Here is a 57671-nt window from a genome sequence, read left to right on the forward strand (position 1 = left end):
GACGTAAGAAGCAACCGTGGTTTTGTATTTATCCCAGAGGTAGGCGACCAAGTCCTCCTCGGCTTCCGTCATGGTGACCCAGCAAGACCATACGTTATGGGTAGTCTCTTTAACGGAGTTACAGGTGGTGGCGGTGGTCAAGGCAACAACTGCAAGAGCCTTACCAGTCGCACCGGCAGTTCCTTGAAACTTGATGATTCTAAAGGTAGTGTAACACTACACGATAAAGGCGGTGTAAGCATGACTTTTGATGGTGCAGGTAATTCTACATTGAATGCAAAAGCTACTCATTCGGTAAATGCCGGAAGTAATGCTTCGATAAATGTCGGCAAGGGAAAAAGTGTGCTTGAAATGAGTAGTGGGGGAAACATAAAATTGAAAGGTGAATCAACAATAACATTATCTGTTGGCTCAAGCGAGATTATAATAGCCAACACAAGCATTACGCTGAAATCTGAGAATATTTATGTCAAAGGATCAACACAGAGTGTTATCGGACCAAATATGGAAAAATGTATAAAAGTCGAGGGAGGTGGAAGTGTAGACATTGTAGGTGATCCTGTCAACATTAATAAAGAGAAAGGCGGAGTTGTCAATATTAAATAACATATAGATAATGAGTTTGATAGATCGATTACACGGTCACGTCCAAGAAGGTCGTCTGACACAAAGAGACTACAAGTACCGTTGTGTACAGACCATCACCACGAAGCTTGACGAGATACCTGTCAGTACTATTGTCAGTAAGAAAGATTACTCTGTAGAGAGATTCACGGATGCAGAAGGAACACAGGGCTTTGCCTTCAGTGTGAAAGATGATATTCCTTCTATTTTCCCAGAACAATATGTGGAATCAATAACCCTAATTAATGAATTGGAGAATATGAAGGTCAATGCCATAATAGGTATCGACCCTGACACTGGATTAATAACAAAGGTTCTCAATCATAACGAAATTACAGCATTATGGGATGAGGAGAAGAAACGGCTAACGGACAAATATAATTTCCTGAAAGGTACGGCTGGAAGCAATGCACTGAACAATCTCATCAAACTGGAAGATAAGATAATATACCAGTATGATAAGTTTATGGAGAGTTTGATAGCCAATCCCTTTTACTCTATTTTCTTTGGTCAACATTTAGTTTCTGACCAGCTACGTGTTGGGAATGATACCATCCCTTACGCATCGCGCCTTTTCCCAGAAAACAAATTCAGTTTGGAAACACAACTAAGGTCTGAGGTTCAAGAAGATGGGACGTTGTTATTGGAATGCAGTGGTAAAAATACATCAGATTCTCGTTTTGACGAGACGATACGCAAAGCATACGATGAGAAGATAAAACCTTTGATACAATATAGCTTTACGCAGTATAACATCAACTTTACACAACAATCTTGGATTAATCAGGCTGAACGATGCCTTCAGAAAGGTTCACTGAGTGTTATAGAAGAAGTTACTGATAATGTCACATTGAGTGTCGACTTACAAATACGAAGACTGACTAATACAATTTAAATTATGGGACAATCCTATGTAAGACATGGTACGAATGTAGTTTGTACTAATATGACCTGCGGAACACCGCGAGAGATATGGAGAGTTGATAAGGATGGTAATGTTATCAATACTGCCTCAAAGCTGCCGTTACTAAATATTGATGACAAAAAAATCTCTGAAACATTTGTTTGCAAAATGCCTATAAAGAAATGGGGAGGTCTGTTAACATTTCTTGCTGGCGTTGCAGTTGGAGCTTTGATTGTCGCTGCTATTGTTGCAACTGGTGGCGTTGGTGCTGTCTTACTATCTGCTGTAGCTATCGAAGGTTGGATGGTGGGTGCAGCAATAGCTGTTGGAACTTTAGCAGCCGGTTATGCAGGCTATAGAGGGATAAAAGGGGTTGCCCACGATTGTGATAACACACTGGAGTCATCTTGGAATTCAGCACACCCAAGTGTATTTATAGAGCATAAGAAAGCTCTGCTGAATAGATCTTATATGATGTGTACAACAGGAGGATTAATTAATATCATTGTTAATCCTGAACAAGCTAAAAAAGCTGCATTATATATTACAGCAATGAATGCAGCAGAAATATATGTTCAGCTGAAAAGTAAATTCATTCAAGGTGCTATAGGTGGGCTTACAGGAGGAGCCAATCCTTTTGCTTTAGCCCTCTCAGTGGGCTTCTACACTGGTGCACTAAACTTTGGAGGCTTTGACTTTAGTGAGACGGACAAATCCAACCAAAAGTCTGACTCTATAGGAAATTTAAAAAACACTGGTACGACTACTGGGGTAGGAACTGGAGAGTCTGTTGTTGAAAGTAGTATCACTACAGGTGTAAAAGCAAATAAGGCAGGAGTGGGTGAGGCTGCAAGGATAGATGCACAGGTAGCATCAAAAACAGGAGAGGCAAACATGAAAGGCTTGGAGTCTTTGGCTTATGGAACACAAGCTGCTGATGCAAGTGCGGAAGCTGCTACTTGGGGATCTCAAGTAGCTACTCGTACATCAAATGGTGCAAGTGCAACTTCTATTGCTTCTGCAGAATTAGTAGAACAGATGTATAAAGAATCTTCTGAGGAACTGATGCATAAATCAGTTCAAGCTGCACTCGAACAACAGGATGTTCTTGCTGAAGCAGCAACCATTCAGGGAGGAAAGACTGCTGCAGTAAAAGCCGCTAAAACAGGTGCATGGAAAGATGGCTTTAAGAATTTTGGAAAGTCTTTGGGTTTAGGTCTTGCAGGAGCTGCAGTTGGTTATGCGGTAGATGAAGGATCAAACTGGGTAGAAAATAAGATAGAAGGAAAGACTGGAGAAATAATGAAGGAGTTAAATGATTCCGACGACAATGACACAGTAGGTAATGCAAACTATATGGGTATCATCGCAAATTCATAATATCAATGGCAAATAATTTTTCAATAGGAGGAACTAAAATCTTCTCAACAGCAGGAACCATCTTTGCATCTCTTGTAGGTGGACCACAAAGTATCTTTATTATAACGAGGTTTACGCTTGGTGGAAATAAAGACGCTATCCCTTACGCAGATACGTATATAAAGAATTCAGACACAATAGTAGTAAAAATACCTATAAATCACCGTGAAATAGATATCGACGACGACGTCTTCACTACCAGCGGATGGTTTATGGGAGTAGCACAAACACGCTCTGCAACTTATAATATGTATTCTTTCTATTCTCCTGAACATAAGAAGTATTTAGGAGTTGTTACTTTTATAGGCAGCTATAATACTATTCAAAGGGGTAGTGGCGAAAAAATCTGGTATGATGACATAGAAGTTCAGAGACTAACTTTTCTTTACAGGATTAAAAGTTTCTCAGCCTACGTAAATCGTCAGCAATGGCAGGACCCAACCTACGGTACAAAGGATAATCCTGTTCCTATCTTCTTTAAGCGTGCGTTGTCAGGACATGAAACTTTAGATATGGATGAACATATTACCATAAAGCCCAGTGTTAACAAAAAGTTTGTTGAACTTTATCTTGCGCATGAATTGTCTTCAAAAGAGTTTAATCGTCTTTATGGAGAAGACATGAAACGCTTGGGGCTGAAGGATTAAGTTAGGTGACGAGTGGACTAGTTTACGAGTTGACAAGTTGCTTGCAAAGTAAGAAATGTGAGTAAAAAGTTGAGAACGCTCCAGATTATTTGTACTTTTGTGATGAGAACAATGCAGATGTAGTGCAAACGATATGAGTATCATCGCAAATTCATAATATCAATGGCAAATAATTTTTCAATAGGAGGATTTAAAATCTTCTCGACAGCAGGAACAGTTTTTGCATCTCTTGTAGGTGCACCACTGCTTATCTTTATTATAACGAGGTTTACGCTCGGTGGAAATAAAGATGCTATCCCTTACGCAGATACGTATATAAAGAATTCAGACACAATAGTAGTAAAAATACCTATAAATCACCGTGAAATAGATGTCTATGATGATATCTTCACTACCAGCGGATGGTTCATGGGAGTAGCACAAACACGCTCTGCAACTTATAATATGATTTACTTCTATTCTCCTGAACATAAGAAGTATTTAGGAGTTGTTACTTTTAAAGGCTGCTATAATACCATTCAAAGAGGTAGTGGCGAGAAAATATGGTATGATGACATAGAAGATCAGAGACTAGCTTATCTTTATGATATTAAAAGTTTCTCAGCCTATGTCAACCGTCAGCAATGGCAGGATCCAACCTACGGCACAAAGGATAATCCTGTTCCCATCTTCTTTAAGAGGTCACTCTCTGGTCATGAGAAATTAGGTGGTATGGATGATTTTATTACCATCAAGCCCAGTGTTAACAAGAAGTTTGTTGAACTTTATCTTGCGCATGAATTGTCTTCAAAAGAGTTTAACCGTCTTTATGGAGAAGACATGAAACGCTTGGGGCTGAAGGATTAAGTTAGGTGACGAGTGGACTGGTTTATGAGTTGACAAGTTGCTTGCAAAGCAAGAAATGTGAGTAAAAAGTTGAGAACGCTCCAGATTATTTGTACTTTTGTGATGAGAACAATGCAGATGTAATGCAAACTATATGGGTATCATCGCAAATTCATAATATCAATGGCAAATAATTTTTCAATAGGAGGAATTAAAATCTTCTCAACAGCAGGAACCATCTTTGCATCTCTTGTAGGTGCACCACTAAGTATCTTTATTATAACGAGGTTTACGCTTGGTGGAAATAAAGACGCTATCCCTTACGCAGATACGTATATAAAGAATTCAGACACAATAGTAGTAAAAATACCTATAAATCACCGTGAAATAGATACCGACGACGACGTCTTCACTACCAGCGCATGGTTTATGGGAGTAGCACAAACACGCTCTGCAACTTATAATATGATTTACTTCTATTCTCCTGAACATAAGAAGTATTTAGGAGTTGTTACTTTTATAGGCGGTTATAATACCATTCAAAGGGGTAGTGGCGAAAAAATCTGGTATGATGACATAGAAGTTCAGAGACTAACTTTTCTTTACTGGATTAAAAGTTTCTCAGCCTACGTAAATCGTCAGCAGTGGCAGGACCCGACGTATGGAACTAAAGACAACCCTATGCCTATATTCTTTAAAAAGAGTTTAACAGGTATGGAATTTTGTGCCAGTGAGACAGACCTGCCTACGATTAAACCCTCCGTGTATAAGAAGTTCGTTGAGCTTTACCTTGCACACGGACTGGAACCCGAGGAGTTCGATAGGCTCTATGGGGCGGACATGAAGCGCTTGGGGCTAAAAGATTGAACTGGTTGACAAGTAACGCTTGACAACGCAATGATGGCGTAGCTTTGTTTTAACTCCAATTCCTAAGTTCTGAGTAACAAAAAGATAAGATTATGGCACGATTAACATTTGAAGAAAGAAATAAAAACAACTATACCAAGTATAGTGATGTTCCTATTAAAACAATCAATAAATATAAAGGAGTACTACCTGATGAACTGTTAACCATCTGGCAAAATATGGGCTATGGTATTTATGAAGATGGTTTTATACAGTTTATTAATCCTGATGAGTATGAATTTGTATTTGATTACATTGATAAGTTGTTAGAACCTTCTATTGTATTTGGTGTTACGGCTTTAGGAGATTTGTTAATATGGGAAGGTAATGATAATTGGACGATTTCATCTGATGAGGGAAATAGAATCTTGTTCATAAATATAAGAAAGTGTACAAGCGAGATCTTAGGTGATATGGATTTTCTTTTAAACTTTACTTTAGGAGATGAAACGGCTATTATAGACAAGGAATATTTTGACTCCCGACCTTATTTAAATATTAAGGGAAAGTTACCTACTTTGCAATATGGTCAGTGCTATGGTTATGTTCCAGCCTTGGCATTGGGAGGCAAAGCATCCAGTAAAAATCTACAAGTGGTAGATGTAAAGTCGTATGTAGACATAATAGGACAAGCTGTTGGTAAATTTATAGATTTATCAGATTAAGAAAATATGGATAAGGAAGAAAGAATAAATCAGATTACCAAGCAAGTGAAGATACTGGAGCGAGTTCCACGAGATAGAATGAGATTAATCCACATACATGGTAAGCTTACCTCCAATAAGATGGTCTTATAAAGGGGGGATAAACTACATGATAAATGTAATTAGATGTGATGTCTATCTGTCTTCTACAAACAATTTATTCTCATGCTATTGATTTTTGTAAACCCTTTTTATGCTGTTCAAAGCTAACACATGCTCTTTTGCCATGCAAAAGATGCCTAATTGGCTTGCTAAAGATGCCCTTTTGAAGGCTAATTAGGCACCTTTAGATTTGCTCTCTTGTAAGAAACTGACTACTAAGTATTTATAAAACCACATGAAAACTTAGTTTTAAACGTATTTTTCTTACTAAAAACGTTCAGTAATGTAAAGACTTTTTCGATTAATCCTTTCTCCTATATCAATTCATATCTTTAGTTTTGCCACTTAAGGTTAGGTTTCTGAGAAATGTCACAAGGAGAAAAGAGAAGACGGAGGATTATTTCTATTAGCAATTTATATACAAAGCGTTTATCCCAAAGTATTTATCAAGAATCTGTAGGCTATACCTCCGTCGCTCTTTGTGTCGCCAGCACCTCCGTGACATAGTGCGTTACCTCCGTGACTCCGTGTGCCTATTATATAAGACTTTTAGTTTATCACTCCATATTTCGGAAAAGCCCCATATAATACTAAAAGTTGATTTTAGATACAGAGTTAAAGCTTGTTTTAAGAAATAAGAAATTCTTGTTTACGTGGAAAACTTCATCAATTAAATACTTATAAAATATAAAAAACAGAAAAAAGATGCCCATATCTATTAAAAATAATATATATTTGCACAATATTTTGGTATAAAATGAACTATCTAAAACTGCCTTTGGATTTATCAGGGGCTTTAAATGGACAAATTCAACGATGCTCCTATGAGGAATCAATTGCCCAGCATCTCATGATGTTGGTGGTTTCTCGTCATGGAGAAGTGGAAGGAAGAGAGGATTACGGTTCGATTATATGGGATTTGGAGTTCAATCAAGTTTTGAAAAACGAAGACTGGGAAGATAAGGTCAGACAGTCATTGGAAGCCACTATAATTAAGTATGAACCTCGTTTAAAAGACGTCCATGTAAGAGTAGAACTTACTGAGGTTGAGGAAGATGTCAGAGATAAGTTCCCTAATGCTCGAAAGCGTGTACGCTTGTGGGTAAATGGTCTTATTGTAAGAAATGACCAGCACTTCAACTTTAATACACATCTCTATATAAGTCCAATATCACAGTAAGATTGGCTGATAGAAAGGAAAGTGTAATATAAGAAGATGAAATGAATAAACATATTGAACTACTTAACACTCTTGTTACTTTTCTTCTGTTGCATATCGTGTGACAGCAAAAGAACTATGGACAATATGAGAAACGATTCACTTTTTGTATGGCAGCCCGCTTTGACGGCTCCAAAGTATTATCCCGTACAAGCCCAGTATGCACGTGTTATGGTGGAATGAGCATACAAATCGTTGACAGTCTTTGTTAAAGGATCAAATAGCTCACACAAATGAGATACATCATTATTAGAGATGAAAATAAAATATGATAGATAAAAGGCAACAGAGTATAAAAGAACGTCTTCGGAGATTTGCAATGGACTTGTGGAATATCACAGATCTGAGGCAGATGGATCCCGTTATTGATTTAATTCTTGACGTAATAGCCTATAATAGTAGTAGACTTCATCAGAATATATCCGATTCTGATTCAAATATTCTGTATCGGTTGGCATGCTTGTTAGTTCCTCAGCAGTGGTCACTTCCAATGCCTTCCCATGCTTTGTTGAGTGTGGAACCTAAGAGTGACGAGTCTCGCTTACTAACATTAACAGATCGTTTTTATACGAGGAAGATGATGTTTGAAAAGGGATGGGTAGACCTTGACTTCTCTCCTCTAAGTAATTACCCTTTAGTAAATGCCAAGATAAAGGCCCTATCCTACGATAGTCGGGTAATGTATTCGTATGAGGGTAGTCTGCAAGAAACAAAACTTCCAAACGTAGTAGTGCCGTCAGAAGATGGTATTGTGTGGATAGGTCTGGAAATGACGCAGAGCCTACTACGTTCAACTCATAAACTGATATTGTGTATTCTTTTGGAAGACAATAATCTCACACCTTTCCTGCGAGATGTGCATGTTTATGATGGGGCTGGGGAGAGATTAGAAGTTTCGGTTCCACAGTTTCCACTGGAACACAGTGAGAAATATCACTATTTCGATGAAATTAGTGACTATTATTCAAAAAACTATGTTCAGATAAGCCTTGATTCAAAAGCCCTCTCATCTAATCCTTTCAGTACCTATCCATCAGAATGGGAAGTTTCTGAAGAGGGAGATGATGAAAGCAGTAAACTTGTATGGTTAAAGTTGAAATTTCCAGTGATGTTTAATCATGTGGATTTTGGGAAAGTGCGTTTTCTACTCAATACTTATCCAGTTGTCAATCGTAGTTTGGTAACAATACAACATGATTTTGCACGAAAAGGTAATATCGTAGCTCTACGATGCAAAGAAAATCGTTTCCTGCTCAATGTAGAATCTTTTCATGATGATGCTAACCACCAGTACGTGGATATTGTGCGGAATTATAATGAATCCTCTACAGGTACTTACAGCCTTTACTTTGGAAACATAGAAAGATTTGATTCAGACAATGCTCGCATATTGATAAACAAACTAATTCAGTTAATCCATGAAGACGGAAGTGCTTTTGAGAGTATGGAGATAGATACGCTCACGGATCAGCTGAACAATCTCTATAATAATATAGAGAACATAGAAAAGAGCATCTACGATTTCACTCAAGATAAGAGTATTCCTCGTGCTTTTCTATTTACACAGCCTTACAAGAAGACATCAGAGGTAGAGGTGAGTTATTGGACTACTGATGCCGAAGTTGCTAATGGTTTGGATAGTCGTACGGTAGTCTACCAAGCGGAGAATGAGAAATTCTCGGCAAGTGGGTTGTTGTTCCAGACGACGACAAAACAAGGTAATGCTCACGACTCAGAACGTGATATGATTAATCGACTCCGTTATGGTTTGCTATCAAAGGATCGTATTGTTACGCGTGAAGATATAAAGAGTTTTGTACTTTGTAGTTTAGGGAAATTGGCGAAATCTGTAGATATCAGAGATGGTATAGCTATCTCAAACGATGTGCGACGTGGTATTATCCGTACAACAGAAGTAAGAATAGAACTTTCAGGTGCAAGTAAAGAAGAGAATGTTGATTTACCTGCAATGACAAGTTTCTTAGAAGACGAACTTTCAAAGCGTTCTATCAATAAGACGCCTTACAAGATATTTTTCGTATGAATACACAAAATTACAGCAATAGCCTCATAGCTGCCATTAAGTTGGCCAAGGCAATGGCACATCAGGATAAACACCTGTCGTTCGGCGTAGCTCATCTTGTTATTGCTATGTTGACTGAACAGACTGGTTTGCGTGAGATTCTGAACTCAATGCAAAAGGAAGTGACATACATCAGTGATTGGTTTGAGACTTATCGGGAGATGTATGTCGGTGTTGAGCATGATGCAGGTGAGATAATCGCCGACCACGAGGTTGAGACAGTACTTGATGAGGCAGAACGCTCAAAGATAAAACTTGGTACAGACTCTGTTGATGCCTTGTGTGTGTTCTCAGCAATTGTCAGAGATGGTGTGGTTTATTCCCATCAGCAAATAGAATCAATTGGTGTGACAGAAGATGAGATAATGGAATATTTTGAGGCTTCAACCTCTCCTTTATCTCCAGTTGCAGAGATGGATATGGGTAGTTCTATCCAGTACGTATCTGATCTCCGCCGAGCAGAACTCTTAGAAGAAGGTAAGTCTATTATCGGTCGTAGCAAGGAAATACGTCTGATATTGGAAACGTTGGAACGTTCAGAACGACAAGGCATTCTTCTTGTAGGCGCTCCTGGTGTTGGTAAGACGGGTATTATCAGAGCACTTGCCCATGAAATGGAAATCAACCAAGATGAGATTATCAACCAGACATCGTTGGTCGGGCTGAACACATCAAAGATTCTTGCACAATCGGGCAATGAAACGGAGATTACCCAAAAACTAACAGGTTTATTGCAGAAGATGAATCAGGCAAAGAGTCGTGGTGTGCTTGTTATTGACGACTTGCAGTTGTTACTCGAAAGTGGTAACCCAACGGCAGCTACCTATATTCTCAACAACCTTGATGCACAAATTTGCGATGGTGCAGTCACATTGCTGATGGTTCTCTCTATGGATGCTTTCCGTAAGCACATTGAGAAACATTCTATTGCGAATAGACTGAATATTATTAATGTAGAGGAACTTGAGCCGAATATTCTTCGCAGTGCATTACTAAAACATAGAACAATTCTGCAGGCTTACTATAGCCTACCAATGACGGAGGAGGCATTCATAAGTGCATATAATCTTTCTAACAGATACTACAAAGAAAAGAGCCAACCGGCCTCAACATTAGATCTCATTGATAGTACTGCAGCCTCGGTAAGACTGAGTAATAAGAATGCTGCAGGTATTGTAGAACAACTTGTGGAGCAGTATGAGAAGTACAAGGCAATGCCAGTAGATGATGTGAGCGATTTCGACTTACATCTGCTTTATCACACAATCTTTAACAAGGTGAGTGTTGTTTTGACTTCAAAGATAGAAGACGACTTCGTACTGACGGATGATGATTCAACACAGGAGAAATTAGATAAGCTTGGTAAGATGTTGAACGAACTCTCAGTTCTTTCACAGAAAGGTATTGAGAAGGTTAGCTCATTAGAAATAGAATCAGTTGTGGCAGATGACACTGGTATCCCAATCGGAAAGATTCAGGCACAAGAGAAAGACCGACTCTTGGGTATCGAAACCAAGTTGCACGAAAGAGTTAAGGGACAGGATAAAGCTATTCGTACACTTTCTGATGCTATCATCGAGTCACGAAGTGGTCTGAGTGACCCAAAGAAGCCTATCGGTTCATTCTTCTTCCTTGGTCCTACTGGTACGGGTAAGACAGAGTTGACGAAATCGTTAGCCGATCTTCTTTTTGATGATGACACGGCAATGATTCGTTTCGATATGTCGGAGTTCAAGGAAGAGCATTCTGCAGCCTTGCTATATGGTGCTCCTCCAGGATATGTAGGCTATGAAGAGGGTGGTTTGCTTGTGACAAAAATCCGCCAAAAGCCTTATTCTGTCGTACTCTTTGATGAGATTGAGAAAGCACATAGTAGTGTCTACGATATCTTCCTGCAGATCATGGATGAAGGTAAGGTACATGATAAATTAGGACGTGAAGGTGACTTCTCCAATTCTATCATCATCTTTACTTCTAATATTGGTAGTCAATGGATTGCTGAACAGATTCAGAAGGGACATCAGCCAACCTCTAACGAACTGATTGAGGTTATGTCGAAGTACTTCCGTCCTGAGTTTCTTGGTCGTTTGACAGAGGTAGTCCCATTCTCACCTATTACAGAGGCGGTTGCTCAGCAGATTTTCCTTCTCCAATTCTCACGCCTGCAGAAGCAGTTGTTGGAGCAGAAGGATATTCAGTTGGATTTAGCACCAGAGACGATAGCCTATCTCACTTCAAAGGGATTCTCGCCACAGTATGGTGCGCGTCCTATTGCAGGTGTAGTGAGAACTTATCTGAAAAAGACTATTTCCAAGCTGATTGTCTCAGAGGCTATCAAATCTGGCGACCACATAATAGCAACCTATAAAGATGGAAATCTGCAATGGAATCACGCATAACAACTTCTAACAGGGATTTAGAAGGATTCAGTAATAGTGATGCACGTCATCTTATTGCGGAAGTCTTCTATGCTGAACTGCAGTTTATTACTGGGGAGGATTTGCTTGATAAGACCGTTGTTGTGACTCACGGAATGAATAGCCGTGTGAACTCTCAAGATATTATCGAGTTGCAGAAAGAGGAAGTCTATAAGGATGGACAATTAAGGGAACGACTGATACTTAACCTTGCAAGAAATGGTTTTTATCATCAACTTCCAGAGTTTATGTTCCACCCTATTTCTCTTAGTTCACCAGGAATGAGCAACAAGGAGGTTGTTGAAGCGATTCGAGAGAATAGGAAGAAGGCAGAGAAGGCGATACACTTTTTCTCTCCGTTCGACACAATGATGTTCCATGATAGTGTACGTATCTTTGAACGGCAGTTATCCTTATTTGAAAGGCCGTCTGAGAATGTTATTATCAAGAATGTTACCAGTCTTTTCTTCCCGAAGACTGCCCCTCTTACTGTTGACGAAAGATACAAGATGTTTTTGTGTCTTCTCAAGGTAGAGCATTACAAGGAGAATCTTTCAGCATTGGAAGAATTACTTTCAATAGTCTGTGGTATTGATGCTAAAATACGATACGTCTATCATTACGAAGAGAATCTTCCTTACGTCAGTTTAGGTGATTGTATGTTGGGGGTTGACTCAGGACTTGATGGACAATTACTATGTGAGCTGGATGATGTTGAAGTAAATCTCTGCTTTCATGATACGATAAAAGAAAGTGTTTTGAAAAAGCAGATAGAAACAGTAAAGTATGTGCTGTCGTTCTTTCTCCTTTCGTCCAGAGATATAAAGATAATATATACTGTCACGACAAATACAGAACTCGTCTTAGGACAGAATTATTTAGGTTATGATACGAATTTATAAGAAGAAATAATGAAACCTTTAATATTTTTCTTTTTGAAATACTTATTGGCTCCGCTTCTTGCAATGGTTATGGTGTTCGTTATGGGAGCACTGAAGTCTATTCGACAGCAGCTGGGCATGAAGAGGATTATTGTCTTTGCTCTTTTGGCAGGACTTTTCCTTGGACTTCCTTCTCTCTTCGGCTATTTGAAGAATGAATATGTGTGGGGAGGACTTGTACTGACTGTTACTTCTTATCTCATTCTCGGATTTTTCTATCTATGGGCACTGCGCGTGGTCATTAGCAAGAAGAACGATGATATGTCTATTGAACTTCTCGTAACAGTGCTCTCAGGTATTATCGGAATGTGGATTTACTATCTTGTATTCAACTGGATTAGCGGAGGATTGGAATATACACCTTGGGCGATGACAGCTGTCTGTTGGTTTATGATCCCTTACTTTGTTTTCCGTAGCTTCAAGTATTTCCGAAACATACAACCAGCAATCTACGACTTGTGGAGAATCAATCATAGTGGATTTAATCGAAACTATTGGGACAATCTCGATACTTTCAAGGCATTAACTGTCAAGGTGAAACTTAAACGAAAGATTGGTGATTTCGACTATACGACCCTTTCTGTTCGCTTGGCTGAGGGTATCGCTTTAGGTGACTGGTTTGACTGGCTTGTTGAAGACCAAAATCGACGTTTCCCACAGGCGCAGATTGAAATCAATATGGAAGGTGCAGAAAGTGGGTGGATATTCTATACGAGTCGATGGTTCCGCTATCCTCTATTTATTCGGATGCTGGACCCACGTTGTACAGCCACAGAAAACAAAATAAAGAAAAATCAAGTTATCTATATAAAACGAGTAAAAAGTATAAACCAGATACAACATGAAGAAGATTGAGCATTTGCCAATAAACTGGGTTAACGGCCAGAAAATTAATAATACCCATTTCTTTGAGACCTATTACAATGTAGTTGAGATGCTAAGACAGAACCGTGAAGAGGAACTGACAAGCTATAACTATGGATTCGGTGAAAAGTCTGAAAAAGAAGAATGTTCTATTGATATGGATATTAAGGGTGAGTCTGCAGAGACTTTATCAGTAGAACTTAGAGCATGTAATGCGGTGACTCGTAATGGTTACCATATTCTCTTTACAAAGGAATTGTATGGCGATTTCACGCCAAAGTGTACGCTCAAAGATATCGAAATTGATCTCTCTACACGTCAGGTAGTCTGCATACTCCTTACAGTTAATCCTTACAAGATGCTGCCGGTTGGTGTACCAGATCCAGAAACCACCCCACTCCATCATCCTTACGTATTGCCAGAGGTTACTTTGCAACTGTTATTGGAACAAAATCTTAATAAGGCTTTCCTTGAGGGTAATAGTATAGTAGCGGGAAAGGTTATCGTTGATGGTGGTTCCTTCTTGATAGATAGCGACTATATCCCAGCTATTCAACGTATCAACTGTTCAGAGAGATCTATGCATGCTTTAGAGAATATGACAGAAACACTTGAGCGTATTCACAGCAATGCACTCAAGGTATATGCTAAGAATATTTCTAACCCTCACCGCAGTATGCTTGCAGATAATACTTTTGCTCTTTGCGATGTGGTAAAGAATTTCTATAGCCAGCACTGCTTTGAATTGAAGAATATTGCAGCTGAGCAGCCTCCAATCTATACTGTACGCTTTGCAAATGCATTAGCTAATCTTCTGCTCACTTCACTCCGTTCTTTACCTGAGAAGGACTTTGAGACACTATTGCAGTACTTTGATGAGTGGACAAATATTAAGCCGTCTGACTTTATGCACAAGACAAGCGATATCGCCCATCTGAATTATAACCACCTTGAGTTGAATACGCTCTTTACAAGTATTGCAGCTTTCCTCAATGTAATTGATACGCTTTTCCATAAGTTAAGCGAACTCGAATACGTTGGACTCATCAAGGAGAATATTATTATTAGTGAAGATAACAATGGCAAGGCCTCTGAGAGTGAGCGCAAGTCATGGAAGGTGTGGGATTAACAGATACACTTGACAATGGTAGAAAAAAATAGAAAAGAACGCCGTCAGGCAAAGAATTCTTTTATTTTCATCTTTAGCTTCACGCTATTGCTTTTCGTACTCTTTGCTGTTTGCACATTGAAAACTGCCGAACGTGGAATCAACATGGTCGACGAGAAGAAAGTGCGTTATGATGAGGTATTCCGTAAGCAGGCAAGTTATAATTTCCGTATGGATCAAATGTTCAAGGATATGAACAATCTTGTTACTGAGAAGCGTACGGATAATGAGCAGGCGCAATATCAGATGATAATTGCTCGTCACAGACAAGATATGCAAGATGAAATCTATCGTGGTGATAATGATACCACCAACTATGTTCTCTATAAGGCGCTGTTTGATCAACTACAAGCTACGCAGGAAACCACTGCAACTTACTTTGATGAGAAACGTGACTTAGACTACATTATGGAACAGATTCAGAAGGCAACGGAAATTTTAAATAGAAAAAGAAATTAATAATTTATTATTATGACAAGAGACGAAAAAATATGGTCCAGTATTAAGTTTACGCTTTTGTTATGCTTTTCTGTGGCCTTACTTTATATCCTCCTTTGTAAGTATGTCACACCTATTCCAGAATCCATTACAGGTAATGCGGTGACAGAAATCAATGATGCCGAGGCTATTCTTGAAGATCAGAAGCAAATGAGTGAGAAACTGATTACGCTGAAGAAGGATATTGATTCGCTTAATTTCGAGATACAGCAATCACAGCATATTAGTGAGATAAAAGATCGTATGACACAGCTGCAAGACAACTATCGTAAACATTCTTATGACCCGAAATATCTCTATTGTATGCGTGCATTCAAAACGATACAAGACTATTTCGACATAAAGCAGAAACTCTATTGGACGACCAAGAATACGGAAGACAGAAAAAAGACTCTCGAAGAAATGAAGACTAAGATTAAATAAGTCTTTTGTTGGTTTCTGGCAGGTTCCTTGTCTGCCTTTCTGCAGGAATAGTTGATAAAACTTATTCTTCCACAAGAAGCGTATGCTCTCCATAATCCTATTGTTATGAATATAGAGCATTGGTTTACAACCATCCAAGTTATATATGGCTAACAATTAACAAATTAAACCCCTTATGATATAACAATTAAATAACAATAATTATGACTGAAAGACAAAAAATCATTTTGGCTATCGTTTCGGCACTGGCTATAGTCGGATTATTGGTGGCATTGCTTCTCCCATCACGCAACGTCAACAAGAATCTGGACTTTTTCATTCAGGACAGTAATGCGAATAGTCAATTGGAAGTAAACGAGCCTTTGAAGTTTACCATTAATGACTCTGCGGCAGTTGTTGACAAGAGAGTATTATGGAAAATGGGTAATGGCGACAGTATTGTTGGTAAGCCTAACATTAGTTATGTTTACAAACAGGCTGGAAAGTACCTCATCACACTACAGGTTGATGGTAAGGTTATCAAAGAGAAGACTGTTGATATTGTGAAGATTACCAAGGACACTGTAGCAGTTGATTCTATTCCTAAGATTGTCGGACCAACGCAAGGTTATGCAGGTGAACGGCTCGTATTCTCAGCTGAAGGCGACGGTATGACAAGCTGGCTTTGGGAGTTCGGTGAGAGTGGAACTATTGATGCTTTCGAGCGTCAGGTGGTTTATAAATATGACGAGCCTGGTAAATATCTCGTCAAACTGAAGACTAACACCACTTTGTATCCTGTATCTCATGTTATAACTATCCTTCCAAAGGTTGAAGACATCATTGAAGATCCAGCTGATGAGGTCGATCAGCCCAAACCTGAGCCTATTGATACATTAGCTATGGTGCAGAATGGTATTAAGAAGCATCTACAAGCTATTGCCAATGCGGGTGCAAGAGATAAAGAAGCATTCTATGCACATCGTAATTTCATTATTAATAACTATCTCGGCGGTAATGGTAATCAAGTCGTTGTACACATCAATGGCGAGCGTTATAATGTGTTCCCAGACTATTGTCAAGGATTACACTTCCTCGAGAGTAATCGTTACGGACGTGTGACTATTGATGATGTGAAGGTAGATGATTTCCATCATATTACAAAAATTGAAGTAACTCAAAGAAATACGGGAAAATAAAATTAGGAAATATGAAAGCGTTCCATATTATAGCAAGTCTTGCATTCTTCTTTTTGGGTGCTCAGAGTAGTCTGGCACAGGTGGGAAGATATGATAAGACACATGCTGTCGGTAAAAAGAGTTTTAATTACTTGACAGAAGATACACGAAAGCAGAAGACACACAACAATAAGGATGTGCATATTGTCTTCTCAGATCGTGACCATAACAAGGCATACGCTGGACCGTATACACAGCGCATCCTGAGTGAACAGAAGCTTGGTGCACCATTCTATGTTATTGGTGAAAAAAACGGATTCTATAAGGTTGTCGCTGCTAACCAGAGCTTGCTTGGGCAGCCTAAGGGTATGTTTGCACCACTTTTCAGCTCAAGAACTCACTTTAAAGATGCTAAGAATTCACCATTCGTAGGATGGATTGACAAGAATAGTGTGCTGGAGTATAATCATGCCTTTGTGTCTAAAGATAATAACTTCCCAGTACGTTATCGAATCGGTGCGTCCACAGTGTCACGATTGGCAAATATAAAGAGGTTCTTCACTCTTGACTCTCTGAATCTCTATGGCGATCCTTTCTTCCTCGATAAGAGCAAGGGAAAACTTGTATCTGGTCAGATTGTGTATGCTTATAAGTACGATGCAAGTAAACAGGCTATACTTGTTTCTGATCGTCCTTCACTCTCAGACTCTACTCGTACAGCACTCGGATGGATTCCTGCTGATCTCACGGCAATGGTAGGACAGAATCACGTCTATCTGCTTGATGCTAATTATCCTGAGTTTGCTGGCTTCCCATTGGGTTCTAAACTTCTCTTTACTGCTGATGGAAATTGGACAGACACTTCAACAGACCAGAAAGTGGCTATAAATCTTCCGTTGTCTGTATGGGACAGAAAGAAGACTTATATGCTCAATGTAAAAGGTGGAGATGTTGCTGTGGCAGAGCTCGATCAACTCATCGAGAATAGCAAGAATATAAATGTCCACCTTGTGTTCTTTGATAAGGACCGCCTACTTGTGCGCAACCTTGTTAATGCTTTCCAGGGCATAAGCGAAAAGGTATCAAAGGATTCTCAGGCGAAGTTCTCTGTGACATCTGTTTCTCAGAAGGGAAATAGACATCTCTCACCAACGAGCGACTTTGGTAAGTGGATTGACTATCTTACAAAGATGACTTCACCAAACACTATTAGGGCAAATGGTGGCTACGGCTTCCACGATGCAATGAATACAATCTTTAGAGAGACACCTTATTCCAAGTTTGAAAATAATGTGTTCATTATATTAGGTACTGATGAGTTTCCAACTTTCACCTCTGATATCAACTCAGAGATTTATTCACGCTCAGCTACTCTCCTTCTTGCTCAAATCCTTTCTAAGGATGGTATGCCTTATCAAGACTTTATCTTTCAGTCTAAGCAGTTACTTGATAATAATATCTTGGAGTATATGAGTTTCTCAGGAGACTACATCTGCGAACCAAAATGGACAAAGAATGGTTCATTCAAAGATATAAGTACCGATAACGAGAATATTTATTTACTCGATGCACCAAAGAACAGTGTTATTGCAGGTGGTTTTGTCTATCCTAAACTTTATTCTGAACTCTCAAGTTCAGGTCTTTCAAATGTGCTTGACTCACTGTTTATGCAGCTCAATGCACGTAACAACGAACTTGTAAATGTGACACGTAATGCAGAGAATAAATATGGTGTTCTACGTGCTATTCCTACACAAGAGGTGGTGAATCTCTGTGACAGTGCTGCTATATCTGTAACTGATATTGAAAGGAACAACATCAACGACCTTCTCTTTAAGAAGATGTGGTTTACACCACAGCAACTTTCAACTTATGATGAGGGATATCTTTTTGATAAGGCTGAAATGCAGAATCTTCTTGATGGCTATCGTGATTTGATGCCTTATATCAATACTGACTCTCTTGGCAACCAAGAACTTGCAGTATTGAGAAATAACTTTAAGCGTCAGAGCAAGCTGGTAAACATGCTTTCTTATCGCAAGGCTCTCAGTACGAAGTCTGCCATTTCAAAGGTTTATTATCATCGCGTTTCTGTGCCAAGTTCTGATGCATTGAATTATATAGTACGTATAAAGGATATTCGCCGTAAGAAGTGTAATGAAAGCGAATGGGATCAGGCTTATAAAGAGATGTTTAAGAAGCTTGTTAATCTTGAGACACGCTTCAAGTCTGGACGCTTGAATACCATTTCTATTGCTGGTAAAAATTATTACTTTATTCCTTTAAAGGAACTTCCATAAACCACTTTGAACAAAAGTAATAGAATATAATGATATGGATAAATACATCACAGACATACTTCAGGTGTATTTATCCATATTTTATTTTCTGATACTGCTTTCCTATAACCCCAAACATCTTCTGGTTCTTCCCAAATATGCAGTAGTAAACTAAAGCTCTTACCTAATAAGGCACACTGAAAGTGGAGCTATGCGCAATATCACAGAGTTGCCAACAGAGCAAAGAACGACAGGGATGAATTGTACAGATTCCTGATACCTTTGGGATAAAAGCTTTGTGCATAAGATCTCTAATTAAACTGGTAAACAACCTCCGTTACTCCACGCACCGACGGTGCCTTCGTACCTTCTATCCGCTTTGTCTTAATAATCCCCTGTATTCCCCTTTTCTCTGTGTGACATTTCGTCAAAGTTATAAACTTAGGCAGCCGTTCCCTATCAATCCAAATTCTGGAAGAGCCATATATATATGTCCTTTAGAATTGTAATAGCCATATTGATAATTTCCAATGTGTCTGCCGTCGGCGTAGGCAAGGTATAAGTTAGAATATTACTACATTGAGGTAAGTCTTCACGGAATCTATTACTAGTAATAAATACTGTCACGCTTTGGCAGAAAGATCGTTGTCCACGCAGTTTGTTGGCACTAGCTGATGCAAAATGGGCAACTGACGCTTTGAGTTCTTGAAACTCAGAAATCATATTTCCAAAACTTCGGCTTGTACAGATATTTTGTTTAGTAATTATTTCTGTATTATCAATACAATCGATGCCATTTAACTCACGCCATGTTTGTACAGCTGGCAAAGTAAAGTGACTTTTAACCCACCCTTCACTCTTATCTGCAAATTCTAATGGAGTATGAATGCCATAGTATTCTAATTTCGCCAAAGTTTTCTACCTATTCCCCATACATCGGAAAGGCTGAAAAGTTCTAAAGCCTTACGCCGTTTTTCTTCAGTGTCAATCATACAGACTGAGTGGTATCCTTTGTGCTGCTTAGCAAATTTACTACCCATTTTCGCTAAAGTTTTGGAGGGAGCAATACCAACACTCACAGGCACGTCGACCCAAAGATTAATCTTTTCAGATAGTTCACGCATATAGTTTTCCAGATTGTACATCTTTTCATACCCCTTTAAATCACAAAAGCTTTCATCAATACTGTAATTTTCTACATGATGTATACTTTTACGTAGGATTGAAATGATACGGCGTGACATTGCTGCATAGAGCATCATATTAGTAAAGAACAGTTTTACATCGTTTTGTTTTATAATGTTTTGAACCTTAAAAACAGGATCACCTCAACGTAAGCCAAGTTTCTTTGCTTCGGGTGTAAGTGCAACGATATTACCATCATTACTTGAAAGAGAATCAATATATCTCTTCCTCTTATTTCCCTCATTTTCCCATTCTATCCTCGCATTTTATCATTATAGTTTACAGCCTGTATCTTTGTTGTTCGATAACGTATTATTTATTCAAAACAATAATTTATGGAATCAAACAGCAATGACAATTACGTGCTGGTCTTGGAAGACCGCACGGAAGTGAAGAATGAAAAGGAAGCAGGAAAACTCTCCGTAATTTCTGGTATTGACGACAAGGGAAACCTTAAAACCACTGAAGCCATCGCCGCCAATCAGGCAGCGTTCTTGAAGTTCAACAGCAAGGACGAACTTCTGGAGAACTTCATGACTAACTTCCTCAAACAGTTCAATAACCCGACTCACTTCGGGTTGTACAAGGTATTGGCAGACAATGTGGAGCAGGGCGTGGACAACTTGCGTACCATACTCCAAAGCCGTGAGAAGTCCGAAAGCAAACAGCAACTGGCAGAGATGGGCGTTCCCTTTGAGGACTATCTGCCCCAGCAGAAGAATGCTACTGCCATCGATGAGTCGAAGATTGATTGGAAGCAACTCGATAATCTCGGACTTACCCGTGAGAGATTGGAGCAGAGTGGAGAATTGGAAAAGATGCTCAATTGGCAGAAGAGCAATCTCTTGACGATAGCCGTACCTATTGGAGACACTACCATCTACACTGAAGCACGTCTTGCATTCCGTACGGACGATAACGGCAATGTCGGTTTGGCAATTCATCCTTTGAGAAAAGAACCACAGCTTGACTTTCCCTATATGGGCTACAAGTTCTCTCCTGAAGAAAAGGAGGCACTTCTGGTAAAACCATTGAAGTGACTCCCAAGAACGCAGAACCTTTTTCTGCTTACGTCTCTATCGATCCGCAGACCAACGAAATTATAGCCCTGTGTGCCGACCGTGTGAATATCCCCAAGGAAATCAAAGGTATTACCCTTTCCAATGCACAGTATAAAGACCTTGTGGAAGGTAAGGCTGTGAAGGTGGAGGGCATGACCGCCAAGAGTGGCAAATCCTTCAATGCCACGTTGCAGGTTAATGCCGAGCGAAAAGGCATTGAGTTCATCTTTGACAATAACCGCGGTTTTAAGGAACGGCAGCATCAGACACAGCAGCAAGGCGTCCCACATAAGCTCTGCGGCTTGGAGCTGTCAGATAAACAGCGTGAAGCCTTGGATAGCGGTCGTACACTATATCTAAAGAATATGGTGGACAAACAGGGACAACCTTTCAACGCATACGTTCGTATGGACAAGGAACAGAACCGCCCACGCTTTTACAAGTGGAATCCTGAAAAGAAGCAGGAAACTGGCAAAGAAAAGGTCGTAGCTGTAGCAGAAGAACACAAGACACAGGTAGCCGTAAACAACCATGGTAAGACCAACGAAGCTACCAAGAACGTGAAAGAGCCATTGAAGACTGGGCAAACACAGCCCACTGCCGAGCAGAAGCAAAAGCAGGACGAGAACAAACAGAAGAAGTCCCGTGGACGTAAGATGTAACCCTTAATTCTATTATCGACTATGACAACTTGTATTATCGCCGAGAAACCCTCGGTAGCCAGAGATATTGCCCGCATCGTTGGGGCAAACAGCAAGCAGGACAGATACATGGATGGCAACGGTTACCTCGTTACGTGGGCAATGGGACACCTCATCGCCCTTGCCATGCCTGAAGCCTACGGTTTCTCTGCCTACAAAGCTGAGGACTTGCCCATCCGTCCCAATCCATTTCAGTTAGTGGTACGACAAGTACGCAAGGATAAGGAGTATGTATCAGACCCAGCAGCACTAAAACAGCTAAAGGTGATACGCTCCTGCTTTGACAAGGCAGATCATATCATTGTCGCCACCGATGCAGGGCGAGAGGGTGAGCTCATCTTCAGATATATCCACCAACACTTAAACTGCCATAAGCCTTTCGACCGCTTGTGGATTTCCTCCCTCACCGATAAGGCTATTCGTGAGGGACTTTCCAATCTCAAACCTGGAAACTATTACGACAATCTCTATCATTCTGCCAAGGCAAGAAGCGAAGCTGACTGGCTCGTGGGTATCAATGCAAGTCGTGCGCTGTCCATTGCCCGCAAAGGCGGCTATTCTTTGGGACGGGTACAGACCCCAACACTTGCTATGGTCTGTCGTCGGTACATAGAGAACCGTGATTTTTCTTCCGTGCCTTATTGGAAATTATCCGTTCTTACAGAAAAAGAGGACTTATCGCTGAAAGCCATTGGCTGTAAAGACTATGAGAGTGAAGCATCGGCACAGACCGCTCTCGCTGCACTTCGCAGTCAGAGCCAGCTTAAAGTGGAATCGGTCGCAAGAAAGGTAACGCATACACCACCACCACTCTTGTACGACCTTACTGCCTTGCAGAAAGATGCCAACAGACGCCACGGCTTTTCTACAGACAAGACCCTCTCGATTGCCCAAAGTCTCTATGAGAAGAAAATCACGACCTATCCCCGCACAGGCAGCCGATACATCAGCGAGGATGTCTTTGAGGAAGTCCCCGCCCTGCTGCGCAAGATAGGCAAGACACTATCAAATCCACTTAACCGCCATTCTGTGGACAATACCAAGGTTACCGACCACCACGCCATCATCCCGACTGGTGAACCACCATCAGGATTGTCGGCAGATGAAGCGACTGTCTACCAGATGGTGAGCAATCGCTTTGTCGAAGCCTTTCCCCCAATTCAGAGGAAGAGCGTATGCAGGTGCGGTTCACTCACGGCACCAATATCTTTACTTGGAAGGCATGCCGACAAATCTCCTTGGGCTGGAAAGCTGTACAGAAAGGTAAAGAAGTAGAAGCTGAAAAGAAAGAGGATAGCGATGAACAGATTTTGTCTTCATTGCCGACTTTGACTGAAGGTGAAATCCTATCACTTGTCAATGCAGAAATCACCGAGCATAAGACCAAACCTAAACCTCTCTACACAGAAGCAACACTACTTTCTGCTATGGAGAACGCCGGAAAAGAGGTTGAAGATGCAGAAAGCAAGAAAGCAATGGCAGCGTGCGGTATCGGCACACCTGCCACCCGTGCCAACATCTTCGAAACGCTTATCCTCCGTGACTATATCCGAAGAGACAAGAAAGCCATCATACCGACAGAAAAAGGCCTAGCTGTCTATGATATTGTCAAGGACAAGAAGATTGCCAATGCTGAGATGACAGGCAGTTGGGAACTTGCCCTTGCCGCTATTGAAGCAGGAAAGATGCCATCTGATAAGTTCTCACAAGGCATCAACTCATACGTGGGGACTATTTGCGAGGAACTCCTTTCACTTTCTTCAGAGCAGAAGTCCTATCCTGTCTACCGCTGCCCAAAGTGCGGACAGCAGAGTGTCGGCATCTATGCCAAGGTAGCCAAGTGCAGGCATGAAACCTGTGGTTTTCACGTGTTTCGTGAAGTCTGCGGCATACTTCTCTCTGAAGATAATATCCGTGACTTGATAAGCTCCGGTCGTACGCCTATCCTTAAAGGACTGCCCAGCAAGGCAGGAAAGAAGTTCAACGCCCGACTGTTTTTGAAGGACGATTATACCACCACCTTTGAGTTTGAACAAAACAAGAAACGGAAATAGCCGACCTCCTTCTATACCGATACCCGTGTCGTTTCTGCCATCTCAGACGCACTTGCCTCCATAAACCTGCAGAAAGACGATGTTTAGTCCCATCTATAGGCATGGATGCACACATTCGAAGTTAAAAAGAAAAAGGCTGCTCCAGCAATCAACTTTGCCCGAGCAGCCAATTCTTTTACTCACAAGGTTTGTGATTCTTTCACAATAACCGTTAGGCGCACTTTACGGTTCTGGAGAAGGTCCTGGTACAGGCTCAGGTCCCGGTTTCTTTTTCCCGCCGCCATTCTCTTCTTTCTTCTTAGTCTCCTTTTTCGTCACCTGCTCATAGGCAACATCGGTCAGCGTGAAATACTTGCTTGATGCCACCAGTCGCACCACAGGCTTTTCGATATGCACCTGCGCACGGAAAGGCGTACCCACTTCAACGGCTTTACTCTTGAACGATGGCTTCAGCGTGCCGAGGTCACCAAAGTCCACGATGTCGCCATTAGCCACAATGTCGCGAGCCGTTTCAGTAGCAAGATTAAGAACTGCCGCTACTTCCTGTGGATTGAAAGTAGTAGACTTAGCCACCCGTTCGCAGAAGTTGCGGAAATCCACACGGTGTCGTCCCGTAGGTTGGGCAATCTGTACGGTTTTCTCACCCGCCTTGCCCACATTGAGCTTGCGCTCAGTCAGAATAAATTGTAAAGGCTTGTTTGCCATAGTATATACAAAGTTGGTCTGCTTTGTTAGCCTTGTGTGAGTCGAGACCATAAGCCCCACAAAGGTGGCTGTCATGGGCAACCAACAGCAAAGATAGTAATAAAATTTTATCAAACCAAGAACTAATAGAAAAAAGCTCCTAAGCTTTTTAGAAAAAGGTTAGGAGCTTTTTGAAGAAAGCTTAAGAGCTTTTTGCCGAAAGCTTAGGAGCTTTTTGAATATTACTTAGGAGCTTCCTGAAACACGCCTAATAGCTTCCTTCAAATTGATTGCAAATAATTTCTTCTTGAATTAACAATTTACACCTCTATTCGCTTGATATTTCAATAAAAAAACTTAAATTTGCATCATGTTTCTTTCCCATATATAGTTGTGGTTTGTGGTGAACCGTGAGGCGTATGGCGAAAACCAAGCCGTCGGGCGGGGGCTCGGGGGGGGCGGAAATAACGAGCATCCGTAAAAAGTAACAATCCCTCTCTTCCGTCTAAGCGGAGAGAGGGATTTTTTCGTAAATTAGTCTATGTTCCGTATCCAGCGTTTGGCATTTTCAAGTCCCCATTGAACATGCCATTTACGTCCATCAGTCTTGTCGATTAGAATGAATTGATAGATATTGCTTGTCGGGTACAACTCAAAACTGCCAGAACCATAACCTATTCCCAATGATAAATCTACATTGTTAATTACGACAGAGCCTTCTTTCTTCTCATCCAAAGACCATTGCACTTGCTGTATCTTTCCTGTTTTCGTGTCTAACTCCAAGAAGTTGTAAATGTTTTCTGTTTTATAGAGTTTGAATCTCCCTTTTAGGGAAGAATCTATTTCTATTTGCTCTAACAACATATTGTTTATGGTTAGCAACGTGTCAATCTTTGAAAGCAAAGCGGATATATTCTTGCCTTGCCTGTCTGATGTACTTTCTTGTTTTTTACCTACTGTCTGTGCCATTCCCGAAAAAGGAATTGGCAGAATAAGTAAAAAGAATAAAAACTTTTTCATAAGTTATTGACTATTTAAGTTATATTACAAATACCAGTTCTCTAAAATCTTCTTCATCAAAGTGTTTGCATACTCTTTCGCTTCTTTCAGTGGAATTTCCTTGCGCTCATCATATCCCCAGTCGTTTCCAAATTCCATATTCACGACAAACTCAGCTTCCTCTTTTTGGAAATTCTTAGCCCACTTATTGAACTCTGCAGAATCTTCTGCTTCAAATCCGTGAATGGAGTCGGTGATGTAATTTACCAGCCATTCTTGTAACTCTTTGTTGTTTTTAATGAAATCCATAGTTTCTTTATTTTAATATTTGCTATTTTCCTGTATGCACGACCATAAATATATGATTGCTTAGCAAAAGATACGGCAAAGGTAGGAAAAAACTTTGAGAAAAGAGTTTTTTCGGAGGTTATTAGTTCTTTATGTCGTACAGGGTGAGTTCCGCCGTTATGACGGTATCAATCTCTTAAAGCATGCCCTACACAATACCATTCCCGACATCAACAAGAGCAAGGAGATGACGGACAAGGTTACGGGAGAGACGAAAACTATCAAAGTAAGGGACGGACATGCTATCCAGATGGCAAATGCCAAGATTGAGGAAATCAGGCAGGGCTTTGTTGATTGGCTCGGACGTACACCTGACACGTTCAAGCAACAACTCTCTGACCGTTATAATCGTCTTTTCAACTGTTTTGTGCGACCCAACTTTGACGGCACGCACCAGACGTTTCCCGACCTTGACCTCAGACGATTGGGTATTGCAGACCTCTACAAGAGTCAGAAGGATGCCGTGTGGATGCTCAAAACCAACGGTGGCGGAATCTGCGACCACGAGGTGGGGGCAGGCAAGACGCTCATCATCTGTACGGCTGCCTATGAGATGAAGCGATTGGGACTGGCAAACAAGCCGATGATTATCGGACTAAAGGCAAACGTCTTCGATATTGCCGACACTTTTAGGAAAGCTTATCCTAATGCTAAGGTACTCTATCCAGGTAAGAACGATTTTAATAAGCAGAACCGCCTACGTATCTTCAACGACATCAAGAACAACGACTGGGACTGTATCATACTCACGCATGAACAGTTTGGCATGATACCGCAGGCTTTGGAGATACAAGAAGCGATTATGCAAAAGGAACTGGACTCCGTGGAAGAGAATCTCGAAGTGTTGCGAAAACAAGGAAGAGACATCTCACGTGGGATGCTCAAAGGTTTGGAGAAGCGCAAGCAGACATTGGAAGCCAAGTTGCAGAATATACAAGACAGCATATCCGAGCGCAAGGACGATGCCGTGGATTTCAAGATGATGGGTATTGACCACCTCTTTGTCGATGAGTCGCACCAGTTCAAGAACCTGATGTTCAACACCCGGCATGATCGCGTATCGGGCTTGGGCAACCCCGACGGCTCACAGCGAGCCTTAAATATGCTCTTTGCCATACGCACCATACAGGAGCGTTCCGGTAAGGACTTGGGAGCAACGTTTCTTTCGGGAACTACTATTTCCAATAGTCTGACAGAATTGTATTTGCTCTTCAAATACCTCCGTCCGCAGACTTTGGAGAAGCAGGGCATCAACAGCTTTGATGCATGGGCGGCGGTCTTTGCCAAAAAGTCGACCGACTACGAGTTCTCCATCACCAATGAGATTATCCAGAAGGAACGTTACCGTACCTTCATCAAGGTACCGGAGCTTGCCTCGTTCTATGCGGAAGTATAGGAGTTGGAAGCAAGAAAAGGAGAAGAATGCGTATCTGGTTGAAATAGAGGATATATTGCCTGCTTACTCATTGAGTTGCATCAAAGGAAATAGGCTAAGAAAGGAGTGAAAAAGCAAGAGTTCAGTTACCAAATCGTTCGAGAAACGATGAAAGGAAAAGAACAGCTAAAAGTGGTAACTAAAACGGTGTTTTCTCTTTCATTATCAATGTTTTGCATCACTCAAAGTTCCTCTAAGAAGTGTAATTTTGCAAGCAAAAAAACAATGGAAAAAGAAAAAATGAAGCTGCTTTTCTACCTCAAGAGAGGTACGCAGGACAAAAACGGAAAAAGTCCCGTTATGGGACGCATCAGTATCGGTCGCTCAATGGTTCAGTTCAGTTGCAAATGCGCCTGTACCCCAAAACTTTGGGATAGTCGTAAACAGCGACTTGTGGGAAAGAGTTCCGAAGCCGTATCAGTGAACAGGGAACTTGACCGACTGCAAGTAAGCATCCATCAAGTTTATGAATCGCTTTCGGGCAAGTTGAACAACACTGTTACGGCAGGGCAGGTAAGGGAACTTGTATTCGGGTTAAACAGCGAGTCGCAGGGACTGCTTCATCATACGGACGAGTATATCAACCGCTTCCGTGATCGGGTGGGTATAGACCGCAGTGAAAGAAGACTGAAATGTCTGCTGCTTTTCCGTAAGCATCTGGCAAAATTTCTCAGACATCACTACCATGTGGACGATATTCCCGTGCAACTAATCAAAGAAAATGAAGAAAGGCAGAAGTTATTGAAAACTAACTGATAATGAGGAGGAAACGGAATGGTTTGCGTAAAACTGCACTATTTCTAAAGGGCAATAATATGCAGATTTGAGCAGATGTTCAGTTACCAAAGCATTACCCGATTTGGGGATAGGTAACGATGGGGCAATGCTCGGTAACTAAATTATTTTCGCTCGTGTGGCTGTTGCTACGGTCAGCAGTTTTCTGCATAAGTGAGGAACGCTTTGAATTTGGTAATTTTGCCACAAAACATCAAAGCGTATGAAAACAGAGAAAATGAAAGTGTTGCTCTACCTTAAAAAGAGCGGTCTTGACAAGTCGGGGAAAGCTCCGATTATGGGACGTATTACCATTGGGCGTTCCATTGCCCAGTTTAGTTGTAAACTTTCCTGCAACCCCGACTTGTGGAATTCACGTGAAAGCAGGATGGACGGTAAGAGCCGTGAGGCGGTGGAAGTGAACAGCAGGTTGGAAAACCTGTTGCTGTCCGTTCAGTCTGCTTATCAGTCCCTGCTCTCCAAAGGTTGTCCGTTTGACGCGACCGATGTGAAGGAGCAGTTTCAGGGCAGCGTGCAGACACGGTGCATGCTCATCGAAAGGCTGGACATGCTCATCAAGGAAAAGGAAAACCATGTAGGTATAGACATCAAGGAAGGAGCCATACACGGCTACCACTCCACACGCATACATTTACAGAAGTTCATTCAACGGAAGTACAAGGTCTCGGACTTGGCATTCTCGCATCTTACAGAGGATTTTATCCATGAGTTCCAGCAGTATTTCTTAGGTAAGTGCGGTTTTCAGGAAAGCACGTTCTATAATGTAGCCACGCATTTGAAGACGGTATGCAGGTTGGCATACCGTGAGGGATTGGCAGACACGCTCCTTTTTGACAAGGCTAAAATATCAAAGGGCGATAAGAAACTGCCAAAGGCGTTGGACAGGGCGGCATTGGATAAGTTAAAAGCAATCCGCTTTGATGATATGGAGAGGGAAATGGAAACGGCAAGGGATATATTCCTCTTTGCCTGTTATACAGGTGCAGCATATTGCGACTTGATAGAACTGAACAAATCCCATCTTGTCCGTGATGATGAGGGAAGCCTGTGGTTGAGGTTCAACCGTCAGAAGACAGGTGTACTATGCCGTATTAAGCTGCTGCCTGAAGCTATAATGCTGATAGAGAGGTTTCACTGCGATGAAAGGGAAACACTGCTTCCCTACATCAAGTACAAAACCTATCAGACCTGCCTGAAAGCCCTGCGGCTTCGTGCAGGCATATCGTTTCCTTTTACCACGCATACTGCAAGGCACACCTTTGCAACGCTCATCACACTTGAACAGGGCGTGCCCATCGAGACGGTGAGCAGGATGCTTGGTCATTCCAATATAAGCATGACTGAACGCTACGCAAAAGTAACACCCCAGAAACTCTTTGAGGAGTTCGACCGTTTCCTTTCTTTCACCGAAGATTTACGTTTGACCATATAAAAGACAACCATTATGAGAAGTACATTCAAGATACTGTTCTATATCAACAGACAGAAGATAAAGGCAGACGGCAACACCGCCATTCTCTGCCGTATCACCATAGACGGAAAAAGCGCAGTCATTACCACGGGCGAAGAATGTAAGCCCTCTGAGTGGAACGCCAAGCAGGGCTTGACTACCGACAGAAAGACCAACCAAAGACTTCATGAGTTCAGGGAACTTGTGGAAAAGACCTATCGGGATATACTGACGAGGGACGGAGTGGTAAGCACTGAACTTGTCAAGAACCACCTGCAGGGAATTGCCATCCATCCGACAACGCTCCTTGCCATGAGCAGGGCGGAGCTGCAAGCGGTCAAGGAAAGCATTGGAAAGTCAAGGGCAGAGGGGACTTATCTGAACCTGTCCCATTCTGACAGAAATCTCCGTGAGTTTGTGGAAGATAAAGGATTGCAGGACATATCCATTTCCACCATTACGGAGGACTTATTTGAGGAATACCGTTTCTTTCTCAAAAAGCGTGGATTGAAAGGAACGACTATCAACAACTATCTCTGCTGGCTGAGCAGGCTGATGTTCCGTGCGGTCAGTAAGAGGATTATCCGCTACAATCCTTTTGAGCATGCCAAGTATGAGAAAGAAGAAAGGAAGATTCGTTTCCTGCAAAAGAGTGAAGTCGCTAAACTAGCGACAATGAAAATGAATGACAGGGAAGCAGAACTGGCAAGGCTCATGTTCGTCTTTTCCTGCTTTACGGGACTGGCAATTGCCGATATGGAACAACTGCAATATAAGCATATCCAGACGGCAGCGGACGGACAGAAGTATATCCGTAAGGAGCGTCAGAAAACAAAGGTGGAGTTCCTTGTGCCGCTGCACCCAATAGTGGAAGCCATCATTAACCGTTGTAGGAAAAAACAAGAGAATAATGAAGAATGGCAGACGGTGAAAGAAAAAGGTGAGGCCCTTATCTTTCCCCGTGAGTGCAGCCGAAGCGTGATAGATACCAAACTGAGCATTGTAGGCAAGGCTTGCGGCATTAAGGAACGGTTGTCGTTTCACATGGCTCGCCACACCTTCGGAACGATGAGCCTTAGTGCAGGAATACCTATCGAGAGCATAGCCAAGATGATGGGACACGCTTCTATATCAAGCACACAGATTTACGCGCAGGTGACGGACAAGAAAATTTCTGAAGATATGGACAGGCTCATTGCCAAGCAATCGGTAAAGGGAAAGGAAACTGCGGAGAGAGAGGCTTGTGAACTTTCGGATATGGCAATCTATAAAATAGAGGAAACGGCATGAATACGAGCTATAGACCCAAAACAATGACCGACACGTACAATCATCGCAGTATCTTTGATTGGGGCAGGAATATGCAGGTTGTCCGAAAAGGAACCGGAGACATAGCCATGACGGAGGGAGAACTTGTGAGGTTCTTCGGTGTGTCGTGGAGAAAACTCAATTATAGGCTTCAGACAATTATTAAATCTTCCGACCTGCATCCCAATGAAAGGGGTGCAGGTGAGGAGGAAGTCATTATCAACGGACAACGCAAAGGTTATACACCGCTCTATCCGCTTTCTGTCATCATCGCCCTGTCCTTTCTGTTGGACAGCACGGAAGCGCATTTATTCAGAAAGTGCATCAGTAGAAGATTGCAGACAGAGGCTGCCATTGTAACGCCAATCTTCCTGTTGGACAATACCAAGAACTGATGAATATATTTCCTTCTTCTTTCACTGATTATATCTTACTACATTACTACAATAGGAGTTAAAGCGGTGAAAGAGAAAGGATTAACGTGTAGTTGGGTGCTCAAAATAATTGTACTACGCAGTAACTACATTTGCCTTTCTTCTTTCACCGCTTTATTACGGTTAAAAAGGAAATTATATGCTGTTTGCTATTTGCCTGACTATTCTCTGAAGCACGCTTTCATTGCTTACAAGTATAGATGCCGTGCCCGTCATTCCGCTGATAATCTTATACGTGCAATCCGTTATCCTTACCTGTGCCGTGAACACGCTGCCTTCTGCCGTTTGTCGGGGTGTATGCGATGTGGCTGTTATCATACCATTGGCAGATCCGTATGTTTCTGTATCGTAGCCATCAAATTCGATGTTTACCGTCATTCCTTTTACTATCGTATTCACATATTTATAAGGAATGACTATTGTTCCTTGATGGGTATTTGTCATCAGCGTTTTTGCGATAATTGTTTTGGGGTATGGATAAAGTATGCACCTACTAGCAATTCCACACTCCATAGAATCATGTTGTTTATAATATGGAAAATGCCACATTGCTATAGTCGATTCTTAACGTCCTCCCCAGCACCTGTCCCCTTGTACTTACTGTGGGTAGCATTTATCTTATAGGTAACTGTAATAGAGAATTTACGAGTATCTAAGAATTTTCTCAATGACATTTCACGAATGTCGTTTTTAAGAGTCATAGTAGATTTTGCTGTATTGAGCAAATCTTCGCATTGCAATTTTATACTCCATTTATCATGTGCGAATGCTTTATACAAACCAAGGTCACACTGCCATGTGTTACCTATATACATGTTTTCCGCATTACCACTGGTACGCCATGAAAAGTCTGCATTCAGCCAAGCGTCGAAGGGAAGATTATAGGCATTGTTGAATCTGAGGATGCCCATAGGCTTATTCAACTTCAAATTCTCACCTCGGTACTTGATGGTGAGAAATTGCTGCCTGACGGCAACCATCAAGCTGGGATGGTATTTTCCAAAAGAAGGAGACACATTGATCATTCCAGAGAGTTCACTATATCCATTAACATTTTGCTTCTGTATCAAAGCAACTTCAGGGCTTTCACCATATTGGTTATATACGGACATCATATAATCCTTCACGTGTGTATAGTTTGCCATCAATGTAAGCCATTTATAGTTAGCCATTAATTCCACATAGTCACGAATAGAAGGACGCAAGTTCGGATTGCCTGACTGATAGGTGTATCTGTTGATATATTGGACATTGCTACTCAACTGACTGAAAGCTGGGCGAGTAATCTTGCGAGAATATGATAACCGTGTACGCGCGTGTCCAATGGGCATGGACAGCATGGCAGAAGGGAATAAATGATGATACTCTCTACTTTGCTCGTCCATCTTCACTCCATTCTCAAAATAGTTACTTACCACATACTCATAGCGTAATCCAGCAGAAACATTAATCTTGCCCAAAGTTTGTCGTATCTCCGCGAAGCCGGCGCCATTAGTTTCTTTGATTTTCGAGTGGAAATCATTGATATATTCTACTCCGCTCTCATATTCGTCCGTTCGATGAAGAAAACTCCACTCCGCTCCAAAAGCAAGCTGTCCTTTCCAAACAGGATAGGTAGCAACGGCTTTTGCTGCATACAACTTGTTATTAATGTCATTTTGAGTGGATATTGTGCGGTTTTCAAGCGAAGTTGCCTTTTCTGCTACATCCTGATGTGTATCTGCGTTATTCCAAAGAGCATCCATATTGAGGGCAATTCCCCATTTACCCATCTTCCCCGAATAATATCCAGATACTAAATGTCTTCTGTTATGAGATTTTTCCTCACTTTCGGTACTAAGCTCATTATTTAAAATTTTGTCGACTTCCAAAGCTGTAAAGGAATTATTCCTCGTCTTTGAAGGCAGATACGAAAAGTCGTAGAGAATACCAACAGAATGATTTTCGTTGAACACATAATTGAGACCTAATTTTCCAGTAAGCATGTTGGATTTTGCATAACGTTTTGCATCAGTCATTTGATATAACAAATTTGACGGGGCATAGGTATATTGCTGCGAGATATTTTGCTGACGGAACTTGTTACGGTCATACCCTACCATACCAAATATATCTAACCCATGAAGGCGATAGTTGAAGTTTAGCTCTTCTTTGCCATATAAATAATGTGTCAGTCCCATTTGGGTACGGCTATCCATACTGAAGCCTTCTCCAACAGGTTTAAGCGTTTTGATACGAATAACTGCATTTACCGAGGCATCGTATTCTGCACCAGGAGTGGTGACTACCTCTACATCCTTAATTTTATCAGAAGCTAATTGATCCAGCTCTGCTTGATTTCTCATCAGTCTTCCATTAATGTAAATGATTGGCGCTCCTTTTCCCAACACCTCTATCCCATCATTTGACTTAATCACACCAGGTGTTTTACCTAACACTTCCCTTGCACTGCCAGAATGGGCTAATGATGATCCTTGGACATGAGTAACTAAAGCGTCATTTTTGAGTTGAGTTATGGGACGGGAACTTTTCACTATCACTTCTCCAAGCATGGTCGTATCCTCAACCATGAGTATGGTACCGACATGACCATCAGTACATTTTTTATAGATGGTCTGATACCCTATTAATGAGACTTTAACGATAGCTTCTCTCTGCTCGGAGTTGATGACAAATTCTCCCTTGTCATTACTAACAGCACCTTGTATAAAAGAAGAGTCAGCGTGATTCAGAAGGCAAACATTTGCATAGGGTAAAGGTTCTCCATAAGCATCAATGGTTTTACCCTTGAAAGTTTGTGCATTTACTGAAATTGAAAGCAAACACGCAACTGCTATACATGCAGTTATTTTCTGTTTCATCTTTGGTTTCATCTTTTATCAACTATTTAAATTAAAACTCATGAGTAGGTCGTTCTACTCCTTATCAGCAGCACAAAGTTAGTCATAAGAGACATCTTATGACGACTTAACAGCTAATAAAAAAGTCTTAATAGAAGAAGCGTAACCATCAGATTGTCAATGGTTACGCTTCTAAAAAGTCTTAATCAGAACCTGCTGTCTCTTAATACGGGCTAAACAACATTGATGAATGCAATAATATCCTCCCCTTCCGGCACACCTATCTTCTTCCGAATAGAAGTTTTGCGGACATAAATAGTCGCGCTCGTCTGCTGGGTAACAACACTAATCTCCTTGGTCGAGAAGCCGGCGCAGAGCAGACAGCATATCTGTGTCTCCTTTTCCGTGAGCAGATTGCCATAGTGGTGCATTAGGCGAGTATAAAACAGATTATAGAGTCGGTCTATAACAGGATAAAGGTCTGGCCAGACCAACAGGTCGTGCGTAGGAATTTCACCACCACTGATGGCAGAAATACGTTTGAGCAAGGCTTGATTCTGCTGAGTTGGTGTACTGGCAACCAGGCGAATGATGCCCAGCTGCTGCAACAGTACCTTTCTAAATAACACCTCATCGTTCTCATCACCTCTTTCTGTTGATGGCAGTTGTTGCGCCTTGTCAAGCATATCAGTAAGGATGCCGATACGCTCCTCTGCCTCAGCTAGACGCTGGTACTTCCGTCGATAGAGCCAATAAGCAAGTCCTATACCACCCAATAAGACCAAGAATAGGAGAACAACACCCAAAAGCATCAAAAGTCTGGAGCGATGCAACTCGTAATTAGCAGCCTGCAAACGATTCCGTGCTTCCAAGCGGCGCAGAGAAAGATTCTCATTTTCTATCATAACTGTTGTTACAGAGTCGCAGTAATGTTGAAAAGCATGTGACGAAACAGGCTTCCCGCTTCCGAAATTCAGAATGTTACGCAGCTGCTCTATGCTTGCCTTATGGCTGAGGTTACCCTGTTTTGTCCATCTTATTCCACGATTATTCGTTTCAGCTCTGCCAAGGTATATCTGTGCTGAATCCAACTGGTGCAGATTTATATAATTGTTGGCAAGCGAAACATAGATGGCAGAAGAATCTGCGTACTTCGGAACAAACCTCTGACAATGGAACAAGTAACGATTAGACTGCACGTAATCGCCACGAGCAGCCAGCACATCAGCATAACTAAGGATACGCTCCGCAGCTTTTTCTTCTTCGCCACCTTCCATAGACAGACTGATGCTTTCCTTAAAACATGAGTCACTTGCCATGTCGCCAACATGAGACAGACTGATGGCAAGAGCGTAGAGTAACCGTCCTCGCATATTTCTATCTAGACTGTAATGCCCATTGAGCACCATTTGTGCTGTCTTGGCAGCTTTAGCATAATTGCCAGAGTGATTCAACAAAAGAACCTTCTGCTCTACCAACTGCGCCCATTTTCCAGCATTACTTTGCTCATGAGCAATCTTAATACCCTCCTCTAGCTCCTTCAATGCAGCCCTGTCTTGCCTTGTCCACTGCAGATAGGAGGCTTTTAGCAGATAACCGTCAAGTAACTTTGCCACATCCCCCTGCTGCCTATAATAACCCACGACATGAGATACTAGACTATCTTCAACCAACGAAATTCCCAACAGATAGTGCACCATAGCATGATTCCACGCATAATGCATTACACCGGCCTCACTCATCTGTCCTACATTCCCCATTTCATCCAACAATTTCAAAGCACTGTCCGGACGAGTTGTAAGCAGCGAGTCTGTAATTGCCAATGTTTTCTGCTCGTTGCGAACAGAACAGGAAAGTAGGAACAGCAGGCAGAAAAGATATAAGAATCGTATAATTATTTTCATATTAAGAAGTACTGCAAAGCTATTTAGCCACTATTAAACTCCCACAAAAGTACTTCTTTTGGAGAAGAAAACCAAATAATGAAGAAAATATTGCTGTGGCATGCCGTAAAGGATAGTTATATCAAACATTTATGTACCTATTTTATCCTGCATAACAGAGAAAAAAGTAAAGATATACAATCAATTGCATAAAGCTGTAATATCATAAAACCATTTATACTGTCCTATTTCCTGTAGTTTTCTTCCAGTAACTTTATCAAATCTGAAGCCTTATAGAGAATCTTCCCCGCAAACTGCGTGTAGGGGATAATCTTTCTGTCCCGATAGTACTGCAAGGTGCGAGGGCTGATATACAACCGCTCGCAAACTTCTTTGCCCGTAAGGTAATGTTCACCGCCAAACAGCGGTTTGTGTGTCTGTGCCACTTCCTTTATCCGCCTGTTCACCCCTTCAAGGGCCGAGAGCACAACCAGCATCTCGTCCGCCTCCATGTTCAAGTCCTTTGCTGATTCCATTGTCTTATTTGCTTTTAGGTTTATCCGTTTTTGATTTCTCTATTGTGGTTTGAAGTAATCCCTCCACATCCTCACGCTTGTAGTAGCACTTGTGCCCGATTTGGGAGAATGGCAACACACCTGTATCACGGTAATGTTGCAGGGTGCGCTTGCTGATGTTGAGCAACTTGCACACATCACCGTTATGCAGCCAATCCGTGTGTTTGCTCTTTTCTCCGAAAGCCTTGTGGCAAGTCTCTGCAAGAGCGAGAATCTCGTCTCTCAGTCTTGCCCAATTTGAGTCCGTAATGATAAAATATCCCATAGTTCTATTATTGTTTTGTTTATAAAATCCTTTTTGTCCTGCGCTTCATAGCATGTTTCTGCCTGCAAAAGTAGGTTGTGTTTTCCATACCTCAAAGCAACAGGGAACAGCAGGGAAATATCGGGAACTTGAAGGAAAAGGCAACGCATTCCATTGACTGACGTTTGCACCTTTTTGCCCTGTATTTTTCTTTCACCGTCATTTTAATGCAAAAAGAGGGCGGTGCATATCCTATTCAATCGGTGTTTGTTCAAGTGGCAGGTTACGGCACTTTCGATGTGGGCAAACGCTACCATATTTCTGTGCTGATTCTGTCGTTTATAATATCGGTGCAGAATACTGCAAGCGTGCGCAAGGGGCACACTTCTATCTTTGCCCACTCTTGTTGTTTTATCCCCCTGTTTTGGCTTAAATCAGTCTTTTCTCTCCCTGCCTCCATAAAAATCCGTGCGAACTTTATAGCGAATGAGTGCAACATTATGCAAGCACTCTCCGAATGCTTGGAACTTACCCATTCTCTTGATAACTTCGTTCTTGGAAACAAAACCAAGCATATAATGAAAACAAGAGCAGATAAAGGCAAATCGGAGGGCAGAAACGACACACCCCGAACAAGAAGGAGATTCTCCAAGAACTCGGAGATAGAGGCCTATCTCTCAACCCACTATGCCTTCAGATACAACACGGTATTGGGAAGAACCGAATACCGAAACAGGGTAAACAGTGATTTTACAAAAGTCGGTCGCTATGAAATTAACACGCTTCGCAGGGAGATAGACAATGACATCGGGATAATAACCTCGTCGGATAACCTATACTCTATCATCGAGAGCAGTTTTTCTCCACGTATCAATCCCATACAGGAGTATTTCAAGGCATTGCCATTGGTGGATATAGGCTGTGATGAAGGTAATAGTAATATCTCCTCTCTTTTACTGAAAGCCATTCCCGAACTGGCAAGTTGCGTTGTGGTGCGCAATCACAAAAAATGGCTACCATATCTCACAAAATGGCTCGTGGCAGTAGTTGCCAACGCAATGGACGATCGTGAGTGCCGTAACCATACCTGTCTCGTGCTGACAGGCGAGCAGGGCAAGTTCAAGACCACATTCTTGGATTTATTATGCCCTCCTACCCTGCACGGTTACAGCTATACGGGCAAGATATATCCGCAGGAGAAGGACACGCTTACCTATATCGGGCAGAACCTCATCGTGAACATCGACGACCAGCTCAAGGCTCTCAACAAACGTGACGAGAACGAACTGAAGAACCTTATCACCTGCCCGATGGTCAAGTACCGCATGCCCTACGACAAGTACGTCGAGGAACATCCCCACTTGGCAAGTTTCGTGGCATCGGTGAACGGCAACGACTTTCTTACAGACCCGACTGGAAGCAGACGGTTTCTGCCCTTTGAAGTTTTATCTATTGACATTGAGAGGGCAAAGGCTATTTCTATGGATAGTGTCTATACGGAAGCCAAAGCCCTGCTCAACGCTGGTTTCCGCTATTGGTTTGACGATGATGAGATAGCGGAACTATACAGGGAGAGCGAGGAGTTCCAAGTGCAGACCGCAGAAACGGAACTGCTGTTGCGCTGCTTCGAGAAGCCGACGGAGGATAATCCCCGCTGCTCCTATATGACCACTACGGAAATCCTTACCTATCTGGGTCTCTATACCCGGCATCCCCTGACTTCCAAACGTATGGGAGAAGCCCTTAAAAGGGCTGGCTTTAAGAAAGTGAGCAAGAGGCGTGACGGTGGCAGTCCCGTCTATGTGTACAAGGTAAGGAAGATACTGCCCTGTCCTTTGCTTGACAGTTGTAGTAGCCTGAAGTAGTAGGGTGTGTAGTATTGTCATGTACTACAATGTAGTGTTGATTATCAATAACTTACAACAAAATAGTATGTAGTAAGAAGAAAGATGAAAAAGTTTGGAGGGGGAAAACTTCGGAAACAGAAAAATAAAGCATAAATATTTAGTAAGACATTATAATTCAATCACTTAAATATTCAAGTAATGAAAGAAGAAGATTTATCAGCAATCAAGCGATACCCCATCGTGGAGTATCTTGAAAGGAAGGGCATCAGACCTGTGCGCAGAACTCCTTCCTATACTATGTACCGTTCACCGCTGAGGGAAGAAACGCATCCGAGCTTCAAGGTGGACACACAGAAGAACCTCTGGATAGACTATGCCGAGGGCAAGGGTGGAAGTATCATAGACCTATGTATGCGTTTGGAGGGCTGTACGCTGTCGGAAGCCATCCGCCACTTAGGGCAGAACGCTCCAGATAAAGGCACATATTGTTTTCGTAATAATTTCACGCAAAATAATTTTCAACCAACGATAGCTGCAAACAGGGCACGGAGACTGATAGAAATATCAGACACCCTGCTGCCATATTTGCAGGAGTACCTTAGGAAAGAACGGTGCATCGATTTGGAAAAGGCTGCGCCATTCCTCAAAAGTATCAACTATGAGGTAAGGGGACAACGCTACCAAGCCATCGGCTTCGCCAATCTGTCGGGAGGCTATGAACTTCGGGACAACCACTCTTTCAAGGGAACGATAGCCCCGAAAGACATTACTCCGATATTCACGGACAGAGCGGAGCCCGTATGTATCTTCGAAGGGTTTATGGACTTTCTTTCCTTCCTTTCAATGAAAGAAGAAATCATCAACCGCTGCCTTGTGATGAACTCCGTGAGCAACGTGGCGAGAACCGCCCACTACCTGAATGACCACAACCTAACGCATATCCGTGCCTTCCTTGACAATGACGATGCTGGGCGGAGAACCGTGCAAGAATTTGTAAGGGCTGGTTTCAAGGTGGAAGATATGTCCGTGTATTACAGAAACTTCAAGGACCTCAACGAGTTTCATGTCAGCCGTGTCCGTGAGCAGGAGCAGCAGAAAGTGCAGGAACGGACACGGGGGTCGGTTACAAAACAAAATCAAAACAGGAAATCAAAGCAAGTCAAACATAAAATGAGATAAGGATATGGAAAAGAAGACAAAGATAACAGACAAAGACTTTTTAAGGTATTTGGGCGTGGAAGATGAAGCAGAGGACGAATCTACTTCACAGGAAGCGACTGCGGTTCCTGAAACAGAAAGACCAACTAACAAGCAGAACACTGAGAATACCATGCACTCCGAACCAGCACGGAACACAGGGAATGCAACCGTTCAAAGGCGCGTCAGTGCCAAGATGAGAAGGGAAACGCTCGAAGCCTACAAACAAGCCTACCTTGTGCCAACCAAACTGAGCAACAGAAAGGCGGTCTATCTGAGCAGGGAGACACTGGAGCGTGCCGACTTCATCGTGCGCAGATTGGGCGACAGGGGCAGCAACCTGTCCAGCTTCGTGGAGAACATCGTACGCCTCCATTTGGAGGAATACGGTGAGGACATAGAGAAATGGAGAAGATTGTAAATCACAGGAAAAGGGTCGAGGGTTCTCCCGAAAAGGGACGACCTTTTCACTCAAAATCCTCAATCCTTTTTTAGAGAACATAGCAACAGATATTTGCCAAACATAATGAATGATGAGAACACCACGAACGCAGTCAGGCACGGAATGCACGGCATTCACTTTTCGGCTGCAAAACGCCTTGTGCGTAAACGTCCCATTAGCTGACATTGCAAGACGTCAGTTTGTACCCACAAACTGCTCCCAGCTCCCCTCGTCAGACTGTCGGGGAGATTAGACCGTAATCACTCCGTTCTCATCGGTCAAGGTTCAGGAATTAAGCAACAACAAATCATCTACAATGATTAACTTTCAAGGAAACCTATATGAACAGATACAAAGGAAAATCTGCCCGATGGCAGCAACAGGATAAGGAAGGGCAGCAGATGAACAAGACGGAGTTCATCAAGGTAAGATGCACCTTAGAGGAAAAGCAACGCATCAAGTCAAAGGCGGAAAGCACGGGACGGAAGTTCTCGGATTACTGCCGTGAGGCACTCCTTAACGGCGAGGTAACAGCTGTCCCCAAGATGACCGACAATGAGAGAGAAGCCATTGCCATACTCCAGCATACAGGAAGATTCTACGGGCAGGTTTCCAATCTCATCAAGGTCAAGAATGAAAGGTGGGTACATATCACAAAGAACCTTTCCCTATGTGCAAAGGAAGCATTTAAGCGATTTTACGACCCCTATTTTCATGTGGACGATGAGATATATAAAGTCTTAAATATGACAAGAGATGATAGGAAAATGTAAGGCGATAGCCCACGGAAGTACGGCTTTGGACTATATATTCAGGGAAGGCAAGCTCGGCAGTCGGCTTGCCTTCCACAACCTTTGTAGCAGGGAGCCAAGGGCAATCTATGAGGAAATGAAGGTGGTCAGCGACTATAACAGCCGTTGCAGGAACAAGTTCCTCCGCATTGAAATAGGCATCGCACCGCAGGACGAGAAGAATTTGCCTATTTCCGAATTGATGAGGATAACCCATCTGTTTGCCAAGCAAATGGGACTTGACAACCACCAATGGGTGGCAGTAACGCACAAGGACACCGACAACAGACATATTCACATCATCGCCAACCGTATCAGCCTATATGGAGAGGTCTATGACACCACCTTTGTGAGCAACAGGGCAGCGAGAGTGGCGGAGGAAATCAGCAGGGAGAAAGGCTTGACCATCGCAAAGGAGGTCAAGACAGACAGAAAACACCAAAAGGAAAAATCTAGCCCAACGAGAGAGCAAACAAAGAAAGAGGTGCGACAAATCTGTTATGCCCTGCTTGACAAGTACAAAGGTACAGGTATTATCGGGCATTCTATGTTCCTCTACGAGTTGAACAAGAAGGGCATTACCATAGAGCGCATGAAGAACAAGCAGGGCAAGGTCTATGGCTTGAAGTTCTCATACGCAGGACAATCATTCAAGGCATCCGAAATCGGTAGGGAGTTCGGCTACCGTTCCCTGCAGAAGAACTTTGAAGCAACCAACAAGGAAGAACCAAAGAAAACACACCAAACAATACAGGAGCCCACAGAAAAGAACCAGCAGCCTGATACAGGTTATCAACTTGTACCTCCAAGTCGTTCTACTATCTCACGAGACAATGACACTCCACAAGTGCAGAACCCCATTGGTGTAGTGGCAGACACCATTGTTAGCGCAGCCGATGAAATGATAGAGGGGGTGGGCGAATTGATTACACCAAGCGCACAAGGCAATGACTACGCCGAAGCTGCGTGGCAGCGTAAACTCAGAAACCAAGCCAACAGAAAGAAGAAAAGAGGACGAGGGTTATAGCCCTATTCCAACGACAAACAGCATTAGATAATGCAGAAACGTGAATATTTCATCGAAAACGCTTGTTATTCGGTAACAAAGTATTATCTTTGCAGACAGAATAACAAGCGTTCTTTGTTAGGCAGAAAACAGCGAAGCCAAGTAGCTCGCTCGTTTCCAAATCGTTACCTGTTTAGTTGCACCAATAAGGTAACTTCTTTATTTTCAATAAGTTGTATTTTGATAACTATCTTGCTATGCAAAAAGCCGATACTGCCCTTATCAAAGACTTGGAGGAGTATTTTGCCAAAGAAAAGGGTTTTAAACTCAACACTTCGGCTGGTTATCTTACTATGCTGGCATCCCTACTCAAGGACCTGCACAAACGGCACATCATAGACATCTATCCTTTCATCGCTCACTCTATCCGCTGGGACGTGGGTACACTCCGATACATCACAAGGGAGGAAGTAAACAGAATAGCAGCATTAAGCGATAACGAACTGCAAGGCTACGAGCAGGTGTCGAGGGATATGTTTCTCTTTTCGTGCTATACCGGTCTTTCCTATACGGATGTGTACCACCTCACGGCAGAGCATATCATCCACGAGTCTGGTATGAATTGGATACGAAAGCCGAGAATAAAGACAGGCAATATATGCTACATTCCGTTATTGCCCGAAGCGTCCGCCATCATCGAGCGGTACAGGGGTATCCATACAAGGGCGTTCCGTCACGAACCGCCCAAAGGGTATCTGCTGCCCATACCGGGCTGCGATACGGTGAACATACACCTCAAAAAGATAGCACGGCTTTGCGGTATTCAGAAAACGCTGACTTTTCACATGGCAAGGCATACCTTCGCATCGCAGATGACGCTTTCAGAAGGCGTGTCTATCGAAAGCGTATCGAAAATGCTCGGACACAGCCAAATAAAGACCACACAAGTGTATGCAGAGACTTCTCCAGAGCGTATTTTTCGGGATGTGGAGAAGATTCTCCCTCTCATCGCACAATATCGTTTAATCAACTAAAAGTCCAAGAACAATGAAAAGTACATTTTCAATTCTATTCTATATAGACAGAAGCAAGACAAATGAGAATAACGAGTGCATTATACGCTGCCGTATCACCTGCAATGGTGCGTCTGCTTCATTCTCAACAGGATTGCACACCTCTCCCGATGATTGGCAATCAAAGATAGGACGTATAAAAGTGGCAGCTAACAGAGCGAATGATGTCAATCATCAACTGGACTCAATAGATAAACGACTTCACGCACTCTATGAACTCACGTTAAGAGAAGAGAACTACATCACGGCAGAATATCTTAAGGAGCAGTTCCTGCATCAAGGCAAATCTACCCCATCACTCATAGAGATTTACCAAGCTGTCTGCGAAAGTAAGGAGGAATTGCAGGGCAAGACTATAGGAAAGGCTACCGTCAGGGCTTTTAGGGACAGTAAGAAGAGCTTTTTACAATTTCTGAAAACAAGGGGAAATGAGGACTGTCTTCCCAAAGAAGCCGACAAGGACCTAATAGAAAGCTACCGTCTGTTCATGCTTAGGGACTTAAGAAACAAGGAAAGCACTGTCTCCAACCGTCTGCGCCACCTGCATCAGGTTATTAGAAAGGCACAGCAGGAGCGGTATATCTATGCAGACCCTTTTGAACTGATAGACATTGAAACGCCCACCTACGAGCGCAATGCCCTCACTTCTGACGATTTACACAAACTTCTCTCATATCGCCCTCACCGCTCGGTGGACAACCATTGCAGGCTCATCTTCCTCTTGGGCTGTTTCACGGGGATGGCTTTTTCAGACTTGAAGAAACTCCGAATGGACGATGTTTATACATTCGGGGATGGGCGCAGGTACATATCGCTCTGTCGCACAAAAACTCAGAACAGAAGCATTGTTCCTTTATTACCCATTGCCGAAGAGATACTCACCATTGTCAGCGACGGACAAAAGGAGGGTTTGCTCTTTCGTGAGTTCCCCACGAATAGCCATTTCAACCGCAAGATAAGGGACATCATCATCAAGGCTGGACTCCCATCTCATACCGAAGCCACCTCGCACACGGCACGACATACCTTTGCCACGACCATCTGTTTGGAGAACGGCTTGCCGATAGAAACCGTCAGTAAGATGCTCGGACACCGCTTCATTTCCACCACTGAACTCTATGCAAAGGTTAGCAAGAGCAAGATTGCACGTGAAATGCAGCCACTCATGGGTAGCAACACCACAAGGGAACTGCGAAAGGCCCTGCGTGTTTGTCCGCCAAGAAAGCCAAGAATATGATAAAATGATTTTCTTAGACCGTTAAACAACCATCATTAAGTATCAACACTGAATAAGGACAAAATGAAAAAGAACAACAAACAGGAACTTTCCTACTTTCGGTTGAAATTAAGAAGTTATATGAGTGAGCATCACCCCGAAAGATTGTACGACACGGAGTTTATCACCACACGAGCAGACATGGCTCTCACTGCTTACTGCGATGCAGTGGCACAAGGTTTTTCGCACCTCGAAGCAGAGAGCATAGCAAGCGAGGTATTGTATTATGGCTTGCATTTCTCCAAGTATGATACGCTTGTTTCCGTGTTGGAAAACGAGTTTGAAAGGGAACTGCCTGCACCACTCCCTGAGAAGCTCGTACCTATACTGTTGTCGAACAAGGCTGTTCAAGCCACATTCGACAAGTTCGGTTTGACGGACACATTTGCTTCTGACGAGCAATACGACCGTCTTTACACCGAACTCACAGGCACGATAGTGCTGCTTACCAAGAGCAATCATTTGCCAATAATCGGTCAGACGGAGGGGTAAGCCCAAAGGCGTTGTAAGCAAAGGCACACGCAAAGTCCCTGATGCCGTTTCTTATCGTGCAAAGGTACAACGGCAGCTAATCTGCCCTGACAAGGTCGAGTCCTGCGGATGGAGAGAAGAATCTCCACCGCAGGATTTTTCTGTTTCAAGGCGGTATTGCCATTTTCAATATCCGTGCGGTCGTATTCATCTCTCCCAACCTTGCAGGGCAGGGCTGCCGTAGAGAGCATAGGCACGACAAGAATACGGCATACTCAGGCTCTTTGGACGCAAGGCGTAACAACCAACAACAGATAGGACTAACGATAGTATTGTCAATCTGTTGTTTGTACAATTTGTTGTCCTGACTATCTGTTGTCAAAACTATCTGTTGTCATGACTATCTATTGTCAAAATAATCTATCGATAAAACTATCTATCTCTCGGTTTGTCGAACTATCGAATTATCGATAAAACAACAAAATAATAAAAGGAACGAGCCGGCACCTCTTCTCATTACCGCAATCATACCATTCTTATACAGAACATAAGAGTTTTTCAGCGACAGCTCCAAATCTGATAAGGAAAGCTACCAGCCTTTGGACTTAAAGCTTATGAGCTTTCTATAAAAAGCTTATAAGCAATCTATGAAAAGCTTATAAGTAATCTGACAAAAGCTTATAAGTTATTTACAAAAAGCTTATAAGCTTTTCTGACTAACAGACTAACTTCTCTTCTCTTCCTTCTATATCCTTGCTTTTCTGCGTTGCTTTGTTCAATGTAGTTCTACGCTTACCTTTGCACACAACAATAGTGGCAACAGACTGTATATGAGTTTGTTTGCCGAGTAACAATAAAGTAATCAAAACAAAATTAAGGCAATGAAACTCATTATCATCGACCGCAAAGCGTGGGAGCGACACCACTCCGAATTTGCAGACTTTATCCACAGTATCGAACAACTCATCGGCAATCCGCCCGAAACGGACGAATGGCTTGACAACGAAGCCGTGTGCAAGCGTTTGGGCATCAGCAAGCGTACCCTGCAATCATACAGAGATACGGGAAAAATCCCTTTCTCAATGATTGGACATAAGTGTTATTACAAGGAGAGCGACATCACAGATTTACTGAACGCAAAAACTGAATGAACTATGGCAGAGAACGAAATCGTTACACAGAAAGACCCTCAGATGCTGTTGTTTTCACAACTGATGGAAGGAATATTGAAGAAACTGGAGCGGTATTGCGCTACCGCCCGTCCGATGCTGGGCGGAGAGGTTTACCTCACTGGCGAGGAGGTTTGCAGCCAATTACGGCTCAGCACACGCACGCTCCAAGAGTACAGAAATGCAGGAATACTTCCTTTCTATAAAATCGGAGGGAAGATACTATACAAGCAGAGCGACATACAGACAATGCTTGAAAAACATTATAACGCAATACCCAAGAGATTATGGCAAGAATAGATGAACAAAGGAAACAGCGTCTGAAACAAGCCCTTCGAGATATGGGCAATTATGGCGTTAAGCTCCGCAAGCCCGAAGAGTTGCCCGATTTTGATCAGCCCATAGATTATGAAGAGGAAAAGAAAAGATTTGAGCCTGTTAAAGTTGAGGAACAAAATGACAAGGAGAGTCACAAGGACTATTCTCAACCGTCCTATCAAGAAACAGAGTTGTCACCAACGGAAAGGGCTACTTCTACCGAAGAGAATCATCAACGAATGGGAAAAACAAGGGACAGGAAGCAATTATCCGAGTTTCAGGGGAAATATCTCCAGCCCTTTCGCAACAGCCACCGCAAAGCCGTGTATGTATCAGAGGAAACTCAACGAAAGTTGGACTTCGTGGTGAGGAAAATCGGTGAGCAGGGAGCAAGCGTTTCAGGATATGTGGAGCAGGTGCTTCGAGAACATCTCGACCAATACAAAGATGATGTGGAAAGATGGCGGAAACTCTGAAGTACTGCATTCCTCGAATGCAAGCCTACGCCGAGTTGCTGTATTCAATGAATGCAGTAACACGGCATGGGCTTATAATCCCATTTTCTACATCAGCAAGGTGTGTCTTTGTGACACAAATTGCCGTTTGTCCCACAAAGACCCTTGCCCCGAGGGGGATTAAATCACTCCAAAGTCGTGATTAGGAAACAAACAAAACAATACAATTATGACCAAATTAGAAATAGCCAATGAGAATCGTTACGGACACCGAAACACTGTAGAAGTTCCACCCTGGGACAGATGGGACACCCGTATGCCCGATGTGAAAGACCAACTGCGTGCCATTGACCTATACAACAAATCGGGCGCAGTAAGCAAATCCGATTTTGTGCGTGCCCGAATACTCGGGGAAAGTTTCAAAGTAATCACAGTAGATAAGTCCGCCGTGGAGTATTATCGCAAGCTCTCCAAACTCACAGCTCAAGTACATAAGATTGGCACAAACTATAATCAAGTAGTACGTCTGATGCACCTTTATACGGCTGATAAAAGCGTAAAGGCGTTGTTGCATGAACTAATACGTCTGACAAAAGAACTCACCGTCTTTTAAGAGTTGACGGTGAGTTTGACAATTGACTATCGCAAAAAATGTAGAATAGAATTACTTCCTGAGGTATTTAAGCATCTGCGTAATACACCGCTTCTTCTGTTCGATATTGGGATGAACATAGAGGTTGAGAGTTGTAGTGATGTTCGAATGCCCGAGCAACACGCTAACCGTCTTATAGTCACAGTTACTTTCGATGCAGCGTGTGGCGAAACTGTGGCGCAGCCCGTGATATTTCAGCCGAGGAATGTTCAAATGCTTCATTAACCGATGATAATAGTTTCGATAGGTTCGTGGCTCAGTAGGTTTTTCTTCGTTGGTCAGCACATAGAAATTAATATTTACTACCTTTTTCAGTGGTTTCACCATAGCCAAGAGTTCTTTGTTCATTGGTATCTCACGGCAAGAGTTCTTGGTCTTTGGGCTGTTGATGACTAATTCTGTGTGCCTGCGTTCACCTTCTACGACGTAGATACGCTCAATGGTACGGTTTACGGTGATTATACCGCTGTCCGTATTGATGTCCGACCATTTTAAGCCGCATACCTCACCAATCCGCAAGCCTGTGGTTAGACTAATGTAGATGCCAAGGTTGCGAAATGTAAAGTTCTGCTTAATGAAATCGAGAATCTTTTTGTGGTGTGTCACTGTCAGCACCTCCATTTCTTTATTGATTACTGTAGTTGGATACTTGATGTCCCATTCGCAATAGTTCATCCAACCGTTCTTTACCCCGAACTTCATCACCATTTTCAACACAATGAGAATGTCCTTCACCGTTTTAATGCTGAGACCAGCATTAAGTTTTTGTAGCACAAATTCTTGTACAAGTTTTTCACTAAGACTGTCACAATCACCAAACGATGAAAGTATGTGATTTTCCAAAACTAACACATAAGCAGCGTATGTGGACTGCTTTACGTAGCGTTGCTTGTCTCTTTTCCAAGCCAACGAAATTTCTCTAATAGTTTTTGTTTTCATATTTAATCCTTAATATAGAAAAGGTACATAATAATTAGAGAAACGTATTAACTAATTTGGGACATTGAGGACTTTTTTTTCTTTATTTTCTGCCATAGTCATTATTCTTTAATTTTCTTGATGAGTTCAGTTGCTGCAATATCGTGCATGAGAGTAAAGCCGAACCACTTTTTACCCAAGTCCTTGATAGAAGCTCCAATATGAGGTCGCAATTTGCGACTAGTTCAGTTGATTGTCGTTTTGTATTTTCCTTATCTTTCGCCATAACTTCTTATTTTGACATTATAACTTGAGACCCAATATTTTACATTATCCCCAATTCTTTCAAATAACCTTCAATTTCTTTATCAAGATCGGCACGCTTGGCTTCCAGATCCTTGATTTCCTTCATTACGGCATGGATGTCAATAGGTTCTTCCTCCTCGAAAGTATCAACATAACGAGGAATGTTGAGGTTGTAATCGTTTTCGGCTATCTCCTCCAAGGTGGCTGTATTTCTCAATCTCCTTGCGATCGCGGTAGGTGTCAACAATCTTCTGTATATGCTGTGGGCGGAGCTTGTTCTGTGTCTTTATCTTCTCAAAATCCTTGCTGGCATCAATGAAGAGAATACTGTCGTCTTCCTTACGGCATTTCTTAAACACCAGAATACAGGTAGGGATGCTTGTGCCATAGAAGATGTTGGCAGGCAGACCTATGATAGCATCCACATAGTTTTTCTTCTCAATGAGGAAGCGGCGGATTACCCCCTCAGCATTTCCACGGAAGAGAACACCATGAGGAGCAACGCAAGCCATAGTTCCACCCTCGTTTAAGTGATAAAGCATGTGGAGGATGAACGCATAATCAGCTGTCTTGCGTGGAGCAAGCCGTCCTGCCTTGCTGAAACGGTCATCATTGTTGAACTTATCAGCAGCACTCCACTCAGCAGAGAACGGAGGGTTGGCAACAACTGCATCAAACTGAGTGTCACCAAAGGCATCGGCTTCGAGTGTGTCGCCATTCTCTATACGAAAGTTGCTGAATTTGATGCCATGAAGGAGCATATTCATGCGAGCAAGATTGTAGGTTGTGGGATTCTTCTCCTGTCCGAATATCTCATTAGCATGTCCTATACTTGCTGCACGGAGCAGTAAAGAGCCGCTACCGCAGGTTGGATCATAAACATTGCGAAGGCGTGCATGGCGAGGGTTACAATTTCAGCCAAGATACGGCTAACTTCCTGCGGAGTGTAAAACTCACCGGCTTTCTTTCCTGCACCGGCGGCAAACTGGCTAATCATATACTCATAAGCATCGCCAAGAATATCAATCTCTTGTGAAGCCTCTACGCCAAAATCTATGTCATCGAGGGCAAGAAGTACATTACTGACCAATGTATTTTTATCATCGGCTGTCTTTCCCAATTTAGGCGAGGCGAGGTCTATGTCTGAGAACAAACCGCCAAAGTCCTCTTCACTGTCTTGCCCCAGAGTACTATCTTCAATACGCTTCAAAGAACGCTCAAGTATCGGCAGGATATTTTCTTTCTTTTTAATACTCTCAATAACGGATGAGAACAAGAAACTGGGTTCTATGAAATAGCCAATATTTTCGATACATTCGGTCTTTACGCTCTCTTGTAGCTCTTCGATATCGGTATTTTTTTCCATTGCCCATAATTCTTTGAAGGTAACATCGTCATCCACTAAGGCGTCATTGGCATGTTTTTCAATCTTCTCTGACAGATATTTATAAAAGATAAAGCCTAATGTAAAATACATAAAGTCGCTTGCCGACATATTGCCACGCAACTTGTTTGCGACTTCCCAAAGCTGGTCACGGAGTTTCTGTTGTAATTCTTCGCTCATATTATTGTTATTTCTTATTTTCTATTATTAAAATATCTCTCAATGCCACTTTGTATGATTGGGATTTTGTTATGTTATCAAATGGAAATTCTGACTTGCTGTGTATATGTGAAACATCAATTATACAATTCCATGAAGAAAATGTAGGTGCTTCTTCACTGGGGTCTAAGCATAAGATTTTCATAATTGCACCATTCTTATCACAAAATTCGTAGCCAACAGCAAGCATGGCGTGAGCTCCATCAGTAAACACAGTTGATATTATAACCGGTTTGTCCTCATCAAGCGTATCTGCAATGAGACCAATAAGTTTCTCCTTGTCTCGTGGGTTTCTCCTTCTGACTCTTATCCCGAAACTTTGCTCGTTAATTTCTTTTCTAAGAGTTGAATAGGAATAGCCAGACCTTACCATTCCTTGCTCATCAAGAAAATGGCTTAAAAATTTTCCTTTGGGTGTTCTTCTGTCAGGCTTGTTGAATATATCCAAGTCTTCCTCGGTGACAGCACCAATGCACAACAGCGCCATAGACAAGGAATAAACAGCGCAAGCCCCATCCATATGTCCTTGACGTCTATGTAATATAACATATTTACCATTTGCATCCTTGACAAGTACACCTTTAGGACTTATCCGTATTGAATCTATTACTTTTATTGAACTCATATATGTTTTTAATTATTCCCAACTGAATGTTCGTATGATAGACTTCAAGCGTTCAAGTATCCTTGTCAATGTTTTGCGTTTTTTTATTAATCCTAAATGCTTTTCTTTCAACGCCTCTTGTATAATTTCTGGTTGTTCCTTTTGCAAGTAGTCATATTCAGACAAGTAATGATTGAGAACAGATACATCCAAACCCTCTTCTTTTGCAAGTTTATCTACTGCGTTGTTCCGCTCAGTCGTGATGTAATTGTTCAATCGTTCTTCAAGGTCGCTTGTACCGTCAAACTTCTGTTTGCGTGCCATAAAGTTATCTCGGTCATCATCGACGTTCTGCTGTATAAAGCCATCAATCAGTTTTGCCTTGTTACGTAACTCCGCATCTTTAATCATCGTATCAATAATATACGTACGTTTTTCCTTATAATCTGCGCTGTAAGGATTAAGATCAGCGATCAGTTCAAGTATGTAAGTTACATTGATAATATCACTATGCAACAATTCTAAACAGAAATCAATATCATCAATACCTGACTCTGTTGAGGTTTCCGTGGACTCTGTATCTTCGTCAGGCGTTTGATTTTCTTCTGAAGGCTTACTGCCACCGGCAAATGTATCGTAAATATCAAGGTATTTGCTTCGGAAGTCCATAAATTGCTGCTCTGTCATACCAAGATCCGCAGCATCTTCTTCAAATTCATCGTAAACCTGAATCTCTGCATGTTTCTTAATGACATCACGGAATGCAAGGATAAACAGCTTTTTATCTTTCTCGCTCTGCAACAAATCTATGCTGCTGGGAGTTGGGTATTGTTCTAAGAAGTTTGTCGTAAGTTCCTGATAATTCTTCTTGACTTCATTAAAAGGCGGACGGACAATATCTTCAAGATTATTGCTGTTACTGAAAAGCTTGATAGAAGCATCCACATTGCTTTTCAAATCACGGAAGCAAACAATCTTGCCAAAACGTTTCTTTTCATTCAAAACACGGTTTGTACGACTGAATGCTTGTAATAATCCATGATAGTCCATATTCTTATCCACATAGAGTGTATTGAGTTTCTTACTGTCAAAGCCCGTTAGGAACATGCCGACTACCAGACAGAGGTCAAGTGGCTTCATGTCTGTTTTCTTTTTCTTCATACGAAGATTGATGTCGTCATAATATGCACGGAAGTTTTCTGTAGTGAAACTTGTACCGAACATATCATTATAATCATCCATAATAGCCTGTAACTCATCTGCTTCGCCCGTACTTTCACTCACATAGCTACCAGTATTCATACCTGTAAGGGCATCGTCCTGACTGCTGTTAGATGCGTATGTAAACACGGCTCCTATTCTTATTTTGGGATTAAGACTCTTGAATATTTTATAATATCGAATAAGCGTTGACACAGACTGCACGGCAAACAAAGCATCAAACTCGCCATCAAATGTTGATTTATTGAAATTATTAAGGATAAATTTTGCAATTTCCGTCATACGGTTTTGGTTAGCATTATCTACATCGGCATTGCCATGATAATATTCTACGAGGAAACCAAGTACATTTTCATCAGCAATAGCATCCTTTATCAGATACTTGTGGAGGCAATTACCGAAGATTTCCTTTGTTGTATGACCATCCACAGCATTCTCAACGAAGATAGGTGTACCTGTAAATCCGAATATCTGTGTATTGTCGAAAAACCTGACAATATTCTTATGGCAATCTCCGAAATGACTGCGATGACACTCATCAAAAATCATCACGATACGAGCATGACGGATTTCTTCAATCCGCCTGCTATACCACTGCTTACTTACAGCAGCATTGAGCTTCTGGATGGTGGTGATGATAATTTTGGAATTACCATGAAGGCGCTTCACAAGTTCATCTGTGTTATCGGTACTGTCAACAGCACCTGGCTCAAATGCCTCATATTCGGACTGCGTCTGTGTGTCAAGGTCGTGCCTGTCAACAACAAACATAACCTTGTCCACATCGTCTAATTCGGCTACGAGTTGGGCAGCCTTAAATGAAGTCAGCGTTTTTCCCGCACCAGTTGCATGCCATATATAGCCATTGTTATTGGAATTTTTCACACGGTCAAGTATCTTCTCGACGGCATAGAACTGGTAAGGACGCAACACCATCAGGCATTTATCTCCTTCGTGCAGTACGATATACTTGCCTATTATCTTGCCTAACGTGCATTTATCAAAGAAGCTGGTGGCGAACTTTTCCAATTCATTGAAAGGTACATTATCCGCATCTGTCCAATTGAACGTGAATTTGTAGCCACTATTCGGATTGTTGGCAAAATAACGCGTGTTCACTCCGTTGGAGATAACAAACAGCTGCACATAGTCAAACAGTCCATGGAACGAGGTCTTATGATAGCGTTGTATCTGGTTGTAAGCCTGTTTCAGCTCTACCCCTCTGCGCTTCAGCTCTATCTGAACCAAAGGTAAACCATTTATCAGTATCGTCACGTCATAACGACACTTCTTTCTTCCTTCAACAGTAATCTGATGGGAAACCTGAAACTCGTTCTGACACCAGTGGATGCGGTTCAGGAATTCCACCCACAGGCGTTCTCCATCATCCAGTTCAAGTGGAAAGAGGTCACGAAGTTTCTTTGCCTTTTCAAAACGTGTGCCACCCTCAAGATAAATCAGGATTTTCTCAAATTCGGCTTCGGTAAACTCGGTGCGTCCAGTTTCTTCCAGTCTCTTCCTGTTATGTTTCTCAAGTTGACTTTTGAAATTTGCATGGAGATTTTTCTCTTCTTCAATCTGTACATATTCATAGTTCATTTGCTGAAGAGTAGCAATAAGTCCGTTCTCAAAAGCAGCTTCACTTTGTACTGGCATATTTATTATTCTTTGGTTATTATTTGTTAACATATAAGGTTATTCTTCGGTTGACCTAAGTAATTCTCTCACATCAACCTTTAGCACCTTGGCGATTTCAAAAAGGTTCTCAAGGGACGGCTGTACTTTATTGGAACACCACCGAGAAACGGTATTCTCTGTACGACCTATTTCATTCGCCAGCCATTTGCCAGACAATTGTTTTTCTGCCAAAACAGCTTTAATCCTATTTATCGCCTTTTTCTGTTGATTTATCATTGTATATTGCAGAATACATAAGTACAAAGATACACTTTTAAGGTTGTTTGTCCAAACATATTTAAAAGTAATTGTTTTGTCTTTCAAAATTCTTGTTTTAGAATTGTATTTCATTGGAAAATGATTATCTTTGCATTATAAGATTAAGTGTTCTTTGAGGCAATGCAGAATAAAGAAAGGAAAAGAAACTCACTCGTTTCCAACTCGTAACCCTTTTATCCTTTATTCTTTCTTAGTTCTCTGATTATCTGAAAGATTCAGATTTTTGAATCTTTTATTTGCTTATCAAGTAGATTGTTTATCTTTGTAACGAAAGTGTAACAGGCTACGTCAAGTTGAAAGACAAACAAGATGAAGACAAGCAAATAAGAGATTCAGGCTCTAACGTCCTATAGGAGTTAAAAAAGTTATAAATTGTCGTATACGTCTTCTTTCTCCCAAAAGTCGAAATTATATTCCTTTGCCCCAGCTTCTGTTTCGTTAGGGGCTTCGGGAGCTGTAATAGTGTTCTCTGAAAGATTATCCAATAGGCTTTCAGTCGTTATCGTATAAATATCGATTATAGGATTTAAGTATTGTTTTTTCATCATCTTATTATTTTATAAAAATCTTTTTTCCTTTGTAGATGTATATACCCATGGGGAGTTTTGATTGTGCGAAACGCTTTCCAAGACATAAACCATTCAGGGTATAGATGTCGTCATCACTGTCTAAGGTGAGTGTACTCAAACCCGTAGTTTCATCGGCAATCTGCATCTTGGCAGGTGCTATTGCATTTGATTTTGTTTGGAAATAACAGCGATAGGCAGGGATAACGACACCACCATCGTTGTTAGCCTTTACAAAGCTACCATTGGCTGCAGAATAGATATAATAGGATGTTTCGACTGTTGATACCTTCTTTATCTTGGTCATTGTACCCACAAAGCTGTATTCGCCTATCGTTACAGGAATGGCATTGCCAGAGAGGACTGCCTTATTTTGGAAAGGATGAAGGCTTTTCTCGGTGCTGTTGGCAATAAAGACGTAAGGCTTAAAAGCCTCGATTGAGTTGCACGATTTTAAGGTGAAGATGCCGTTTGCAGCACCTGTCAGCTGATAGAGCTTTCCGTTGAGCTGTGCAGCTTCTGTCGGACTGATGTTGAAAGGCAGACAGAGCGTACTCTTCACATTCTCCTTAAATTCACGTTCAAAGATATTGTCGGTGTTGCTGCCAGTACTGGTCATTGCCGTCATCGTGTAATAGCCGCCATTGGTGAAGGCATATTCATTGCTTTTCTGTGTACCTGTGGCTACTCCGTCATTAAACATAATCATTGTAGGTATGCCCGTAGCATTGCAGGTCCACTTCCATATTTTGTTGCCATTGGCTGCCTTTCCGATGTATTCGCACTGCTGTCCCGGCCAGCTTCCACCTGTATAATTAGAATGGTTATCCCATGCCCAGCAAGCAACTTTGCTCCATGATGCAGGCGACTCAAAGAAAGCTACGGTTTCGTTGTTCTTAAAGGTGAGCAAATCAACTTCTCCGGCTACGTCTTCTTTCTCATATTGTGCGGTGTTATCCGTAGCATTGTTGTTGCTGTAGGTATAGAAGACATCCTTTGTAATACCTTTAATATCGCCTGTCTTCGTAGCATCGCCACCTTTATTGAGCAGAAAGTTGAGTCGGTCGGTCTTGAAGGTCATATAATAGAAAACCTTATCACCCACCATTCTTTTCTGTGTCAACAGACTTCCCGGATAACCATCAGTGAGTGGACTATTATCGTCCTGCCACGCATAGAGATAAAGTGGTTGCTCGTTTGCTTCCACATAAACAGTGACATCCTTGGCAGGATTCGTTTCCTTATAGAAAGCATAGTTTGGGTTTTCTGCCGTTCCTGCTGATACGAGGGTGTAGCCTTCAGTGTTAACTCCCTGTGGATAACCACTGATAACCATAATCTTACTCTTCTCACCCTGCACGATTGTCACATATCCACCATCGTAGTACTTGCCAGAGACAATCCGACTCTGATTGGTGATACCAGCCTCGTTACGTGCAGCAATCATCTTCTGCAGCTCCGTTTGATAGGCTTTCCAATGAGGAAGGAAGATGCAAGGTGTACCCGGCATTGCCAAGATGAAAGCATTGGCAGCTAAAATATTGTTCTGCAGTTTCTCACCGTTTTCGTTGCGATAAGTATCGTGATTGTCAATAAAAGTCACCGCATAGCGACTCATATTAGGGTCACCAGCCACACCCTTATTGGTCAGTGCACCCCAATTACCGTTTCCGAAGGCGTTGTTAATGATATATTTCAAAGGGAAATCGAAAGCTGCTGAGGTGTATCCTGTGCCTTTAATCCAGCCTACTACTTTATTATAATCGGTGTCCCAATACTCTCCAACAGAAAATTCCGGTTTAGCATCTTCGTTGTATATCTTGATAAACTCCGCACCATAGCCCTTCACCATATCGTATCTGAAACCCTTATAGCCCATCTCCTCCTTGAGGAACTGCAGATAGGTTTTTACGTTCTTCTGCACATTCTCGCTCGTATGGTCTAAGTCACGATAGCCGAAGTGCTCGCCTGTGTCGTAATTGCCAGAAACAGGGAACTTGTCTTTTGCCTCGTCATCTCGGCAGATATCAGCCAATGACCATTTAAGTTTCTTCCCATTCCATTCCTCTTCTGGGAAGTCGCACCAGTCAGTGTTACCGCTCTTATGATTTATCACCACGTCCTCTATCACGGCTACATTCTTAGCATTAAATGTGGCAATCATCTGTTTAAGTTCGTCCTGCGTACCGAAAGAGCTATTCTGCTTGAACCACCATACAGGGTTGTAGCCCATACTCTTGCTATCACCATAGGTATTACAGAAACCACTCTGTGGCACCCAAATAGAATTAAAACTCTGGCTGATAACATCAGCTTGTGATTGCAGTTTCGTCCATTGGCTGTCCTCATAGGAGTCCCAATAGAAGCCTTGTAGCATAACTCCTTGATACTTAGCAGGCCACCCCTGACTAAATCCCTGCTGCAACGTCAGCAGGAATGAAAATAGTAAAAGTAATCGTTTCATTTTTGAATAAATTAGGTTTTGTTTGCAAATATAGCGTTTTTAAAGCTTATTACTCAGAGTCAATGTAACTATTCTATACTTTATAATGCGCAAACGTTTGCAGGACAAAGAAAGCACAACACATGTCATTCCCTCTGTTTATCATATACAGTCTGCCGCT

At 42.0% G+C, this 57671-nt stretch carries 47 protein-coding genes and 7 pseudogenes; 36 read left to right on the forward strand and 18 right to left on the reverse strand.

The window, feature by feature from the left end; translation table 11 throughout:
* The 17 genes from D464_RS13785 to tssR form a co-directional block, all read left to right on the forward strand.
* Positions 1-606: phage baseplate assembly protein V (locus tag D464_RS13785; protein WP_018911389.1), on the forward strand; the 606-nt coding region annotated here is incomplete at its 5' end.
* A gap of 10 nt (positions 607-616) precedes the next feature.
* Positions 617-1519 carry a hypothetical protein gene (locus D464_RS0110810; RefSeq protein WP_018911390.1) on the forward strand — a complete coding sequence of 301 codons (903 nt, stop codon included), beginning with the start codon at positions 617-619 and terminating at the stop codon, positions 1517-1519.
* A gap of 3 nt (positions 1520-1522) precedes the next feature.
* A complete protein-coding gene (locus D464_RS0110815) occupies positions 1523-2908 on the forward strand; it encodes a PAAR-like protein (protein WP_026284690.1) in 1386 nt (461 codons plus the stop codon).
* Positions 2909-2913: 5 nt separating this feature from the next.
* A complete protein-coding gene (locus D464_RS0110820; RefSeq protein WP_018911392.1) occupies positions 2914-3594 on the forward strand; it encodes a hypothetical protein in 681 nt (226 codons plus the stop codon).
* 162 nt (positions 3595-3756) lie between these two features.
* Positions 3757-4440, forward strand: a complete 684-nt coding sequence (locus D464_RS0110825) for a hypothetical protein (RefSeq protein ID WP_018911393.1) — start codon at positions 3757-3759, stop codon at positions 4438-4440.
* Between the two features lie 162 nt (positions 4441-4602).
* Complete coding sequence (locus tag D464_RS0110830; protein WP_018911394.1) at positions 4603-5286, forward strand: hypothetical protein; 684 nt, start codon at positions 4603-4605, stop codon at positions 5284-5286.
* Positions 5287-5378: 92 nt separating this feature from the next.
* Complete coding sequence (locus D464_RS0110835) at positions 5379-5990, forward strand: GAD-like domain-containing protein (RefSeq protein ID WP_018911395.1); 612 nt, start codon at positions 5379-5381, stop codon at positions 5988-5990.
* 898 nt (positions 5991-6888) lie between these two features.
* A complete protein-coding gene (locus tag D464_RS0110845) occupies positions 6889-7311 on the forward strand; it encodes a GPW/gp25 family protein (protein ID WP_018911396.1) in 423 nt (140 codons plus the stop codon).
* 307 nt (positions 7312-7618) lie between these two features.
* The gene (locus D464_RS0110855; RefSeq protein WP_024985963.1) at positions 7619-9394 is read left to right on the forward strand and encodes a type VI secretion system baseplate subunit TssF; all 1776 of its coding nucleotides are present in this window, start codon (positions 7619-7621) and stop codon (positions 9392-9394) included.
* The gene (locus D464_RS0110860; protein ID WP_018911399.1) at positions 9391-11832 is read left to right on the forward strand and encodes an AAA family ATPase; all 2442 of its coding nucleotides are present in this window, start codon (positions 9391-9393) and stop codon (positions 11830-11832) included. The genes D464_RS0110855 and D464_RS0110860 overlap by 4 nt, the downstream gene beginning before the upstream one ends.
* Positions 11817-12752, forward strand: a complete 936-nt coding sequence (locus tag D464_RS0110865) for a hypothetical protein (RefSeq protein ID WP_018911400.1) — start codon at positions 11817-11819, stop codon at positions 12750-12752. Before D464_RS0110860 ends, D464_RS0110865 begins: the two co-directional genes overlap by 16 nt.
* 9 nt (positions 12753-12761) lie before the next feature.
* On the forward strand, positions 12762-13646 hold the full coding sequence (locus D464_RS0110870; RefSeq protein WP_024985964.1) for a TssN family type VI secretion system protein: 885 nt from the start codon (positions 12762-12764) through the stop codon (positions 13644-13646).
* Positions 13633-14784, forward strand: coding sequence for a hypothetical protein (locus D464_RS0110875; protein ID WP_018911402.1), 1152 nt, complete (start codon positions 13633-13635; stop codon positions 14782-14784). Before D464_RS0110870 ends, D464_RS0110875 begins: the two co-directional genes overlap by 14 nt.
* Before the next feature lie 15 nt (positions 14785-14799).
* A complete protein-coding gene (tssO, locus tag D464_RS0110880) occupies positions 14800-15282 on the forward strand; it encodes a type VI secretion system TssO (protein WP_018911403.1) in 483 nt (160 codons plus the stop codon).
* 12 nt (positions 15283-15294) lie between these two features.
* A complete protein-coding gene (tssO, locus tag D464_RS0110885; RefSeq protein ID WP_024985965.1) occupies positions 15295-15744 on the forward strand; it encodes a type VI secretion system TssO in 450 nt (149 codons plus the stop codon).
* A 203-nt stretch (positions 15745-15947) separates the two neighbouring features.
* Entirely contained in the window at positions 15948-16922 is a 975-nt protein-coding gene (locus D464_RS0110890; RefSeq protein WP_018911405.1) for a PKD domain-containing protein, read from the forward strand.
* A gap of 11 nt (positions 16923-16933) precedes the next feature.
* Positions 16934-19201 (forward strand): type VI secretion system protein TssR domain-containing protein, encoded by a 2268-nt coding sequence (gene tssR, locus D464_RS0110895; RefSeq protein ID WP_018911406.1) that lies wholly within the window; start codon positions 16934-16936, stop codon positions 19199-19201.
* 438 nt (positions 19202-19639) lie between these two features.
* Here the strand turns inward: tssR and D464_RS13990 are convergent, their stop codons facing one another.
* Both D464_RS13990 and D464_RS13995 read right to left on the reverse strand, forming a co-directional pair.
* Positions 19640-20092, reverse strand: a complete 453-nt coding sequence (locus D464_RS13990; protein ID WP_024985966.1) for a DinB/UmuC family translesion DNA polymerase — start codon at positions 20090-20092, stop codon at positions 19640-19642.
* Positions 20080-20481, reverse strand: a complete 402-nt coding sequence (locus tag D464_RS13995; protein WP_409371863.1) for a Y-family DNA polymerase — start codon at positions 20479-20481, stop codon at positions 20080-20082. Before D464_RS13995 ends, D464_RS13990 begins: the two co-directional genes overlap by 13 nt.
* Positions 20482-20700: 219 nt before the next feature.
* Between D464_RS13995 and D464_RS12705 the strand changes: the two are divergent.
* Together D464_RS12705 and D464_RS12710 are read left to right on the forward strand one after the other, a co-directional pair.
* A pseudogene (locus tag D464_RS12705) lies at positions 20701-22088 on the forward strand (DUF4099 domain-containing protein).
* Positions 22089-22109: 21 nt separating this feature from the next.
* Positions 22110-24181: pseudogene (locus tag D464_RS12710) on the forward strand (DNA topoisomerase).
* A gap of 222 nt (positions 24182-24403) precedes the next feature.
* Here D464_RS12710 and D464_RS0110920 read toward each other — a convergent pair.
* From D464_RS0110920 to D464_RS0110930, 3 genes are all read right to left on the reverse strand, one after another.
* Positions 24404-24886 (reverse strand): HU family DNA-binding protein, encoded by a 483-nt coding sequence (locus tag D464_RS0110920; protein WP_024985953.1) that lies wholly within the window; start codon positions 24884-24886, stop codon positions 24404-24406.
* 513 nt (positions 24887-25399) lie between these two features.
* A complete protein-coding gene (locus D464_RS0110925; RefSeq protein ID WP_018911408.1) occupies positions 25400-25885 on the reverse strand; it encodes a hypothetical protein in 486 nt (161 codons plus the stop codon).
* A gap of 24 nt (positions 25886-25909) precedes the next feature.
* A complete protein-coding gene (locus D464_RS0110930) occupies positions 25910-26173 on the reverse strand; it encodes a hypothetical protein (RefSeq protein ID WP_018911409.1) in 264 nt (87 codons plus the stop codon).
* Between the two features lie 130 nt (positions 26174-26303).
* Here D464_RS0110930 and D464_RS0110935 point away from each other — a divergent pair.
* The 5 genes and pseudogenes from D464_RS0110935 to D464_RS0110955 form a co-directional block, all read left to right on the forward strand.
* A pseudogene (locus tag D464_RS0110935) lies at positions 26304-27608 on the forward strand (helicase); the annotation flags it as partial.
* A gap of 264 nt (positions 27609-27872) precedes the next feature.
* Positions 27873-28400: pseudogene (locus D464_RS12715) on the forward strand (Arm DNA-binding domain-containing protein); the annotation flags it as partial.
* A gap of 244 nt (positions 28401-28644) precedes the next feature.
* Positions 28645-29874 carry a site-specific integrase gene (locus D464_RS0110945; RefSeq protein ID WP_018911412.1) on the forward strand — a complete coding sequence of 410 codons (1230 nt, stop codon included), beginning with the start codon at positions 28645-28647 and terminating at the stop codon, positions 29872-29874.
* A 12-nt stretch (positions 29875-29886) separates the two neighbouring features.
* Entirely contained in the window at positions 29887-31182 is a 1296-nt protein-coding gene (locus tag D464_RS0110950; RefSeq protein WP_018911413.1) for a site-specific integrase, read from the forward strand.
* Positions 31179-31595 carry a hypothetical protein gene (locus D464_RS0110955; protein WP_018911414.1) on the forward strand — a complete coding sequence of 139 codons (417 nt, stop codon included), beginning with the start codon at positions 31179-31181 and terminating at the stop codon, positions 31593-31595. Before D464_RS0110950 ends, D464_RS0110955 begins: the two co-directional genes overlap by 4 nt.
* A gap of 174 nt (positions 31596-31769) precedes the next feature.
* On the opposite strand, the pseudogene D464_RS14000 reads toward D464_RS0110955, so the two are convergent.
* The 5 genes and pseudogenes from D464_RS14000 to D464_RS0110980 all read right to left on the reverse strand — a co-directional run.
* Positions 31770-32134 (reverse strand): annotated as a pseudogene (locus tag D464_RS14000) (HlyD family secretion protein); the annotation flags it as partial.
* A 51-nt stretch (positions 32135-32185) separates the two neighbouring features.
* Positions 32186-34495, reverse strand: coding sequence for an outer membrane beta-barrel family protein (locus D464_RS0110965; RefSeq protein WP_409371862.1), 2310 nt, complete (start codon positions 34493-34495; stop codon positions 32186-32188).
* A 212-nt stretch (positions 34496-34707) separates the two neighbouring features.
* The gene (locus D464_RS0110970) at positions 34708-36378 is read right to left on the reverse strand and encodes a helix-turn-helix transcriptional regulator (protein WP_018911416.1); all 1671 of its coding nucleotides are present in this window, start codon (positions 36376-36378) and stop codon (positions 34708-34710) included.
* 224 nt (positions 36379-36602) lie between these two features.
* Positions 36603-36893, reverse strand: coding sequence for a helix-turn-helix domain-containing protein (locus D464_RS0110975; protein WP_018911417.1), 291 nt, complete (start codon positions 36891-36893; stop codon positions 36603-36605).
* Between the two features lie 4 nt (positions 36894-36897).
* A complete protein-coding gene (locus D464_RS0110980) occupies positions 36898-37197 on the reverse strand; it encodes a helix-turn-helix domain-containing protein (protein ID WP_018911418.1) in 300 nt (99 codons plus the stop codon).
* Between the two features lie 479 nt (positions 37198-37676).
* On the opposite strand from D464_RS0110980, the gene D464_RS0110990 reads away from it, so the two are divergent.
* The 8 genes and pseudogenes from D464_RS0110990 to D464_RS0111025 all read left to right on the forward strand — a co-directional run bounded on the left by D464_RS0110990 (position 37677) and on the right by D464_RS0111025 (position 45300).
* Positions 37677-39041 carry a virulence-associated E family protein gene (locus D464_RS0110990; protein ID WP_024985955.1) on the forward strand — a complete coding sequence of 455 codons (1365 nt, stop codon included), beginning with the start codon at positions 37677-37679 and terminating at the stop codon, positions 39039-39041.
* 180 nt (positions 39042-39221) lie between these two features.
* Positions 39222-40202, forward strand: coding sequence for a toprim domain-containing protein (locus D464_RS0110995; RefSeq protein ID WP_018911420.1), 981 nt, complete (start codon positions 39222-39224; stop codon positions 40200-40202).
* Positions 40203-40206: 4 nt separating this feature from the next.
* The gene (locus D464_RS0111000; protein ID WP_018911421.1) at positions 40207-40641 is read left to right on the forward strand and encodes a DUF3408 domain-containing protein; all 435 of its coding nucleotides are present in this window, start codon (positions 40207-40209) and stop codon (positions 40639-40641) included.
* Between the two features lie 362 nt (positions 40642-41003).
* On the forward strand, positions 41004-41435 hold the full coding sequence (locus D464_RS0111005) for a plasmid mobilization protein (protein WP_018911422.1): 432 nt from the start codon (positions 41004-41006) through the stop codon (positions 41433-41435).
* Positions 41419-42480, forward strand: a complete 1062-nt coding sequence (locus D464_RS0111010) for a relaxase/mobilization nuclease domain-containing protein (protein ID WP_024985956.1) — start codon at positions 41419-41421, stop codon at positions 42478-42480. The genes D464_RS0111005 and D464_RS0111010 overlap by 17 nt, the downstream gene beginning before the upstream one ends.
* Before the next feature lie 230 nt (positions 42481-42710).
* Positions 42711-43493 (forward strand): annotated as a pseudogene (locus D464_RS12725) (site-specific integrase); the annotation flags it as partial.
* A gap of 13 nt (positions 43494-43506) precedes the next feature.
* Positions 43507-44769 (forward strand): site-specific integrase, encoded by a 1263-nt coding sequence (locus D464_RS0111020; RefSeq protein WP_018911425.1) that lies wholly within the window; start codon positions 43507-43509, stop codon positions 44767-44769.
* 63 nt (positions 44770-44832) lie between these two features.
* A complete protein-coding gene (locus tag D464_RS0111025) occupies positions 44833-45300 on the forward strand; it encodes a DUF1896 domain-containing protein (protein ID WP_018911426.1) in 468 nt (155 codons plus the stop codon).
* On the opposite strand, the gene D464_RS13465 is transcribed toward D464_RS0111025, so the two are convergent.
* Positions 45285-45530 carry a hypothetical protein gene (locus tag D464_RS13465; RefSeq protein ID WP_081618135.1) on the reverse strand — a complete coding sequence of 82 codons (246 nt, stop codon included), beginning with the start codon at positions 45528-45530 and terminating at the stop codon, positions 45285-45287. The two genes, D464_RS0111025 and D464_RS13465, sit on opposite strands and share 16 nt — an antisense overlap.
* Before the next feature lie 630 nt (positions 45531-46160).
* Between D464_RS13465 and D464_RS13470 the strand changes: the two genes are divergently transcribed.
* From D464_RS13470 to D464_RS12735, 4 genes are all read left to right on the forward strand, one after another.
* Positions 46161-46430, forward strand: a complete 270-nt coding sequence (locus D464_RS13470) for a helix-turn-helix domain-containing protein (protein WP_018911428.1) — start codon at positions 46161-46163, stop codon at positions 46428-46430.
* Positions 46431-46433: 3 nt separating this feature from the next.
* Complete coding sequence (locus D464_RS0111035; protein WP_018911429.1) at positions 46434-46748, forward strand: helix-turn-helix domain-containing protein; 315 nt, start codon at positions 46434-46436, stop codon at positions 46746-46748.
* Positions 46736-47242, forward strand: coding sequence for a DUF3408 domain-containing protein (locus D464_RS0111040; protein WP_018911430.1), 507 nt, complete (start codon positions 46736-46738; stop codon positions 47240-47242). Before D464_RS0111035 ends, D464_RS0111040 begins: the two co-directional genes overlap by 13 nt.
* 208 nt (positions 47243-47450) lie before the next feature.
* Complete coding sequence (locus D464_RS12735; RefSeq protein ID WP_051076973.1) at positions 47451-47834, forward strand: plasmid mobilization protein; 384 nt, start codon at positions 47451-47453, stop codon at positions 47832-47834.
* 51 nt (positions 47835-47885) lie between these two features.
* On the opposite strand, the gene D464_RS0111050 is transcribed toward D464_RS12735, so the two are convergent.
* The 7 genes and pseudogenes from D464_RS0111050 to D464_RS0111085 form a co-directional block, all read right to left on the reverse strand.
* Positions 47886-48812 carry a tyrosine-type recombinase/integrase gene (locus D464_RS0111050; protein WP_024985977.1) on the reverse strand — a complete coding sequence of 309 codons (927 nt, stop codon included), beginning with the start codon at positions 48810-48812 and terminating at the stop codon, positions 47886-47888.
* 304 nt (positions 48813-49116) lie between these two features.
* Positions 49117-50661, reverse strand: a pseudogene (locus tag D464_RS12740) (type I restriction-modification system subunit M).
* 7 nt (positions 50662-50668) lie between these two features.
* Positions 50669-51325, reverse strand: a complete 657-nt coding sequence (locus tag D464_RS0111065; RefSeq protein ID WP_018911431.1) for a cysteine peptidase family C39 domain-containing protein — start codon at positions 51323-51325, stop codon at positions 50669-50671.
* Between the two features lie 12 nt (positions 51326-51337).
* Positions 51338-54181, reverse strand: a complete 2844-nt coding sequence (locus D464_RS0111070; protein ID WP_018911432.1) for a type I restriction endonuclease subunit R, EcoR124 family — start codon at positions 54179-54181, stop codon at positions 51338-51340.
* Positions 54182-54220: 39 nt separating this feature from the next.
* Positions 54221-54439 carry a helix-turn-helix domain-containing protein gene (locus tag D464_RS0111075; RefSeq protein WP_024985976.1) on the reverse strand — a complete coding sequence of 73 codons (219 nt, stop codon included), beginning with the start codon at positions 54437-54439 and terminating at the stop codon, positions 54221-54223.
* Positions 54440-54846: 407 nt separating this feature from the next.
* Positions 54847-55026 carry a hypothetical protein gene (locus D464_RS0111080; RefSeq protein WP_154649604.1) on the reverse strand — a complete coding sequence of 60 codons (180 nt, stop codon included), beginning with the start codon at positions 55024-55026 and terminating at the stop codon, positions 54847-54849.
* Positions 55027-55033: 7 nt separating this feature from the next.
* Positions 55034-57511: an alpha-amylase family glycosyl hydrolase gene (locus tag D464_RS0111085; RefSeq protein WP_018911435.1), complete on the reverse strand. Its 2478-nt coding sequence runs from the start codon at positions 57509-57511 to the stop codon at positions 55034-55036.
* Positions 57512-57671: the final 160 nt, after the last annotated feature.

Source organism: Prevotella veroralis DSM 19559 = JCM 6290, from assembly GCF_000377625.1.
Classification (GTDB): domain Bacteria; phylum Bacteroidota; class Bacteroidia; order Bacteroidales; family Bacteroidaceae; genus Prevotella; species Prevotella veroralis.

What these genes read in the sequence shown, in the direction of transcription:
- D464_RS0110810 (WP_018911390.1), top strand. Translation starts at nt 617, where the DNA reads ATGAGTTTGATAGATCGATTACACGGTCACGTCCAAGAAGGTCGTCTG.
- D464_RS0110815 (WP_026284690.1), top strand. Translation starts at nt 1,523, where the DNA reads ATGGGACAATCCTATGTAAGACATGGTACGAATGTAGTTTGTACTAAT.
- D464_RS0110820 (WP_018911392.1), top strand. Translation starts at nt 2,914, where the DNA reads ATGGCAAATAATTTTTCAATAGGAGGAACTAAAATCTTCTCAACAGCA.
- D464_RS0110825 (WP_018911393.1), top strand. Translation starts at nt 3,757, where the DNA reads ATGGCAAATAATTTTTCAATAGGAGGATTTAAAATCTTCTCGACAGCA.
- D464_RS0110830 (WP_018911394.1), top strand. Translation starts at nt 4,603, where the DNA reads ATGGCAAATAATTTTTCAATAGGAGGAATTAAAATCTTCTCAACAGCA.
- D464_RS0110835 (WP_018911395.1), top strand. Translation starts at nt 5,379, where the DNA reads ATGGCACGATTAACATTTGAAGAAAGAAATAAAAACAACTATACCAAG.
- D464_RS0110845 (WP_018911396.1), top strand. Translation starts at nt 6,889, where the DNA reads ATGAACTATCTAAAACTGCCTTTGGATTTATCAGGGGCTTTAAATGGA.
- D464_RS0110855 (WP_024985963.1), top strand. Translation starts at nt 7,619, where the DNA reads ATGATAGATAAAAGGCAACAGAGTATAAAAGAACGTCTTCGGAGATTT.
- D464_RS0110860 (WP_018911399.1), top strand. Translation starts at nt 9,391, where the DNA reads ATGAATACACAAAATTACAGCAATAGCCTCATAGCTGCCATTAAGTTG.
- D464_RS0110865 (WP_018911400.1), top strand. Translation starts at nt 11,817, where the DNA reads ATGGAATCACGCATAACAACTTCTAACAGGGATTTAGAAGGATTCAGT.
- D464_RS0110870 (WP_024985964.1), top strand. Translation starts at nt 12,762, where the DNA reads ATGAAACCTTTAATATTTTTCTTTTTGAAATACTTATTGGCTCCGCTT.
- D464_RS0110875 (WP_018911402.1), top strand. Translation starts at nt 13,633, where the DNA reads ATGAAGAAGATTGAGCATTTGCCAATAAACTGGGTTAACGGCCAGAAA.
- tssO (WP_018911403.1), top strand. Translation starts at nt 14,800, where the DNA reads ATGGTAGAAAAAAATAGAAAAGAACGCCGTCAGGCAAAGAATTCTTTT.
- tssO (WP_024985965.1), top strand. Translation starts at nt 15,295, where the DNA reads ATGACAAGAGACGAAAAAATATGGTCCAGTATTAAGTTTACGCTTTTG.
- D464_RS0110890 (WP_018911405.1), top strand. Translation starts at nt 15,948, where the DNA reads ATGACTGAAAGACAAAAAATCATTTTGGCTATCGTTTCGGCACTGGCT.
- tssR (WP_018911406.1), top strand. Translation starts at nt 16,934, where the DNA reads ATGAAAGCGTTCCATATTATAGCAAGTCTTGCATTCTTCTTTTTGGGT.
- D464_RS0110920 (WP_024985953.1), bottom strand. Translation starts at nt 24,886, where the DNA reads ATGGCAAACAAGCCTTTACAATTTATTCTGACTGAGCGCAAGCTCAAT.
- D464_RS0110925 (WP_018911408.1), bottom strand. Translation starts at nt 25,885, where the DNA reads ATGAAAAAGTTTTTATTCTTTTTACTTATTCTGCCAATTCCTTTTTCG.
- D464_RS0110930 (WP_018911409.1), bottom strand. Translation starts at nt 26,173, where the DNA reads ATGGATTTCATTAAAAACAACAAAGAGTTACAAGAATGGCTGGTAAAT.
- D464_RS0110945 (WP_018911412.1), top strand. Translation starts at nt 28,645, where the DNA reads ATGAAAACAGAGAAAATGAAAGTGTTGCTCTACCTTAAAAAGAGCGGT.
- D464_RS0110950 (WP_018911413.1), top strand. Translation starts at nt 29,887, where the DNA reads ATGAGAAGTACATTCAAGATACTGTTCTATATCAACAGACAGAAGATA.
- D464_RS0110955 (WP_018911414.1), top strand. Translation starts at nt 31,179, where the DNA reads ATGAATACGAGCTATAGACCCAAAACAATGACCGACACGTACAATCAT.
- D464_RS0110965 (WP_409371862.1), bottom strand. Translation starts at nt 34,495, where the DNA reads ATGAAACAGAAAATAACTGCATGTATAGCAGTTGCGTGTTTGCTTTCA.
- D464_RS0110970 (WP_018911416.1), bottom strand. Translation starts at nt 36,378, where the DNA reads ATGAAAATAATTATACGATTCTTATATCTTTTCTGCCTGCTGTTCCTA.
- D464_RS0110975 (WP_018911417.1), bottom strand. Translation starts at nt 36,893, where the DNA reads ATGGAATCAGCAAAGGACTTGAACATGGAGGCGGACGAGATGCTGGTT.
- D464_RS0110980 (WP_018911418.1), bottom strand. Translation starts at nt 37,197, where the DNA reads ATGGGATATTTTATCATTACGGACTCAAATTGGGCAAGACTGAGAGAC.
- D464_RS0110990 (WP_024985955.1), top strand. Translation starts at nt 37,677, where the DNA reads ATGCAAGCACTCTCCGAATGCTTGGAACTTACCCATTCTCTTGATAAC.
- D464_RS0110995 (WP_018911420.1), top strand. Translation starts at nt 39,222, where the DNA reads ATGAAAGAAGAAGATTTATCAGCAATCAAGCGATACCCCATCGTGGAG.
- D464_RS0111000 (WP_018911421.1), top strand. Translation starts at nt 40,207, where the DNA reads ATGGAAAAGAAGACAAAGATAACAGACAAAGACTTTTTAAGGTATTTG.
- D464_RS0111005 (WP_018911422.1), top strand. Translation starts at nt 41,004, where the DNA reads ATGAACAGATACAAAGGAAAATCTGCCCGATGGCAGCAACAGGATAAG.
- D464_RS0111010 (WP_024985956.1), top strand. Translation starts at nt 41,419, where the DNA reads ATGATAGGAAAATGTAAGGCGATAGCCCACGGAAGTACGGCTTTGGAC.
- D464_RS0111020 (WP_018911425.1), top strand. Translation starts at nt 43,507, where the DNA reads ATGAAAAGTACATTTTCAATTCTATTCTATATAGACAGAAGCAAGACA.
- D464_RS0111025 (WP_018911426.1), top strand. Translation starts at nt 44,833, where the DNA reads ATGAAAAAGAACAACAAACAGGAACTTTCCTACTTTCGGTTGAAATTA.
- D464_RS13465 (WP_081618135.1), bottom strand. Translation starts at nt 45,530, where the DNA reads ATGCTCTCTACGGCAGCCCTGCCCTGCAAGGTTGGGAGAGATGAATAC.
- D464_RS13470 (WP_018911428.1), top strand. Translation starts at nt 46,161, where the DNA reads ATGAAACTCATTATCATCGACCGCAAAGCGTGGGAGCGACACCACTCC.
- D464_RS0111035 (WP_018911429.1), top strand. Translation starts at nt 46,434, where the DNA reads ATGGCAGAGAACGAAATCGTTACACAGAAAGACCCTCAGATGCTGTTG.
- D464_RS0111040 (WP_018911430.1), top strand. Translation starts at nt 46,736, where the DNA reads ATGGCAAGAATAGATGAACAAAGGAAACAGCGTCTGAAACAAGCCCTT.
- D464_RS12735 (WP_051076973.1), top strand. Translation starts at nt 47,451, where the DNA reads ATGACCAAATTAGAAATAGCCAATGAGAATCGTTACGGACACCGAAAC.
- D464_RS0111050 (WP_024985977.1), bottom strand. Translation starts at nt 48,812, where the DNA reads ATGAAAACAAAAACTATTAGAGAAATTTCGTTGGCTTGGAAAAGAGAC.
- D464_RS0111065 (WP_018911431.1), bottom strand. Translation starts at nt 51,325, where the DNA reads ATGAGTTCAATAAAAGTAATAGATTCAATACGGATAAGTCCTAAAGGT.
- D464_RS0111070 (WP_018911432.1), bottom strand. Translation starts at nt 54,181, where the DNA reads ATGCCAGTACAAAGTGAAGCTGCTTTTGAGAACGGACTTATTGCTACT.
- D464_RS0111075 (WP_024985976.1), bottom strand. Translation starts at nt 54,439, where the DNA reads ATGATAAATCAACAGAAAAAGGCGATAAATAGGATTAAAGCTGTTTTG.
- D464_RS0111080 (WP_154649604.1), bottom strand. Translation starts at nt 55,026, where the DNA reads ATGAAAAAACAATACTTAAATCCTATAATCGATATTTATACGATAACG.
- D464_RS0111085 (WP_018911435.1), bottom strand. Translation starts at nt 57,511, where the DNA reads ATGAAACGATTACTTTTACTATTTTCATTCCTGCTGACGTTGCAGCAG.